The sequence below is a fragment of the Halopseudomonas pelagia CL-AP6 genome (assembly GCF_000410875.1).
Lineage (GTDB): Bacteria > Pseudomonadota > Gammaproteobacteria > Pseudomonadales > Pseudomonadaceae > Halopseudomonas > Halopseudomonas pelagia.
This window is the reverse complement of record NZ_AROI01000008.1, coordinates 113010-170253: the sequence shown is the minus strand read 5'-3', so window position 1 is coordinate 170253 and position 57244 is coordinate 113010. Positions and strand designations below refer to the sequence as shown.

53 protein-coding genes (2 of these 53 only partly in view) are annotated in these 57244 nt (G+C 59.1%); 22 read left to right on the top strand and 31 right to left on the bottom strand.

Going from position 1 to position 57244, the window contains the following annotated elements; all coding sequences use genetic code 11:
• Positions 1–112: the 3' end of a type 1 glutamine amidotransferase domain-containing protein gene (locus tag K787_RS0107215; RefSeq protein ID WP_022962124.1), read on the top strand. 566 nt of this gene lie to the left of the window's left edge; the window shows 112 of its 678 coding nt (coding positions 567–678); its start codon lies off the left edge, out of view; the stop codon is at positions 110–112.
• Positions 113–157: 45 nt separating this feature from the next.
• Here K787_RS0107215 and K787_RS0107210 read toward each other — a convergent pair whose 3' ends face one another.
• The 6 genes from K787_RS0107210 to K787_RS0107185 all read right to left on the bottom strand — a co-directional run bounded on the left by K787_RS0107210 (position 158) and on the right by K787_RS0107185 (position 6548).
• Positions 158–1042, bottom strand: a complete 885-nt coding sequence (locus tag K787_RS0107210; RefSeq protein ID WP_022962123.1) for an alpha/beta hydrolase family protein — start codon at positions 1040–1042, stop codon at positions 158–160.
• A 104-nt stretch (positions 1043–1146) separates the two neighbouring features.
• Positions 1147–2184, bottom strand: coding sequence for an AbrB family transcriptional regulator (locus K787_RS0107205; RefSeq protein WP_022962122.1), 1038 nt, complete (start codon positions 2182–2184; stop codon positions 1147–1149).
• A complete protein-coding gene (locus K787_RS0107200; RefSeq protein WP_022962121.1) occupies positions 2177–3685 on the bottom strand; it encodes a tripartite tricarboxylate transporter permease in 1509 nt (502 codons plus the stop codon). The genes K787_RS0107205 and K787_RS0107200 overlap by 8 nt, the downstream gene beginning before the upstream one ends.
• Before the next feature lie 2 nt (positions 3686–3687).
• Positions 3688–4146 carry a tripartite tricarboxylate transporter TctB family protein gene (locus tag K787_RS0107195; RefSeq protein ID WP_022962120.1) on the bottom strand — a complete coding sequence of 153 codons (459 nt, stop codon included), beginning with the start codon at positions 4144–4146 and terminating at the stop codon, positions 3688–3690.
• A 96-nt stretch (positions 4147–4242) separates the two neighbouring features.
• The gene (locus K787_RS0107190; protein WP_022962119.1) at positions 4243–5223 is read right to left on the bottom strand and encodes a Bug family tripartite tricarboxylate transporter substrate binding protein; all 981 of its coding nucleotides are present in this window, start codon (positions 5221–5223) and stop codon (positions 4243–4245) included.
• 62 nt (positions 5224–5285) lie between these two features.
• On the bottom strand, positions 5286–6548 hold the full coding sequence (locus tag K787_RS0107185) for an OprD family porin (protein ID WP_022962118.1): 1263 nt from the start codon (positions 6546–6548) through the stop codon (positions 5286–5288).
• Between the two features lie 184 nt (positions 6549–6732).
• Here K787_RS0107185 and tctD point away from each other — a divergent pair, with 184 nt between their 5' ends.
• Together tctD and K787_RS0107175 are read left to right on the top strand one after the other, a co-directional pair.
• Positions 6733–7401: a two-component system response regulator TctD gene (gene tctD / locus K787_RS0107180; RefSeq protein ID WP_022962117.1), complete on the top strand. Its 669-nt coding sequence runs from the start codon at positions 6733–6735 to the stop codon at positions 7399–7401.
• The gene (locus K787_RS0107175; protein ID WP_022962116.1) at positions 7398–8771 is read left to right on the top strand and encodes a sensor histidine kinase; all 1374 of its coding nucleotides are present in this window, start codon (positions 7398–7400) and stop codon (positions 8769–8771) included. Before tctD ends, K787_RS0107175 begins: the two co-directional genes overlap by 4 nt.
• A gap of 12 nt (positions 8772–8783) precedes the next feature.
• On the opposite strand, the gene K787_RS0107170 is transcribed toward K787_RS0107175, so the two are convergent.
• A complete protein-coding gene (locus tag K787_RS0107170) occupies positions 8784–9695 on the bottom strand; it encodes an AraC family transcriptional regulator (RefSeq protein WP_052185335.1) in 912 nt (303 codons plus the stop codon).
• Positions 9696–10091: 396 nt separating this feature from the next.
• Here K787_RS0107170 and K787_RS0107165 point away from each other — a divergent pair, with 396 nt between their 5' ends.
• The 3 genes from K787_RS0107165 to K787_RS0107155 all read left to right on the top strand — a co-directional run bounded on the left by K787_RS0107165 (position 10092) and on the right by K787_RS0107155 (position 15895).
• Positions 10092–11246 (top strand): efflux RND transporter periplasmic adaptor subunit, encoded by a 1155-nt coding sequence (locus K787_RS0107165; RefSeq protein ID WP_022962114.1) that lies wholly within the window; start codon positions 10092–10094, stop codon positions 11244–11246.
• A 79-nt stretch (positions 11247–11325) separates the two neighbouring features.
• Positions 11326–14490, top strand: coding sequence for an efflux RND transporter permease subunit (locus K787_RS0107160; RefSeq protein WP_022962113.1), 3165 nt, complete (start codon positions 11326–11328; stop codon positions 14488–14490).
• Positions 14483–15895, top strand: a complete 1413-nt coding sequence (locus tag K787_RS0107155; protein ID WP_022962112.1) for an efflux transporter outer membrane subunit — start codon at positions 14483–14485, stop codon at positions 15893–15895. Before K787_RS0107160 ends, K787_RS0107155 begins: the two co-directional genes overlap by 8 nt.
• Before the next feature lie 96 nt (positions 15896–15991).
• Here the strand turns inward: K787_RS0107155 and K787_RS24645 are convergent, their stop codons facing one another.
• From K787_RS24645 to K787_RS0107140, 3 genes are all read right to left on the bottom strand, one after another.
• Positions 15992–16156, bottom strand: a complete 165-nt coding sequence (locus K787_RS24645; protein ID WP_022962111.1) for a DUF1328 domain-containing protein — start codon at positions 16154–16156, stop codon at positions 15992–15994.
• Between the two features lie 112 nt (positions 16157–16268).
• Positions 16269–16703 carry a PA2169 family four-helix-bundle protein gene (locus tag K787_RS0107145; protein ID WP_022962110.1) on the bottom strand — a complete coding sequence of 145 codons (435 nt, stop codon included), beginning with the start codon at positions 16701–16703 and terminating at the stop codon, positions 16269–16271.
• Positions 16704–16792: 89 nt separating this feature from the next.
• Complete coding sequence (locus tag K787_RS0107140) at positions 16793–17629, bottom strand: BON domain-containing protein (protein WP_022962109.1); 837 nt, start codon at positions 17627–17629, stop codon at positions 16793–16795.
• 228 nt (positions 17630–17857) lie between these two features.
• Here K787_RS0107140 and algB point away from each other — a divergent pair, with 228 nt between their 5' ends.
• From algB to K787_RS0107125, 3 genes are all read left to right on the top strand, one after another.
• Entirely contained in the window at positions 17858–19204 is a 1347-nt protein-coding gene (gene algB / locus K787_RS0107135) for a sigma-54-dependent response regulator transcription factor AlgB (protein WP_022962108.1), read from the top strand.
• Positions 19201–20976, top strand: a complete 1776-nt coding sequence (locus K787_RS0107130; protein WP_022962107.1) for an ATP-binding protein — start codon at positions 19201–19203, stop codon at positions 20974–20976. The genes algB and K787_RS0107130 overlap by 4 nt, the downstream gene beginning before the upstream one ends.
• A 93-nt stretch (positions 20977–21069) precedes the next feature.
• The gene (locus tag K787_RS0107125) at positions 21070–21681 is read left to right on the top strand and encodes a DUF4136 domain-containing protein (protein ID WP_022962106.1); all 612 of its coding nucleotides are present in this window, start codon (positions 21070–21072) and stop codon (positions 21679–21681) included.
• A gap of 20 nt (positions 21682–21701) precedes the next feature.
• Here K787_RS0107125 and K787_RS0107120 read toward each other — a convergent pair whose 3' ends face one another.
• Together K787_RS0107120 and K787_RS0107115 are read right to left on the bottom strand one after the other, a co-directional pair.
• Positions 21702–23198 carry a helicase HerA-like domain-containing protein gene (locus tag K787_RS0107120; RefSeq protein WP_040640857.1) on the bottom strand — a complete coding sequence of 499 codons (1497 nt, stop codon included), beginning with the start codon at positions 23196–23198 and terminating at the stop codon, positions 21702–21704.
• A gap of 110 nt (positions 23199–23308) precedes the next feature.
• Entirely contained in the window at positions 23309–23857 is a 549-nt protein-coding gene (locus tag K787_RS0107115; protein ID WP_022962105.1) for a cupin domain-containing protein, read from the bottom strand.
• Positions 23858–24094: 237 nt separating this feature from the next.
• On the opposite strand from K787_RS0107115, the gene K787_RS0107110 reads away from it, so the two are divergent.
• Positions 24095–25636 carry a bifunctional GNAT family N-acetyltransferase/carbon-nitrogen hydrolase family protein gene (locus tag K787_RS0107110; RefSeq protein WP_022962104.1) on the top strand — a complete coding sequence of 514 codons (1542 nt, stop codon included), beginning with the start codon at positions 24095–24097 and terminating at the stop codon, positions 25634–25636.
• Here K787_RS0107110 and alr read toward each other — a convergent pair.
• The 3 genes from alr to K787_RS0107095 form a co-directional block, all read right to left on the bottom strand.
• Positions 25605–26696, bottom strand: coding sequence for an alanine racemase (alr, locus tag K787_RS0107105; protein ID WP_022962103.1), 1092 nt, complete (start codon positions 26694–26696; stop codon positions 25605–25607). The two genes, K787_RS0107110 and alr, sit on opposite strands and share 32 nt — an antisense overlap.
• 102 nt (positions 26697–26798) lie before the next feature.
• Positions 26799–27155 (bottom strand): RidA family protein, encoded by a 357-nt coding sequence (locus tag K787_RS0107100; protein WP_022962102.1) that lies wholly within the window; start codon positions 27153–27155, stop codon positions 26799–26801.
• Complete coding sequence (locus K787_RS0107095) at positions 27130–28428, bottom strand: D-amino acid dehydrogenase (RefSeq protein WP_022962101.1); 1299 nt, start codon at positions 28426–28428, stop codon at positions 27130–27132. Before K787_RS0107095 ends, K787_RS0107100 begins: the two co-directional genes overlap by 26 nt.
• Positions 28429–28576: 148 nt before the next feature.
• Between K787_RS0107095 and K787_RS0107090 the strand changes: the two genes are divergently transcribed.
• Entirely contained in the window at positions 28577–29071 is a 495-nt protein-coding gene (locus K787_RS0107090) for an Lrp/AsnC ligand binding domain-containing protein (protein WP_022962100.1), read from the top strand.
• Between the two features lie 57 nt (positions 29072–29128).
• Positions 29129–30430 (top strand): NAD(P)/FAD-dependent oxidoreductase, encoded by a 1302-nt coding sequence (locus K787_RS0107085; protein ID WP_022962099.1) that lies wholly within the window; start codon positions 29129–29131, stop codon positions 30428–30430.
• Positions 30431–30441: 11 nt separating this feature from the next.
• Here the strand turns inward: K787_RS0107085 and K787_RS22480 are convergent, their stop codons facing one another.
• The 8 genes from K787_RS22480 to ltrA form a co-directional block, all read right to left on the bottom strand.
• Positions 30442–31782, bottom strand: a complete 1341-nt coding sequence (locus K787_RS22480) for a ribonuclease J (RefSeq protein ID WP_022962098.1) — start codon at positions 31780–31782, stop codon at positions 30442–30444.
• 224 nt (positions 31783–32006) lie between these two features.
• Entirely contained in the window at positions 32007–33236 is a 1230-nt protein-coding gene (locus K787_RS0107075; RefSeq protein ID WP_022962097.1) for a spore maturation protein, read from the bottom strand.
• 98 nt (positions 33237–33334) lie between these two features.
• Positions 33335–34225: an N-acetylmuramoyl-L-alanine amidase gene (locus K787_RS22475; RefSeq protein WP_022962096.1), complete on the bottom strand. Its 891-nt coding sequence runs from the start codon at positions 34223–34225 to the stop codon at positions 33335–33337.
• 182 nt (positions 34226–34407) lie between these two features.
• The gene (locus K787_RS22470) at positions 34408–36084 is read right to left on the bottom strand and encodes a GGDEF domain-containing protein (RefSeq protein WP_022962095.1); all 1677 of its coding nucleotides are present in this window, start codon (positions 36082–36084) and stop codon (positions 34408–34410) included.
• Positions 36085–36171: 87 nt separating this feature from the next.
• Positions 36172–37032 carry an endonuclease/exonuclease/phosphatase family protein gene (locus K787_RS0107060; RefSeq protein WP_022962094.1) on the bottom strand — a complete coding sequence of 287 codons (861 nt, stop codon included), beginning with the start codon at positions 37030–37032 and terminating at the stop codon, positions 36172–36174.
• A 9-nt stretch (positions 37033–37041) separates the two neighbouring features.
• On the bottom strand, positions 37042–37674 hold the full coding sequence (locus K787_RS0107055) for a thiol:disulfide interchange protein DsbA/DsbL (protein ID WP_022962093.1): 633 nt from the start codon (positions 37672–37674) through the stop codon (positions 37042–37044).
• Positions 37675–37827: 153 nt separating this feature from the next.
• Positions 37828–38448 carry a c-type cytochrome gene (locus K787_RS0107050; RefSeq protein WP_022962092.1) on the bottom strand — a complete coding sequence of 207 codons (621 nt, stop codon included), beginning with the start codon at positions 38446–38448 and terminating at the stop codon, positions 37828–37830.
• A 279-nt stretch (positions 38449–38727) separates the two neighbouring features.
• The gene (gene ltrA, locus K787_RS0107045) at positions 38728–40440 is read right to left on the bottom strand and encodes a group II intron reverse transcriptase/maturase (RefSeq protein WP_022962091.1); all 1713 of its coding nucleotides are present in this window, start codon (positions 40438–40440) and stop codon (positions 38728–38730) included.
• Positions 40441–41577: 1137 nt separating this feature from the next.
• Between ltrA and yihA the strand changes: the two genes are divergently transcribed.
• A complete protein-coding gene (yihA, locus tag K787_RS22465) occupies positions 41578–42300 on the top strand; it encodes a ribosome biogenesis GTP-binding protein YihA/YsxC (protein ID WP_022962089.1) in 723 nt (240 codons plus the stop codon).
• Between the two features lie 245 nt (positions 42301–42545).
• On the opposite strand, the gene polA is transcribed toward yihA, so the two are convergent.
• Positions 42546–45320, bottom strand: a complete 2775-nt coding sequence (polA, locus tag K787_RS0107025; protein WP_022962088.1) for a DNA polymerase I — start codon at positions 45318–45320, stop codon at positions 42546–42548.
• 73 nt (positions 45321–45393) lie between these two features.
• On the opposite strand from polA, the gene K787_RS0107020 reads away from it, so the two are divergent.
• The gene (locus K787_RS0107020; protein ID WP_022962087.1) at positions 45394–45681 is read left to right on the top strand and encodes a DUF2782 domain-containing protein; all 288 of its coding nucleotides are present in this window, start codon (positions 45394–45396) and stop codon (positions 45679–45681) included.
• 9 nt (positions 45682–45690) lie between these two features.
• Entirely contained in the window at positions 45691–46644 is a 954-nt protein-coding gene (locus K787_RS0107015) for a homoserine kinase (RefSeq protein ID WP_022962086.1), read from the top strand.
• On the opposite strand, the gene K787_RS0107010 is transcribed toward K787_RS0107015, so the two are convergent.
• The gene (locus K787_RS0107010; protein ID WP_022962085.1) at positions 46641–47543 is read right to left on the bottom strand and encodes an ROK family protein; all 903 of its coding nucleotides are present in this window, start codon (positions 47541–47543) and stop codon (positions 46641–46643) included. The genes K787_RS0107015 and K787_RS0107010 overlap by 4 nt on opposite strands.
• 169 nt (positions 47544–47712) lie before the next feature.
• Here K787_RS0107010 and K787_RS0107005 point away from each other — a divergent pair, with 169 nt between their 5' ends.
• Positions 47713–48126, top strand: coding sequence for a group II truncated hemoglobin (locus K787_RS0107005; RefSeq protein WP_052185333.1), 414 nt, complete (start codon positions 47713–47715; stop codon positions 48124–48126).
• A gap of 13 nt (positions 48127–48139) precedes the next feature.
• Here the strand turns inward: K787_RS0107005 and znuA are convergent, their stop codons facing one another.
• Positions 48140–49069: a zinc ABC transporter substrate-binding protein ZnuA gene (gene znuA, locus K787_RS0107000; RefSeq protein WP_022962083.1), complete on the bottom strand. Its 930-nt coding sequence runs from the start codon at positions 49067–49069 to the stop codon at positions 48140–48142.
• An 84-nt stretch (positions 49070–49153) separates the two neighbouring features.
• Between znuA and K787_RS0106995 the strand changes: the two genes are divergently transcribed.
• The 6 genes from K787_RS0106995 (at position 49154) to K787_RS0106970 (ending at position 53603) form a co-directional block, all read left to right on the top strand.
• Positions 49154–49648 (top strand): Fur family transcriptional regulator, encoded by a 495-nt coding sequence (locus K787_RS0106995; RefSeq protein WP_022962082.1) that lies wholly within the window; start codon positions 49154–49156, stop codon positions 49646–49648.
• On the top strand, positions 49645–50445 hold the full coding sequence (gene znuC / locus K787_RS0106990) for a zinc ABC transporter ATP-binding protein ZnuC (protein WP_022962081.1): 801 nt from the start codon (positions 49645–49647) through the stop codon (positions 50443–50445). The genes K787_RS0106995 and znuC overlap by 4 nt, the downstream gene beginning before the upstream one ends.
• Complete coding sequence (gene znuB / locus K787_RS0106985; protein ID WP_022962080.1) at positions 50438–51223, top strand: zinc ABC transporter permease subunit ZnuB; 786 nt, start codon at positions 50438–50440, stop codon at positions 51221–51223. The genes znuC and znuB overlap by 8 nt, the downstream gene beginning before the upstream one ends.
• Positions 51224–51255: 32 nt before the next feature.
• Positions 51256–51390 (top strand): hypothetical protein, encoded by a 135-nt coding sequence (locus tag K787_RS25705; RefSeq protein ID WP_022962079.1) that lies wholly within the window; start codon positions 51256–51258, stop codon positions 51388–51390.
• Positions 51391–51488: 98 nt separating this feature from the next.
• Complete coding sequence (locus K787_RS0106975) at positions 51489–52703, top strand: putative DNA modification/repair radical SAM protein (RefSeq protein WP_028614692.1); 1215 nt, start codon at positions 51489–51491, stop codon at positions 52701–52703.
• 9 nt (positions 52704–52712) lie between these two features.
• Positions 52713–53603, top strand: coding sequence for a TIGR03915 family putative DNA repair protein (locus tag K787_RS0106970; RefSeq protein ID WP_022962077.1), 891 nt, complete (start codon positions 52713–52715; stop codon positions 53601–53603).
• Here the strand turns inward: K787_RS0106970 and K787_RS0106965 are convergent.
• From K787_RS0106965 to K787_RS22460, 5 genes are all read right to left on the bottom strand, one after another.
• Complete coding sequence (locus K787_RS0106965; RefSeq protein WP_022962076.1) at positions 53590–54222, bottom strand: SCO family protein; 633 nt, start codon at positions 54220–54222, stop codon at positions 53590–53592. The genes K787_RS0106970 and K787_RS0106965 overlap by 14 nt on opposite strands.
• Positions 54213–55109: a heme o synthase gene (gene cyoE / locus K787_RS0106960; protein ID WP_152486798.1), complete on the bottom strand. Its 897-nt coding sequence runs from the start codon at positions 55107–55109 to the stop codon at positions 54213–54215. The genes K787_RS0106965 and cyoE overlap by 10 nt, the downstream gene beginning before the upstream one ends.
• A gap of 96 nt (positions 55110–55205) precedes the next feature.
• Positions 55206–56246 carry a COX15/CtaA family protein gene (locus K787_RS0106955; protein WP_022962074.1) on the bottom strand — a complete coding sequence of 347 codons (1041 nt, stop codon included), beginning with the start codon at positions 56244–56246 and terminating at the stop codon, positions 55206–55208.
• A gap of 5 nt (positions 56247–56251) precedes the next feature.
• Positions 56252–56851 (bottom strand): redox-active disulfide-containing membrane protein, encoded by a 600-nt coding sequence (locus K787_RS0106950; RefSeq protein ID WP_022962073.1) that lies wholly within the window; start codon positions 56849–56851, stop codon positions 56252–56254.
• Positions 56841–57244: the 3' portion of an SURF1 family protein gene (locus K787_RS22460; protein WP_022962072.1), read on the bottom strand. Its footprint extends 334 nt past the window's final position; 404 of the gene's 738 nt are visible here — the last part of the coding sequence; its start codon lies off the right edge, out of view — the gene reads right to left on this strand; its stop codon occupies positions 56841–56843. Before K787_RS22460 ends, K787_RS0106950 begins: the two co-directional genes overlap by 11 nt.

The following is a 57244-nucleotide window of genomic DNA, read 5'->3' as shown; positions in this document are numbered from 1 at the left end:
CAAGGGGGATGACTGGGCGTCTTACGTGCGGGTAGACGGCAAGCTGGTTACCGGGCAGAACCCGGGCTCCTCGGAAGAGGCGGCCAAGGCACTGCTCACATTGTTGCGGTGAAGCGGGCCTAAAGCGCGCCGGTTTGATCGCGGATTATGCGTTAAATTATGCCGCCTGACGGGACTGACGCAGCTGGTCGAACCAGTTCAGCGCGTCCTGCCAAAGCGGCTGTGCGCTGGGGCGAAAGTAGCCCATATGACCGATGGGCGGAAGCCCGGCCTCGGCGGGTATCAAGGTCAAGCCCTGGTAATCGGCCTGGCGATAGGCCGACATAAAAGCATCCCGCGAGGCCGGCGATGCCCAGAGGTCGTCAGTCGCATTCAGCGCAATAATCGGCGTAGTGATCTGTGCGAACTGCTCTTCCAATCCCGGCATGGCCGGGTCCTCGAAGAAATACCGGGGGTAGCGGCACCAGCGCTTCCATTGGCGGTACACGCCCAGCGGCAGGTCTTCACCCATGCCCAATTTGCTCCAGGCCAGATAGCCCTTGCTGCGGGTCAGTAACGGCGCAACCACCCGCCACATGGTCAGCACTTTCAGTCGCTCGGCAACCGGCATCCAACCATGCCAGCCGGCACCGGTGCCGAAGGTATATAGTCCGCTGACGTGCTGATGATTGGGCATCAGGCCGAAGGCGTGGCCGCCGAATGAGTGACCGACCATAAAGGTCGGCAGCTCCGGTTGGTGCAGATGATCCAGCGCCGCTGCCAAATCCAGCCTGGCCCAGTCCAGATAATCCATCTCGAAGCCTTTCAGTGTCGCCGGACGGGATTCGCCGACGCCGCGATAATCCAGCGTCAGAGTGGTGTATCCGCGCGCAGTGGCGTACTCGGCGAAGCGTCGGTAAAACCCGCGCGGCACGCCTGTGGCGCTACCTACCAGGATCTGGCCGACGGGCTGGCTAGCAGCAAACAAGGTAGCGCCGAGCGGATAGCCATCTGCGGCGTTCAGGGTTAAGCGTTGGTGTTGGTCGCCATTGGAAGAGGGCATGTCGGTCACCTGAGTTGCATTGCACACGATGCCAATGAGTATATAGACCGATCGGTCTATAACGCAAAGGCTTTTCTCAAGTACCTGCCCAAGGTTGCCGCCTCTCAGGGTTGCCGTCGGTTCCATAGGCGATAAGCCGGTTCAGCCAGAAACATCACCAGAAACAGTCGCAGTACCTGCAAAGCGGTTACCAAGGCGACTGACAGTTGCAACGCTTCGGCGGTCAGGCATAACTCGGTAATGCCGCCCGGCATCATGCCCAGCATCAGGCTGATGTCATCGACCTCGGCGAACCAACTGAGCACTTCCGCGCCCAGCGCCGCGGCTATCATCGCTATCAGGGTGAACAGCACCACTCTAAGCATGAAGGCTGGCGCACTGCGAAAGAATGTGCGATCGAAATGACAACCCAGCGCGCAACCAATCAACCACTGCCCTAGCTCACCGCCGCCAGGTGGCAGCGCGATATCCAGATCAAACCAGACACTCGCCACGGCGCAGACGGTCAGCGGGCCGAGCATCCATGGATTGGGTTGGCCGAGTTGGCGCCAGAGCATGGCCAGGCCCGCGCCCAGAGGCATCAACAGCACTAGCCAGCCCCAATGGGTGCTGGTGGGCCCCGGTGCTGGGGTTTCGGGCAAGGCAAAGGTAAATAGCGCGGGGATGATCAGCACTACCATCAACAGTCGCAGGCTGTGGGCGGCAGCGACCTTGGCCGGCTCGGCCTGGTGCCGCATGGCGAGGACGACCATTTCGCTGGCGCCACCGGGCATGCTGGCGAAATAGGCGGTAGCGCGATCCACCCCGCTGCGCCTGAGTACTGCTATGCCAATCACACAGAGCATGACGGTGACGCAAGCACCGAGGACGATAACCCACCAATGGCCAAGGATCTGTTCGAATACCGGGGCGGTAAAATGCAAGCCGATGGCGCTGGCGACAATCCATTGCCCGGTCTGACGCCCGCCTGGCAGCGCCACCAGCATCCAGCCGCTGCAGCGCACCAGGATGACCGCCAGTAACGAGCCGACCATCCAGGGCAGCGGCCAGTCAGCCCAGCTGGCCAGCCAGCCGCCGAGCAACCCCACCAGCGGCGTAGACCAGAGCCTGGCCTGGGCCAGCCGTGATGCTCTCTTAGGCATCGGTCAGTGGCACGGCACGGCGTGCACGATAGGCGCGCCAGAACGGCAGCGCGACCATAAAGGCCACCAGTACCCAGAGACCCAGAGTGATCGGGCTATTCCACAGAATGCCGAGGTTGCCGTCGGAGATAGACAGTGCGCGGCGCAGGTTGCTTTCCATCATGCCGCCGAGGATAAAGCCCAGCAGCAGTGCTGAGAGCGGGAAGTCCAACTTGCGCAGGATGTAGCCAAACACGCCAATGGCAATCATCAGGAACAGATCGAAGGTGGTCGCATGCACCGCATACACGCCAATCGAGGTGATGATCGCAATCGCCGGCACCAGAGTCCAGTTCGGCACCGAGAGAATACGAGTGAACAGGTTGATCATCGGAATATTCATGATGATCAGAATCACGTTGGCGACAAACAGCGAGGCTATAAGACCCCAGACGATGTCGGGCTGGTTCTGGAACAGCAGCGGGCCTGGGGTGATGTTGTACAACGTCAGCGCGCCGAGCATCACTGCCGTGGTGCCGGAGCCGGGGATACCCAGCGTCAGCATCGGCACCATGGAACCGCAGGCCGAGGCGCTGTTGGCGGTTTCCGGTGCGGCCAGGCCACGCAGGTCACCTTCGCCAAAGCGGCCGCTGGCGCCGGCAATGCGCTTCTCGGACATGTAGCTGACCGCGCTGGCCAAGGTAGCGCCAGCGCCGGGCAGGACCCCGAAGATAAACCCGAGTAGACCGCTGCGAATGTTGGTGGCGAACACCGAGGCGCCTTCCTTGAAATTGAACAGCATGCGCCCGCTGGCCTTGACTGCGGTCTGGCCATGGTGAGTGCGCTCAAGCAGCATGAGGATCTCACTGATACTGAACAGCCCCAGCACCAGCACTACGAACTGAATACCGTCAGACAACCCCAGACTGCCGAAGGTGAAGCGATAGACGCCGCTGTTGGCATCAATACCCACGCACGAGAGCATCAGACCGATCAGCACCGCCACGGCAGTCTTGACCGGTTTGTCACCCGCCATGCCAGCCAGGCAGACAATCGCAAAGACCATCAGCATGAAATACTCGGCCGGCCCGAAGGACACCGCCCAGCCGGCCAGCAGCGGCGCAAAGGCGACCACCCCTACAGTCGCAATCATGCCGCCGATAAAGGAACTCCAAGCCGAGATGGACAGCGCAATGCCACCTTTGCCCTGGCGCGCCAGCGGGTAGCCATCCAGCGTGGTCATTACTGCAGAGGCTTCACCGGGAATGTTCAGCAGAATCGAGGAGATACGTCCGCCGTATTCGCAGCCTAGATAAACCGAGGCTAACAGAATCAGCGCGGTTTCCGGCGGCAGGCCCAGCGCAAAGGCAACCGGGATCAACAGCGCTACGCCGTTGATCGGGCCCAGTCCAGGCAGCAGGCCGACGATGGTGCCGATGGTGGTTCCCGCCAGCGCGGTAATCAGATTGTTCGGGCTCAGGGCGACGCTAAAACCCTGTCCAAGATATTGCAGCGTATCCATGATTAGTTCTCCAGTACGGACAGCACGCCCATGGGCAGCGGCACGTCAAGAATGCGGTCAAACAGGAAGTACAGGCCAATGCCCAGTACCACGGCGAGAATCGCGCTGGGCAGCCAGCGGCCACCGAACAAAAGGGCCATGCCGAAGCCGAACAGCGTTGCGGTGACGATGAAGCCGACCTTCTCGAACAGCGCAGCCAATGCCAATAACAGGGCCAGGCAAATCAGCACCTTCACCAGCATCGCCGGCACCAGTGCCGGCGGTGCCTCGCCATTGCTCTCCAGCGCCGGCTTGAACACCAGCAGCAGAGCGCCGGCACCGAGCAGAACCAGCAGCATTAGCGGGTAAGCACGCGGCCCGACCGGCTCATAGGAATAGGGCGCGTGATAGCCCCAGGCGGTCAGGCCGAGGCCGATGCAGGCCAACAGCAGGCACGCCGCAAACAGGCGGTGATACAACATGGTGGAGTCCTCGCGGGTACTGGCCGGGGCATTGCGCCACCGGCCTTAAGGGTCGGATTACTGGGTTGAGCTAATGGGATGCTCTAGCGGTTTGGATTACTGCGTCAGACCGAACTCGGCGGCCAGTTGCTTGTAATCGGCTACCCGTTTCTTGACGTAGGTATCCAGCTCCTCTCCGGTCATGGAGAAGGGGAAGAGTTCGCGCTGTTCGCGCAGCGTGGCGTAGTCCTCGGAAGCGAGAATCTCATCGAAGGTATTCTTCCACCAGGCGTAGTCTTCATCGCTGACATCCGGCCCCATGTAGAAACCGCGAACCACCGGCCAGCTCACATCGTAGCCCTGTTCCTTGGCGGTCGGGATGTCGGCCACCGAATCACCGGGCAGGCGCTCGTCGGACAGTATGGCGAGAATGCGGATGCCGCCGCTTTCGATATGCGGTACGGAGTCGGAAATATCCGTGCTGGCAACGTGGATGTGGCCGCCAAGCAATGAGGTGGCGAGTTCGCCGCCGCCTTCCATGGCCACATAGCGCAGCTTGCGCGGATCGATACCGGCCGCCCGGGCAATCAGTGCGGTTTGCATCCAGTCCTGGCTGCCGACGGTGCCACCAGAGCCGATGACCACTTTCGACGGGTCTTTCTTCATCGCAGCAATCAAGTCATCCAGGGTCTTGAACTCGGAGTCGGCGCGCACAGCAATGGCGCCATAGCTGGAACCTACCGCCGCCAGCCACTTCACGGCGTTTTCATCGAAACGACCGAATTTGCCCTGAGCCAGGTTGAGCAGCGAGCCGCTGGAGAAGGCGGTGATGGTGCCGCCTTCGGAGGCGCGTTGGGCGACTACGGCGTTATAGGCCACGGCGCCAATGCCGCCGGGCATATAAGTCACCCGCATCGGCCGGCTTATCTTCTTGCTGTCCAGTAGCGCGGTTTGAGCCAACTTGCAGGTCAGGTCAAAGCCGCCGCCAGGCGATGCTGGGGCGATACATTCGGGCCGGCGCGGTTCGTCGGCCAGGGTGTAGGTGGCGATACCCAGGCAGGCAATGGCCAGCAGGGTGGAGCAGAGAGCTGATTTCATGGGTGGTTCCTCTTGTTTCTTATTCTAGGTGATATCGGTGCGCCTATTGGTAGTGAAGGCGCTTACCAGATGGGCACGCTGTAGCTGACGATCAGACGATTCTCATCCACATCACGGGCATAACTGGAGCGATAAGTCGCATTGCGCCAGCGCAGGCCGAGATTCTCCAACGGGCCTTCCTGAATAACGTACTGCAGCTCGGTGTTGCGTTCCCAGTCAGTGCCGCTGCCGCCGGCCACCAGTTCGGCTTGATCACCCTTGGTGTAGCGGCTCATAAAGCTCAATCCGGGCAGGCCCTGATCGGCAAAGTTGTAATCGTAACGTACCTGCGCGGAACGCTGACCGGCCTCGGCGAAATCGTTGATTTGCACAAAGTTGGCCAGGGTCGGGTTGCTGCCGTCGATATACGGGAAGGCGTTGTCGCCACGCATTTTCTGCAGGTTGAAGCCGAAGCGATGACCGTTGAGGGCGTAGCTAAACAGACCCTGCCAGGCCTGGTTGTCGATATCGCCGGCTTGGGCCGCGCCCTGCTCGTCGGAAATAGCGACACGCAGCTCGGACTTCAGGCTGCCCTCGCCCAATGCTAGCTGATGGGTCAGGCCGATAAAGTGTTGGCGGTAGATATCATCCAGTTGTGCCAGGTGATAACTGCCCGCCAGGTTGGGCTTGAATGTGTAGTCCAGCCCTACCCAATCAAAATGATCTGAAGTGAACGAGCCGCCGAAGCGCTGGTTCTTGTTGTTCGAGGTCAAATCCTCGGCATCGGTGGAATTGCGGTCCTTGACCTTGGTCAGGCGGCCAATGCTGATGCTCAGGTTGTCGAATTCGTTGATCGTTGCCATGCCGCCTTCAAAGGTTTGCGGCAGAATGCGGCTAGTATTTGGGTTCAGCGTCGGCAGCTTGGGCAGCAGGCTGCCGACCAGCAATGTCGACTCGGAGACGCGCGCCTTGGCGGTCAGATTCAGCTTGCTGTATTCGTCGGCGGCGCGGCCGTCATCGTGAGTAGGCAGCAGGCCGGTGCCAGTGCGGTCCGGGCTGGAATCGAGCTTCAGGCCGAGCATCGCCTGGGCGTCCAGACCAAAGCCGATGGTGCCGGGGGTAAAGCCGGATTTGACGTTCAGAATGAAACCCTGAGCCCATTCTTCGCGCTTGGATTGGCCGGTGCCTTCGCGGAAGTCGCGATTGAAATAGATATTGCTGGTGCTCAAGGTAGCGCTGCTGTCTTCGACAAAACCCTGGGCCAGAGCGCCTTGCGCCATGAGGGTGGACGAGCCAAGCAGTAGTGCTGCGGGAATACGACGCGTAAAGTGCGACTTTGTCTGCATCAGATAAACTCCATTGTTGTTGTTGTACCGGGCGATCTTTGCGCCCTGAGTTGTACTACACCCGGGTGTTTGGGTGAGCATCAACAAATCCTAAGGCGCTAACCTTTCGTCAACCTTTCATACTGGCGAGCCCGGTTTGGCGGTGTACAATCGGTTGAAAAGCGACGAATAAAGAGGTTCTGCATTGCGCATTCTGCTGGTGGAGGACGACCCGGAACTGGCTGACAGCCTGACCCGCATGCTCAAAGCCGGGGGCTGGACCGTGGACACCCTGCATGATGGGGTAGTGGCCGATCAGGCGCTGCGCAATGAAGATTACGCGCTGGCCATACTCGACGTCGGTTTACCGCGCATGGAGGGGTTTGAAGTCTTGCGGCGCCTGCGCGAGCGCGGGCAGACGCTGGCGGTGCTGATGCTCACCGCCCGGGGCGAGGTCGCAGACCGGGTGCGCGGCTTGAACTTGGGCGCCGATGATTATCTGGCCAAACCCTTCGAACTCAGTGAGCTGGAGGCGCGCGTCAATGCGCTGCTGCGGCGCAGCCTGATGGGCGGCGAGCGCCAGCAGCACTGTGGCGAGCTGGTCTACGATCTGAATGACCGACGCTTTAGCCTGAGCGGTCAGCCGCTGCAATTGCCTTCCCGCGAGCATGCGGTGCTGGAAAACCTGATTGCCCGTCCGGGTCGCCTGATGAGCAAGGAACAGTTGGCCGGCAAGGTCTTCGGCCTGGATCAGGACGCCAACCCGGAGGCCATCGAAATCTATATCTCCCGGCTGCGGCGCAAGCTCGACGGCAGCCCGGTACGTATCGTCACCTTCCGCGGCCTGGGTTATCTGCTGGAAGCCAATCCGTGAAGGCGGCCGGCAGCCTGCGCGGCCGCCTGCTGCGCAGGCTGGCATTAATGCTCGCCCTGCTATTGGTGCTGGCAAGCACCGCGGCCTATTGGAATGCCCGCAGCGCCGCCGATACGGCCTATGACCGTTCACTGCTGTCTTCAGCGCGGGCAATTGCCGAGCGCCTCTATGACCAGGACGGCAAGTTGGTGGTAGAGGTCCCCTATATCGCACTGGACAACTTCGCCTACGACATCACCGGACGTTTGTATTATCAGGTGCTGGACCTGCAGGGTCAGTCGGTGTCGGGGTATGAAGACCTGCCTGGCCCGGATGCAGGCATTGAAATGACCCGCGACTACCCTGCCCTGGCCCGTTTCTACGATGCCGAATACCGCAGCACCGGTGTGCGGCTGGTCAGTTTGCTGCAGCCGATCAGCGGCGGCCCGGCGCAAGGCATGGCGGAAATTCGCGTTGCCGAGACCCTCGAGGCGCGTAACCGCATGGCGCATACCCTGCTACGCCAGTCATTGATCAATCTGGGTTTGCTGACGATCAGCGCGCTGCTGCTCGCCTGGTTGGCGGTCAGCGCAGCGTTGCGCCCGCTGCGACGCCTGCGTGAAGATGTAGCCGGGCGTGCCAGCGATGATTTGCGGCCTATCAGCACCAAAGGCTTGCAGCGCGAGGTGGCGCCGCTGGTCGAGTCGATCAATCACTTTACCGGACGGCTACGGGAGAACTTCGAGCGCCAGCGGGACTTTATCGCCGAGGCTTCGCACGAGCTGCGTACGCCACTCGCTGCGCTCAAGGCGCAAATCGGACTGGGGCTGCGCGCCGACCAGCCGGAAAGTTGGAAACAGGCCCTTCACGAGGCCGAACAGAGCACGGACCGCACCATACAGCTGGCCAATCGGCTGCTGTCGATGGCCCGCATCGAGCGCGGCGCGCGGGCGGTGGCTGAAGGCAGCGCCGAGCGCATCTCGATGCAACCGCTGGTTCAGGAACTGGCGATCAGCATGGTACCGCTGGCGCACGCGCAGCATATCGAGTTGGCGCTGGAGGCCGATCAACCCTTCGATGTCTGGGGCGAGCCGACACTGCTGCAGGAGTTGATCAGTAATCTGATCTCTAATGCTTTGCAGCACACGCCACCCGGCGGCCAGATCATTTTGCGCCTGCGCGCTCCGCGCTTGCTGGAAATAGAAGATACCGGCAGCGGCATCCCAGAAAGCGAACGGCAGAAGGTGTTCGAGCGCTTCTACCATCAGGGTGAGGGAACCGGCCTGGGGTTGTCGATTGTCGGCGAGATTTGCCGCGCTCACCGGGCCGATATCAGTTTGCACCAGGGGTCGCTGGGCGGTCTGCTGGTCAAGGTCGGCTTTCCGGACTGATCAGCAGAAGCGTCAGGCCGGCATAGGCATGCGGGTTTCGCCGCGCAACTTGACCACGTCCGCACGCGGTGATGCACCGAACATGCGACTGTACTCGCGGCTGAAATGCGAGGGGCTTTCATAGCCGACCCGGTAGCTCGCCGTAGCGGCTTCAAGCCCCTCGCTGAGCATCAGCCGCCGCGCCTCCTGCAGGCGCAACTTCTTTTGAAACTGTACCGGTGACATGCGCGTGACCTGCTTGAAGCTGTGGTACAGCGTCGATTCACTCATGTTCACGTTCTCCGCCAGCTCCCGCACCCGCAGGGGCTCGGCAAAGCGATCCTTGAGTACGGCTATGACGCGTGAAATCCGGTGTGACTGACTGTCGGCGGACACAAACTCGCGCATGCGTGAGCCCATCTCACCCACCAGCGCGCGGTAAATGATCTCGCGTTGAATCAGCGGTGCCAGTACACGCGCGTCAGTCGGAGAGTCGAGGAGTCGCACTAGCCGGGTCATCGCATCGAGAATGCCCAGATCAACCTGGGCGACACACAGGCCACAGGCTGAATAGGGGCAGTCGATAGGTTCACCGGGTACTGCCGAATCGCCCAATTGCAGTACCAGTTCAGCTACCTCGGCGGGGTCAATATTGATCTTCACGGCCAAAAAAGGGTTCTCCGGAGAGGCGTCCACCACGCGGCCATTCACCGGCAGGTCGACGCTGGAGACCATATAGCTGAGCGCGCCATAGATGATCTCCCGATCGCCCAGCTGCACAACTTTGCGACCCTGGGCGATCACGCACAGTGAAGGCTCATACACGGTGGACATGCAAGGGGTGGGGGCATCGACGCGAAACAGGTCGAGGCCCGGAATGTCGGTTTCATAGACGCCTTCCTGGGTCACTCTGGCGGAAACCAGGCCGGCGAGCTCCCGGCACATGGGCTCGGCTGGCAGCCGCATAGGGTCGAGCGCAGGAGCTGATGGGGCAGCGGTATTCATGGTTGACCTCCAAAGGCTTGCACGCAGTATATACAGGATCAGGTAAGGCAGATGACGCTTGTATGACTTTTGCAGGATTAGGCAATAAACCGACAGGATCGCGCAAACATGCGTAAATCAAGCCATATGACGGTGCGTTTGTTTGACTTGATGACCCATTATGGGGGAGGCGCTGCTCCTGCTTATTTATCTCTAAATAGAATTAGGCAATCATGCGGCAGTAATGCGCTATCCGCAGCCGGAGCACTGGCCGTATCGTTCGTCACTACCAAGGCGCGCTCTGCGTCTTTCTGTAAACGATTCAGATCAGTGACCCCGACGGGAAGTGAGAACCACATGCAAGCAATCACCCTCAAGGACGCCAAAGTGACTCTGCTTGGCGCCCTGTTACTGGCTGTTATGGCTGGCTGCGACGCTCAAGGCCAGGACAATGCTGTGCCCACAGCACCACCGCCGGAGGTTGAGGTCGCCGAGGTCCAGGCCGAACGGGTGACCCTCTGGGGTGCTTTCAGCGGCCGGATAGAGGCCCCGCAAACGGTGGAGCTGCGGCCGCGGGTCAGCGGCTATATTGATCGGGTCGCCTTTGAAGAGGGCGAACTGGTCAGCGAAGGCGACGTGCTCTTTGTTATCGATCCGCGCCCTTATAAGGCCCGTGAGCAATTGGCCCAGGCCGAACTGGCGCGCATGCGCAGCCAGTTAACGCTGGCCAGCAGCGAGGCCGCCAGATCCGAGCAGTTGTGGGAGCGCCGGGCGATCTCCCGCGAGGAGTTTGAACAGCGCAGCGCGGCGAAGAGCATGGCACAGGCGGCGGTGAATGCCGCGGCTGCGGCGCTGCAAAGTGCGCAACTGGATCTGGAGTACACACAGGTCAAGGCGCCGGTCAGCGGGCGCATCGGCCGCGCCCAGGTGACCCGCGGCAATCTGGCCAGTGCCGACACCACGCTACTGTCGACACTGGTATCGGTCGATCCGCTCTACGTATATTTTGAAAGTGATCAACAGACCGTGCAGGACAACCCGCACGGCCAGGCAGTGCCGGTGCGTATTGGGCTGGCAGGCGCGCAGGATTTCCCCTACCAGGGGCAACTGGACTTCGTCGATAACCAATACAACCCCCGCACCGGCACCCTGCAATACCGCGCGCAGGTGGCCAATCCAGACGGCGCCCTGCGCCCTGGTCAGTTTGCCCGGGTAGAAATGCCGGTGGCGGCAGCCAGTGCCGCGCTGCTGGTCGACCAAAAAGCACTGATGACCGATCAGGATCGCCGTTACCTGTATGTGCTGGATGACGATAACCGCGCCGAACGGCGTATTGTCGAAACCGGCCGCCGGGTGGATGGCTTGCTGGTGATCACTGAAGGGCTGGTCCCCGGGGAGCGCGTGGTGGTCAACGGTCTGCAGAAAATCGCTTTCCCTGGTATTGAAGTGCTGCCGCAGCAGGTAAATATGCGTCGCGGTCCAGCACCATTGGTCGTCGCGATAGCACCTTGAGGCAATAACGCTCCTTTTACTTTCTTTTATTCCACTGATACGGGCGCGTCTTTCGGGCGTGTTCCGGGAGGCTGTTGCCGTGAATTTTTCGCGTTTCTTCGTAGACAGGCCGATCTTTGCCTCGGTGCTGTCGATCATCATCTTTGTGGTCGGGCTGATCAGCATTCCGTTGCTGCCGGTCAGCGAGTATCCCGAGGTGGTACCGCCCAGTGTGCTGGTCAGCGCCAGTTATCCGGGCGCCAACCCCAAGACCATTTCCGAGACTGTGGCCACGCCGCTCGAGGAAGCCATTAACGGCGTCGAGGACATGATCTACATGAAGTCGGTCGCCGGCAGTGACGGCAGTCTGGCGCTGACGGTGACGTTCGCGCTGGGTACCGATCCGGATCAGGCCCAGGTGCAGGTGCAGAACCGCGTATCTCAGGCGCTGCCGCGCCTGCCCGAGGATGTACGCCAGCTCGGCGTGACCACCCAGAAGCAATCACCCAATCTGATGATGGCGGTGCATTTGACCTCGCCGGACGACAGTCTGGACGCCACCTATATACGTAACTATGCGGTCCTGCATATTCGTGACGAGCTGGCGCGGATTCCCGGTGTGGGTCAGGCCGGCCTGTTTGGCGCCGGTGACTACGCGATGCGCCTGTGGATCGACCCGCAGCGTGCCGCCGCGCTGGGTATTACTGCAGGCGATATCAGTGCCGCAGTGCGTGAGCAGAATATTCAGGTCTCGGCTGGACAGATTGGTGCGCCGCCGATGCCGAATGGTTCCGATATGCTGATTTCGATCAACGCCCAGGGCCGCCTGGAAACCGTCGAGGAGTTTGAGAATATCGTGCTGAAGACCGGGGGCCAGGGCGAAGTGACCTTGCTCAAGGATGTAGCCCGTATCGAGCTAGCCTCATCACAGGATGCACTGCGGGCGCTGCTGAATGGCCGTCAGGCGGTGGCACTGCCGATCTTTCAGGCGCCAGGGTCCAATTCCCTGGATGTGTCGGCGGCGGTACGCGAGAAGATGGCCGAGCTGCAGGCGGACTTCCCTGAAGGCTTGAGCTGGGAAGTGGCGTACGACCCAACCGTATTTGTCAGTACCTCGATCAAGGCGGTGATCATTACCTTGCTCGAAGCCGTTGCGCTGGTGGTATTGGTGGTGATCCTGTTCCTGCAGACCTGGCGCGCTTCGCTGATTCCGTTACTGGCGGTGCCGGTCTCGATTGTCGGTACTTTTGCGGTGCTGCTGCTGATGGGTTTTTCCATCAATACTCTGACGTTGTTCGCCATGGTACTGGCCATCGGTATCGTGGTGGACGATGCCATCGTGGTGGTGGAAAACGTCGAGCGCAATATCGAGGCCGGCCTGGCACCGCTGGCTGCAGCGCATCAGGCTATGCGCGAAGTAAGTGGGCCGATCGTGGCGATCAGCCTGGTGCTCTGCGCAGTGTTTGTGCCCATGGCCTTTCTGGACGGTATCACCGGTCAGTTCTACCGCCAGTTCGCGATGACTATCGCCATCGCTACGGTTATTTCGGCGATCAACTCGCTGACCTTGTCGCCGGCTCTGGCGGCGGCACTGCTCAAGCCGCACGGGGCACCGCCGGATCTGCCTGCGCGGATCATCAACCGCTTATTCGGCTGGATATTCCGTCCGTTTAACCGTTTTTTTCTACGCAATGCGCAGCGCTACGAGTCGCTTGTAGGTCGCAGCCTGAGTCGCAGAGGACTGGTTTTTGGGGTGTATGTGCTGCTGCTCGGCGGCACCGCATTGATGTTCAATCAGGTACCCGGCGGTTTTATTCCGACCCAGGACAAGACCTACCTGATTGGCAGCATTCGTTTGCCTGAAGGGGCGTCGCTAGACCGCACCGAAGCAGTCGCGCGGCGGGTTAGTGAACTGGCGCTGAATACCGAAGGCGTGTCCGATGCGGCCGCTTTTGTTGGCTTCAACGCACTGCAGGGCACCAACACACCTAACGTCGGCACCGTGTTTATTCTGTTCGATGATTTCTCGGTGCGCGATCGCACCGCGCAGGCGATCTCGGATGACCTCAACGCGCAACTGGGTGGGATTAACGAAGGCTTCGCGATTACCTTTATGCCGCCACCGGTATTTGGCCTGGGTGCCGGTTCGGGCTACTCGCTGTATATCCAGGATCGTCGTGGCGCCGGTTATGGCGAGCTGCAGACCGCGACCAATGATCTGGCCCTGGCCCTGAGCGAAACGCCGGGCATGTTCTACCCCTTCAGTTCCTACCAGGCCAATGTGCCGCAACTGGACGCCGACGTGGATCGCATGCAGGCCAAGGCGCAGGGCGTGCAGTTGGACGACCTGTTCGGCAGCCTGCAGTTGTATTTCGGCTCGCAGTACATCAACGACTTCAATCTGTTTGGTCGTACTTACCGCGTTATGGCCCAGGCTGATGCGCCGTTCCGTGATGACCCCAGCGACATTGACCACCTTTATACGCGTAACGCCAATAATGAGATGGTGCCGCTCAATACCATGGTCACCCTGCGCGAGAGCTTCGGGCCGGACCCGGTGATCCGCTACAACGGTTATCCGGCGGCCGACTTGATTGGCCAGTCAGATCCGGCCGCGCTCTCCTCGGCGCAGACGCTGGCAGCCGTAATGGCGGTAGCGGATGAGGTATTGCCCGCTGGCATGACTCTGGAATGGACTGACTTGAGCTTCCAGCAAGTGACCCAGGGCAATGCGGCCATGGTGGTGTTCCCGCTGGCCTTGCTGCTGGTGTTTCTGGTGCTCGCTGCTCTGTATGAAAGCTGGGTAATGCCGCTGGCGGTGATTCTGATCGTGCCGATGTGTTTGCTCGCGGCGCTGTTCGGTGTGTGGATGGTCGGCGGCGACAACAATATCTTTGTCCAGGTCGGGTTGGTGGTGTTGATGGGCTTGGCGTGCAAGAACGCGATCCTGATCGTCGAATTTGCTCGTGAACTGGAAATTCAAGGCCGCGACACCGTGAGTGCCGCGCTGGAAGCCAGCCGTCTGCGGCTGCGCCCAATCATCATGACCTCGGTGGCCTTTATTGCCGGTGTCGTGCCGCTGGTATTGGCCTCCGGCGCCGGTGCCGAGGTGCGCAACGCCATGGGCATCACGGTGTTCACCGGGATGATCGGTGTGACGCTGTTCGGCCTGCTGTTGACCCCGGTGTTTTATGTGGCCCTGAGGACCCTGGCCAAAGGCTTTGAGCATAAGGCTGTGAAGCTTGAAGGAGGCTCACATGAATAAGCTGACCATGACGCTGTTATTGGCGTCGTTGTTAAGTGCCTGCGCGGTGGGACCGGACTACCAGCCCCCTGCGTCGGTGTCACTGGAGCGGTTTGCCCATGATCAGAATGAGGAGGAAGTGACGACGGCTAGCCTGGAGTTAAGCAACGAGCAGCGATTCTGGCAGGGCTTTCAGGACCCGCTGCTGGCGCAATTGATTGAGCAAGCGCTGACGGACAATCAGGATCTTCAGGCGGCGCTGGCGCGCTACCAGGAGGCTGAAGCGCTGCTACGCGGTGCTCGGCGCGATCAATTGCCGAGTGTAACGGCGGGTGCTGGCGTCTCAGGGCAGCGCCTGGCGGAAGTGGAGCGCAGCCAGCCTGATCAGGAACGCCTGGAGCTGTATCAGGCGGGTGTAGCATTGAGCTGGGAGCTGGATCTTTTCGGACGTCTGCGGCGCGCTACTGAAGCCTCCGAGGCTGAGTTGCAGGCGGCAGGCGCCGACAGACAGACATTGCAGGTTGCGCTCGCTGGCCAGTTGGCCAGCAGCTACTTCCAGTTGCGTGGCCTGCAGCAGCAGCGGCGGGTGGCTGAAGAGAATGTGGGTTTGCAGCAGGCCTCACTGGATATCGTCAGCGCCCGCCTGGAGGCTGGTCGTGGCACCCTGTTTGACCAGGTCCGTGCGCGCGCTCAGCTGGATGCGACCCGCGCAGCCATTCCTGAGATCAATGCCGGCATTGGCGCGGCCATGCATCGGCTCGGCGTGCTAACCGGCCAGGCGCCTACCGCACTGATGTTGCAGCTCGCAGTACCGGGTGCTTTGCCTGAGAGCACGCCTTCGATCGCCGCTGGCAGCCCCGGCGATGTGTTGCGTCGGCGGCCAGATATTCAGGCGGCAGAGCGCCGGCTAGCAGCAGCCAGTGCGCGCATTGGTGTTGCCAGTGCCGACCTGTTTCCGCGCTTCACGTTGCAAGGCCTGCTGGGCTCCCTGGCTGGCAATGGCTCGGATCTGTTCACTGGCGGCGCTCGTACCGGGAGGGTAGCGCTGGGTATCGATTGGAGCTTCCTCGACCGGGCGCAGGTGCAGGCACGTATTGATATCGCTGATGCGCAGTCTGCAGCACTACTGGCAGATTATCGGCAAACTGTTTTGCTGGCGCTGGAGGAAACCGAAACCTGGCTACTGCGCTATCAGCAGTCGCATGAACGCGCGGCTTTGCTGCAGAGTGCCACCGATGCTGCCACCCAGGCGGTCGAGCAGGCGCGTGACCGTTATGACCAGGGCTTTATCGGTTATTTCGAATTGCTCGCTGCGGAGCAGGAGCTGACGGGTATGCGTGACAGTCTGGTGCAAAGCCGGACCGCAATGGTGCTGGCGATGGTCAACGTTTATCGGTCGTTGGCCGGAGCGCCGTTGCCTGGTTAGACCCCCGATTAAACCATGGGAATCCAAGATGCAGATGCGCAAAAACCGCTCCCTAGGGAAGCGGTTTTTGAGTTTTGCGCGTTTTTTGTGGTGCTACTAAACCTTGGGTCGTCGACCCAGGATCAGTGAAACCACGAAGAGCACCAGGAAGACCAGGAACAAAATCTTGGCAATCCCTGTTGCGGTGCCTGCAATACCACCAAAGCCCAGTACGGCGGCGATGATGGCGATAATCAGAAATGTAACAGCCCAACTCAGCATAGTAAGTTCTCCTTTAAATAGGGCTTGCGCCCAGCCTAGGCCAGCACAAGGCTAGCCATTACAGGCTGCACCAGGTCAACTGCGCCTGTGCCGCCCTAGTGTTGCCCATCTATTACTCGGTGGCTTTTTTCAGTGCGCGCATGCGGTCATGACAAGCCCGAACTTTGGGCATTTCCAGTACCAACAGTGTACGTACATCGGCTTCGGACTCTTCCAGCGCTTCTTCAAACGCATGCAGGATACGGTCCTCGGCCTCTTCCAATTGGCCGATGTAAGTTGCATCTTCATCGCTGGAAATCATGGCTCGGGTATCGGCATAGATCTGACGGCATTTGCCGGCAAAGGTGCCACCTGTGGCTGGCTGCTCGTGATTGGCCGCTACTTTCAGCGACAGCGCCTGGATCACTTCGGTTTTGGCCAGCGCCATATCACTGAACAGGCTCTGCAGACCGATATCCTTGACCTCTTCACGGGCGTGCTCATAGAAGCGCTGTCCGTCGCGGGTGATTTCAATCAGTTCATTCAGTTGCGCGGTTTTGTTCGTCATCGTCGTTCTCCAAGTGCTTCACGTCGCTTGTGGCGGCGCTTACAGCAGCCACCGGCCGGGATTGACCGGTGGTTTGAATCGTTGACTTTTTAGCCAGCTACATTCAGAGCAGAGGCGTTCACGTCAGTTACGCCGCGAATATTGCGAGCGGTCTCGACCGCCAGCTCTTTCTCGGCTGCGGTGTTGACTTCGCCGCTCAGGGTGACCTGACCATTCTTGGTCTCTACTTTAATATCCAGGCCATCCAGGTTGCGGCTGAACAGGAAGCTGGATTTCACCTTGCTGGTGATCCAGGTATCGGAGACCGCATCGCTAGCGTCGTCTGCTGTGTTCTGTGCCTTGGCAGCAGTAGTCGCTTCGCCACTGACGGTAATGTTGTTTTGCACATCACGCACGCCATCGGTATTGGCCGCCAGGCGTTCGGCCAGTTCTTTGGCTTCGTCTGACTGGGCAGTACCTTCCAGGGTGACTACACCGTTGCGGGTGGTGACCTTGATGTCCAATCCTTCAGTGTTGCTATTCCACAGCAGCTTGGACTTCACGCTGGCGGTGGTGGTGGCGTTGTCGAAGCGCTGCGACATGGACTTGTCTGAGCGCTCGGTGCGCTCGGCATCGGAAGCCACAGTCAACTGATTGTCGACTTTTTCGACACCTTCTACGCTCAAGGCAACTTCCTCAGCCAGATCGCGATCCACGTCGCTTTCCACTTCGCCGGTCAGCACTGCGGTGCCATTGTTCACTTCGACGTCAATGCGGAAGGGGTTGAGGTGGCGGTTGAGGGCGATAGCCGTAACAACAGAGCCTTCCTGGCGTGCTTCGCTCAGTTGGCGGCGGGTGTCGCCGTCGTCGGCGAAGGCGGCCATTGGGGACAGGGCAATGATGCCGGCAGTGGCCGTGGCCAGGGCGAGTGTTTTTAGCTTGTGCATGGGTATTCTCCGTATATGTATCGCAAAATGGCTGTTTTGCAGCCGTACACTGGTATCGCAAGCGCTGTGCCAAGCAGTTGGAACATTTAATTTTGTTTAAAATCAGTTGGTTAAAAAATACAGCTGGTGCAATGCAGCATGCAGGCTGCATGATCGCGTTTTGGTTGCCGTGCAACTTGCACGAAACTTCAGGGGCTAAATCTGGAAATGAGGTCAGGAGCGGAAAAAATGGATGCGGCAGAACAACCGTGCGGACGTATTCTTCTGGTTGATGACGAATCAGCCATTTTGCGCACTTTCCGTTATTGCCTGGAAGACGAAGGCTATCAGGTAGCCACCGCAAACTCGGCGGCGAAAGCGGAAACGCTTCTCCAGCAGCACGTTTTTGATTTGTGCTTTTTGGACTTGCGTCTCGGCGAAGACAGCGGGCTGGCCGTACTGGCGCAGATGCGGCTGTTGGCGCCGTGGATGGCCGTGGTCATAGTTACCGCACACTCGGCGGTGGATACCGCCGTGGATGCCATTCAGGCGGGCGCTTCAGATTACCTGGTCAAACCGTGCAGCCCAGAACAACTGCGCATGAGCGCGGCCAAGCAGCTCAAGGCCCGGCAATTGGCTGCTCGAATTGAACAGCTTGAAGGGCAGGTTGGCAAGCCGCAGGAAGGCCACGATTCAAGATCGCCGGCGATGATGGCGATTCTTGATACCGCCCGGCAGGTCGCCTCTACCGATGCCAATATCCTGATTCTGGGCGAATCCGGCACTGGCAAGGGGGAGCTGGCCAAGGCGATGCACAAGTGGAGTCAGCGTGGAAAGAAGTCGTTCGTAACCATTAACTGTCCGTCCCTGTCGTCGGAACTGATGGAAAGTGAGCTGTTTGGGCACACCAAAGGGGCCTCTACCGGCGCCAGTGAGAATACCTTGGGGCGGGTTAGCCAAGCAGACGGAGGCACGCTTTTTTTAGATGAGATAGGCGATTTTCCGCTCACGTTACAGCCGAAGTTGCTTCGATTTATCCAGGACAAGGAATTTGAGCGGGTTGGTGACCCAGTCACTCGGCATGCCGATGTGCGGATTCTGGCGGCGACCAACCGCAGCCTGAAAAACATGGTCGAGGAAGGGCGTTTTCGCGAGGATCTGCTCTATCGCCTGAATGTCATCACGCTCACCCTGCTGCCGTTGCGCGAACGAGTCGAAGACATTGCCGAACTGGCCGAGCGCTTTCTGCTGCGCTTCGTCAAGGCATACAGTACGCCGGCGCGGGAGTTTAGCGAGGATGCAATGGCGGCTCTTTTGAGCTATCCGTGGCCAGGCAACATACGTGAATTGCGTAATGTGATCGAGCGGGCCAGCATCATTTGCACCGATGACCAGGTTCAAGTAAGCCACTTGGGTTTCAGCGAGCCGGCGCTAAACAGCGCGCCGCGGGTAGGGGACGAGTTGAGCCTGGATCAACTCGAGAGAGCCCATATTGCTGCGGTGCTGGCCAATAGCGAGACCCTGGATCAAGCGGCAAAAACGCTTGGCATCGATGCTTCTACCTTGTATCGCAAGCGCAAGCAGTTGGCTCTATGAAGTTACGCAGCCGATTGTTCCTCAGCAGCAGTGCGCTGCTAACGGTGGCCGTCGTCGGCTTGCTACTGGGTTTGTTCAGCGTATTGCATCTTACCAAGACGCAGAACACCGCAATGACCCGCAATCTGAGCATTATTCAGGCGACTCTTGGTTTGAGCCATGAACTCAGCCGTCAGGTGACTTTGTTGCTGGCTGAGAATCTGGATAGAGAGGCCTTGGCGGCGTCCGATGGGCATTTCCGCAATTGGCTGGATACCGCTGCTGCTAGCGCGATGAACGACGCTGATATCCAGGCGACCGAGGAAATCCGTTATAGCTATGCTACTTACAGCCTGCTGATCAGCGAGCCTTTCGCCGTCCGTCGTGAGTTGTTGCGCAACGATGAGTTCGGCCGCGCCGTGGATGCGATGCGTGATCGCATCAGCGCGGTGCAGATGCGTTATGTGACCCAGGTAGAAGCGGCCGAGCAAAGTTCGCGCGAGCGGGCGTGGCTGGTAGCCGGTCTCATGGGCTTGATCGCCATTGCCGTATTGCTGATCGGCCTGATTACCGCTAACAGCATCGCCCAACGTTTTGGTCGCCCTATTGAGTCTTTGGCCAGAGCTGCTGACCAGATTGGTAAGGGCGACTTCAAGGTAGTGCTGCCTATTTCGCCGATTGCCGAGATGTCGACCCTGGCCAAACGTTTCGGGCTCATGGCTGCTTCGCTGGAAGAATTTCGCAGCAGTGATATCGCGGCGCTGCAAGCCGAGCAGAAGCGTCTGCAGGCAGTATTGGACAGCATTGATGACGGGCTGTTGATTTTTGACTGCGCGGCGTATATCGAGCACATCAACCCGGTAGCGCAGCGCCAGCTGAGTTGCGACGAGAGCCATTTGGGTCAGCAGCTGGGGGCAGTGCTTGGTCTGCCCGAGCTGGATGAGCAATTGCACAAGCTCCTCCAGGACGATTATCAAGAGCATGGCGAGCAGGACTTGCAGATTGAGGCAGATGGTGAGGTGCGCATGCTCAGCTACCGGCTGTCTTCGGTTATCCATGATGAAGGGCATTTTGTCTGTGCGGTCATGGTGCTACGTGATGTGACTGAGCAACGTGCGTTCGAGCGGGTGCGTAGCGAATTTGTGTTACGCGCGTCACACGAGCTGCGCACGCCAGTAGCCGGGATGCATATGGCCTTTGCCCTGTTGCAGGAGGGTGCAAATGCAGCCCCTGGCAGCCGTGAATCGGAGTTGATGACCACCGTCGATGAGGAAATGCGTCGCTTGGTACATCTGATCAATGACTTGCTGAATTTCTCACGCTACCAGAATGGCTTGCAGAAGATCGACCCAGCCCCCTGTGATCTTGAACCGCTGCTGGCTAATACGCAGCAGCGTTTTAAGGAGCAGGCCGGTGAGCGGGACATCACTATCAGCATCGAAACCGAAGGCGAGTTGCCCAAGGTGGAGCTGGATCGGCTACAGATCGAGCGGGTACTGGATAACCTGATCGGCAATGCGCTGCGTCACACCGACACGGGAGGGCAGATTATTCTGCGAGCGCGGCGCAAGTCCGAGCGCGTTATCATTGGTATTGAAGATAATGGCGAGGGCATTCCGTATAGCCAGCAGGCGCGGGTCTTCGAACCTTTTGTCCAGGTCGGTGGCAAGAAAGGCGGCGCGGGCCTGGGTCTGGCTCTGTGCAAAGAAATTGTACAACTGCATGGTGGCTATATGGGCGTGCTGTCCAAGCCCGGCAAAGGCGCACACTTTTATCTGGCTTTACCGCTTTGACGTGTTTAGTAACAGGCCTCCACGAACCTGCAGCTGGGTTTGTGGGTCAAATGGCGTAGAGTTGTATTTCCAATCGACCTATGGCGGGTGACCATGATGTTTGCTTATCAATTGCGCGCTCCTCAGCAACAGGCTCCGATCAAATTTCTGCTACTAGGGGCCGCTGTCTTGCTCCTGGCGGCCTGTCAAACAGCGCCGATTCAGCGCGACTTCGACACCAGTCGGGACTTCACCCAGTACCGCACCTGGAGTTGGGCTGAGCCGGACGTCAACTATTTGCCGGAGAACGACCCACGAATCCGCAGTGACCTGACCAGCCAGCGCATTCGCGAGGCGGTCAGTGGTCAGCTCGACGTCCGTGGGTTGCGACCCGCACAGCCAGGCCAAGGGGCTGATCTGGACGTCAAGGTCTACGTGATCAGCGAGCTGCGCAAGGATAACGTAACCACCAGCTACGGCGGCTCCTTTGGTACTTACTGGGGCGGCTGGGGTGGTGGTTGGGGCGGCGGTCCTGGTTATGCGGAAACGCGGTCAGTGGATTACCAGGTCTTTACCCTGCAAATCGATTTGCTCGACGACGGCCAGCTAGTGTGGCGTGGCAGTGATGAGCAACAGATGCGCAATACCGCGCTGTCACCGGCTGAGCGCTCGCAGCAGATTCAGGAAATGGTCAGCAAGATTCTGGGTGGCTTCCCGCCCTACTGATCCTGACCACCTCCTCGCGCTCAGCGCCCTTTGAGCGAGCCCAGCACGCCACGGAGAATCTGTCGGCCCAGTTGTGTGCCAATCGCTCTGGCCGCGCTGCGGCCCATGGAAGTAGCCATGTCGGTCCAGGTGGAGGATGTGGTTGCCGACTTGTTGCGCGTTTTGGCCTGAGTGCGTGCTTGCTCCTGCGTTCGGGTCTTGGCGGTTTCTTCCGAGAGTGCTTTTTCCGCCTGAGCCTGAAGGATTTCATAAGCCGATTCGCGGTCCAGCTCCCGATCATAAACTCCGGCCAGCACTGAGTTCTTGATCACATCAGCTCGCTCCTGCTCGCTTATCGGACCCATCTGGCTTGCGGGTGGGCGAACCAATACGCGCTGTACAGGGGTAGGCACCCCTTTTTCGTCCAGTAGTGAGACCAAGGCTTCGCCAACTGCGAGTTCGGTAATCGCCTGTTCGGTATCTAGCTCCGGATTGCTGCGGAAAGTGTGTGCGGCGCTACGCACCGCTTTTTGATCTTTGGGGGTAAAGGCGCGTAATGCGTGCTGTACGCGGTTACCGAGCTGGCCGAGTATCGATTCGGGCACATCCAGCGGGCTCTGGGTAACAAAGTACACCCCTACCCCCTTGGAACGGATCAGGCGCACTACCTGCTCAATGCGCGCCACCAGGCTTTTCGGCGTATCGGCGAACAGCAGGTGAGCTTCGTCGAAGAACAGCACAAAGCGTGGTTTGTCGGCATCGCCGACCTCCGGTAGTTGTTCGAACAGCTCGGATAGCAGCCATAACAGAATGCTTGAGTAGGCCAGCGGGCTGTCGCGATAGAGTCGCGCAGCGTGCAGAATATTCACCACACCACGGCCCTGTGCGTCGGTTTGCAGAAAATCTTCCAGGGTCACCGCGGGCTCGCCAAACAGTTTCTCACCACCCTGATTGTCGAGGTTCAGCAGCGCGCGCTGGATGGCGCCGATGCTGGCAGCCGACACGTTGCCGTAACGCGGCCCAATCTCGGCGCGCTGTTCGTTGATATACGTGAGCATCGCTCGCAGATCTTTGAGATCCAACAATAGCCAGCCATTATCATCGGCGACCCGAAAGAGGATTTGCAGCACGCCGCTTTGTGTCTCGTTCAGATTCAACAGTCTTGCCAGCATCACTGGCCCGAAGTCGCTGATGGTCAAGCGCAAGGGGTGCCCATGCTCGCCGTGAACGTCCCAGAACACCGTGGGTGCGCCTCTTGCCGTCATGGGACCCAGGCCGACCTTGTCCGCCCGCTGCTGGAGCTTGTCGCTGAGCACGCCGGGCTTGGCAATACCGGAGAAGTCGCCTTTGATATCCGGCACCAGCACCGGCACACCCAGGTCAGAAAAAGCCTGCGCCATCACTTGCAGGGTAATGGTCTTGCCAGTGCCGGTAGCACCGGCCACCAGGCCGTGGCGGTTGGCCATGCGCGGCACGAGACTCACCGAGCCATAAGCGTTGCCGCCGATCAATAGCGTCTGGGGATGGCCATCAGGCATGGATACAGGCTCCTGCGGGAAGGGGTTGCAGAGCTAGTTTAGACTGTTTCGCGCTGGCCTGGGGCTGCCCGCCCGAGACTACCCATCGAACACTGCTTACAGTCGGTGGCTCAGAAGTTGGCCGGTGTGGTCGCGCTGATCAACAGGCAAGGTGCCTCGAAGGGATTGCGAAAACGATGTGGTTGATTGCTGTCGAAGTAGTAGCTGTCACCCGTATCCAGGATGAAGACTTCATTGCCGACAGTCACTTCGAGCTGCCCACTGACGACGGTACCGGCTTCCTCACCCTCGTGATTGAGCATGTCCGGGCCAGTGTCGGAGCCTGGCGGATAGGTTTCGTTGAGAAATGAGAAAGCGCGGTTGGCGTGGCCTTTGCCGACCAGCTTCATGGTCACCTCGCCGGTGCCGATATCCAGCAGCTCCTCCGCGCGGTAGACGACCTTGCGTGGATTATCGTCCTCCACCTCAAGAGAAAAGAAATCCACCAGCGACATCGGAATACCTGCCAGCACCTTTTTCAACGAGCTTACCGAAGGGCTGACACTGTTTTTCTCGATCATGGAAATAGTGCTGTTGGTCACGCCTGCTCGCTTGGCCAGTTCACGCTGGGACAGGCCCTTGAGCTTTCTTATGGTCTTGAGTCGGGCACCCACGTCCAATATCACTTCCTCCGGATAGTCATTAGAGCGGCTAATGCCAGGAATGATTGCATGGCTGTTCAGAATTTACAACGGATCCACGTGGATGTTTGAACACCTGTTAAGATGGGCGGTCATATAGCCGAATCTTATTGCCACGCTCTTGTTGTCACACTATTTATTGCCCCTGCTCATATTATTTCCCCTGCTCATAGTCTGGCCACAGCGTGGCCAACACCGTCTTACGAGGAATGCCGAATGGATCTGGAAGACCTGCATTTGACACTGCGTACCCTGCAGCCCAGTGATTATCCGCAGCTCAAGGTGCTCATGGACAAGGTCTATGACGACATAGGCGGTGCGTGGCCGAAAAAAACCATTACCCGCTTGATCAGTGACTTTCCGGACGGCCAACTGGCTCTGGTGGACGCCGATAAACTGATTGGCGTAGCCCTGAGTGTGATGGTCGACTATGACGTGTTCTCCGATCCGCATCGTTATCAGGATCTGATCGGTACCACCGAGATCATCCCGAACAAGGCCGATGGCGACGCTATCTACGGGCTGGACGTATTGATTGATCCCGAGTATCGCGGTCATCGTCTTGGCCGCCGCCTGTACGAGGCGCGTAAGGAATTGTGCCGTTCGCGCAACCTGCAGGCGATCCTGGCCGGCGGGCGCATCCCCGGTTATCACTTGCATGCCGACGAGATGAAGCCCAGCGAATATATCGAGGCGGTAGACCGCAAGGAAGTGCACGATCCGATCTTGTCTTTCCAGTTGTCCAATGACTTTCAGGTCAAGCGTCTGTTGCGTCGATACCTGCCAGAAGACAAGAAGTCGATGGGTTACGCCACTCTGCTGGAGTGGAACAATATTCTCTATGAGGCGCAGGAGTCCTTGCTGCAGATCAACCGCACCCAGGTACGCGTGGGTGCCGTGCAGTGGCAGATGCGCCGCTTTGCTTCGGTCGAGGCGGTGCTGGAGCAGGTCGAGTATTACGTTGATGCGCTATCGGATTACGGCAGCGATTTCGCGGTGTTCCCGGAGCTGTTCAATGCGCCCCTTATGGGCCTGCGTGATCAGACCGATGATGTCGAAGCCATCCGTTTCCTGAGCAGCTTTACCGAGCGTTTTCGCTCGGAAATGTTGCGCATGGCGGTCAGTTACAATATCAATATCATTGCCGGTTCTATGGTCGAGGAAGGCGAGGATGGGCGTCTGTACAACGCCGCCTACTTGCTGCGCCGCGACGGCTCCGAGGAGCGCCAGGCCAAGCTGCATATTACCCCGCAGGAACGTCGTGACTGGATTATTCAGGGCGGTGACGACCTTCAGGTATTCGACACTGATGCCGGCCGTGTCGGCATTCTGATCTGTTACGACGTCGAGTTCCCCGAGCTCGGTCGGCTGTTGGCCGATCAGGATATGGATCTGCTGTTTGTGCCTTTCTGGACCGATACCAAAAACGGCTATCTGCGCGTTCGCCATTGCGCCCATGCCCGGGCGATTGAAAACGAATGCTACGTCGTGCTTTGCGGCAGCGTTGGCAACGTGCCGTCGATCGAGAACCTGGGTATCCAGTATGCCCAGTCGGCGGTTTTCTCGCCCTCGGACTTCCAGTTCCCGCATGACGCGCTGCTCAACGAGACCACGCCGAATACCGAGATGATCTTCTTTTCCGACCTGGACTACAGCCGCCTGAAGCTGGTGCGCAATGAGGGGTCGGTGACCAATCTCAAGGATCGCCGCAGTGATCTGTTCAGCCTCAAGTGGAAAAAGAAGAAGAAGAAGAAATAAACCGCCGCGGCACTCGGTTCAGGTTGCAGAATAATTGGTAGGCAATAGTGCCAGCGTGGCGTGCAACCTCGCTGGCACTTAAGCCCTCACCCCACAAGAGCACGTCGCTGCCCAGGCCGGATTGCGGCAGGTCAGTCAAATCCAGCGTCAGCATATCCATCGACACCCGACCGATTATTTGGCTGCGCTGGCCGTCTACCAGCACGGGCGTGCCGTCTACGGCATGGCGCGGATAGCCGTCGGCATAGCCCATGGCAACCACGCCGACGCGGGTGGGTCGTTGGGTGATAAAGCGTGAACCATAACCAATCGGCTCGCCGGTGGGCAGTTCGCGTACGGCGATGACTTTTGATTGCAGTTGCATGACCGGCCTGAGTCGGGCTGCGATGTCCTGATCAAACTCGAACGGCGTTACGCCATAGAGCATGATGCCCGGGCGCAGCCAATCGCCGTGGGCCTGCGGCCAGGCCAGTACGCCGGGCGAATTGCACAGGCTGGTCGGGCCGTTCAGATTCTGGGTAGCGCGCTTGAAGGTTGCCAGCTGTTCTTCGGTGCGCCCGGTTGCCGGTTCGTCGGCGCGGGAGAAATGCGTCATGCTGGTCAAGCTGGCAACGTTCTGGCTGCGCTCAAGCTGCTGCCATGTGCTCGCATATTCGGCGGGTTCAAAGCCCACGCGGTGCATGCCGCTATCGAGCTTCAGCCAGATATGCAGTGGCGCGCCGAGTTGGGCGCCAAGCAGGTCCTGCACCTGCCTGTGATGGTGCACCACGCTCCAGAGTTGATGCTCGACGATCAACGGCAATTCGCTGGCTTCAAACCAGCCTTCCAGCAACAGAATCGGCTGGTTAATGCCGGCGGCGCGCAGCTCCAGTGCTTCTTCGATGCAGGCTACGGCAAACGCATCGGCGTCATCAGCCAGGGCCTGGGCGCACTCCAGCGCGCCGTGGCCATAGGCATTGGCCTTGAGCACAGCAAAGGCGCGGCGCCCGCTCAGGCCTTTGGCTAGCTGGTAGTTGTGGCGCAGGGCATCAAGGTCGATCAGGGCGTGGGCTGGGCGCATGCTGGCTTCTTGTCAAAAAATGCGGGGCTGGAAAGCCCCGCCAAGGCCTAGATTATCAGACCCTGGTGCCGCGCGGGAGCCAGGGCCAGAGGGGAGCATCACTCAGACTGCGGCGATGACCGACATTTCCACCAGGATCTCCGGTTCGCAGAGCAGCGCCTCGACGGTCGCGCGGGCAGGTGCGGTGCCAATGGGCAGCCACTGGTCCCAGACGCGGTTCATTGCCTCAAAGTCGGCATTGATGTCTTTCAGGTAGATGGTCACCGAGAGTATCCGTGTCTTGTCACTGCCAGCGTCAGCCAGCAGTTTTTCGATCGCCTGCAGGGTGCTGTGGGTCTGGGTTGCGGCGTCCTTGTCCAGGTCCTCATCGGCAGCCACCTGGCCAGCCAGATAGACAGTATCCTGATGAACCACAATCTGGCTCATACGCTGATTAGTGTGCAGGCGTTGTACTGACATGCCGGCGAATCTCCTTGTGAGTGGTGTAACGGTCCAGACCAAGGCCTTCGGTGCGAATGGCCGGGGTGCGACCGCTGATCAGATCGGCGAGTAATTGGCTGGAACCGCAGGACATGGTCCAGCCTAGTGTGCCGTGGCCAGTGTTCAGAAACAGATTGCGCAGCGGGCTGGCGCCAATGATCGGCGTGCCGTCCGGGGTCATGGGTCGGAAGCCGGTCCAGAAACTCGCCTCTTGCAACTGCCCGCCCTGTGGAAACAGGTCACTGACCACCATCTCCAGTGTAGCGCGACGTTTGGCCCGCAAGCTGCTGTCGAAACCGCTCAGCTCAGCCATGCCACCCACCCGAATGCGGTCGGCAAAGCGTGTCATCGCGACCTTGTAGGTCTCATCCATCACCGTGGACACGGGTGCCATGGCGTCGTTGGAGACCGGCAAGGTAAGAGAGTAGCCCTTGACCGGATAGATCGGCGCTTCAATGCCCAGCGGCCGCAGCAACTGGGGTGAATAGCTGCCTAAGGCCAAAACGTAGTTATCGGCTTGCAGCACCTGGCCATCAACCAGTACGCCGGTAATGCGATCGCCGTCGGTCAGCAACTCCTGAATATTCAGGTTATAGCGGAACACAACGCCTTGTTCAGCGCATCTGGCCGCCAGGCCGGTGGTGAACAGATGGCAGTCACCGGTTTCATCATTGGGCAACCGCAGGCCGCCGACAATTTTCTCGGCACTGGGCGCCAGGCCCGGTTCGTAGCTGACGCAACCGGCGCGGTCGAGCAGTTGATAGGGTACGCCGCAACTATCCAGTACGGCCACGTCCTGCGCGGCGGCGTCGAGCTGTTTCTGGGTGCGGAACAGCTGTAGAGTGCCCTTTTCCCGGTGTTCGTACTCGACTCCCGCCTCCTCGCGCAGGCCCATCAGACAGTCGCGGCTGTATTCGGCCAGGCGCATCATGCGTTCCTTGTTGACCGCATAGCGCGCCTGGGTGCAGTTGCCGAGCATCTGCATCATCCAGCGATACTGTTGGAGATCGGTCGTCGGAGTGATAGCCAGGGGCGCATGCTGCGCTGCCATCCACTTGAGCGCCTTGACCGGAATGCCTGGCGCAGCCCAAGGGGATGAATAGCCGGGGGAGATCATGCCGGCGTTACCGAAGCTGGTCTCCAGGCCGGGACCAGGCTGACGGTCGATCACCGTAACTTGATACCCGGCTTTGGCCAGATACCAGGCGCTGGTGACACCAATAACACCGCTGCCGAGAACCAATACGTGCATGACCTTTGCTCCGTCCGAAACTGAAAAGACAATTTGCCCCTGTGGGCGATATTGCTATTCTAAGAGGCATTGAGTAGTGGCTTGGTTTGAAAAAAGACCAATTTGCAGAAATTAATTCTGAATTAATGCGGTTAAAAAGAGTTTATTCATGAAAACGCGCAGAGCTTCCAGTCGCGAGCTGGACAAGATCGATCGGCATATTCTCCGGCTGCTTCAGGCCGAAGGGCGAATATCCTATGTGGAGCTGGGTGAGCGGGTCGGGTTGTCCACTACGCCGTGCATGGAGCGGGTTAAACGCCTGGAGCGGGAGAAGTTCATTCTCGGTTACGGCGCTCAGCTCAATCCGCAGAAGCTCGAAGCCAGCCTGTTGGTGTTCGTCGAGATTAGCCTGTCGTCCAAGTCGGCGGATATCTTTGACGAGTTTCGCCGTGCGGCCATCAAGTTGCCGCACGTGCTGGAGTGCCATCTGGTGTCTGGCGACTTTGATTACCTGATCAAGGCGCGCATTTCGGAAATGGCTTCTTATCGCAAATTGCTCGGCGATATTTTGTTGAAACTGCCCGGCGTGCGGGAGTCGAAGAGCTATATCGTCATGGAAGAGATCAAGGAAAGTCTAGCGATACCTGTACCGGAAAGCGATTAATGCTATTCTTTGTAAAATTTAATTTACATTAATTCGCTATTTCAAACGGGACGTTCGATGCTTGCTCTTACTCCGCAGAACCAACCAGCCCCTTCCTGGTATATCGCCTCCAGCAATATGCGCCTCAGTTGCCCGCCCCTTGCCGGGGCGGTAGAGGCGGATGTGTGCGTGATTGGTGGCGGTTATACCGGGGTCAATACTGCAATTGAACTGGCCGAGCGCGGCCTGTCGGTAGTGCTGCTGGAGGCCAGCCAGATCGGCTGGGGTGCCAGCGGCCGCAATGGCGGCCAATTGATCCGCGGCGTTGGCCATGGTCTGGAGCAGTTCACCAATGTGCTCGGTGAGCAGGGCGTGCGCGAGCTTAAGCTGATGGGGCTTGAGGCAGTGCAACTGGTCAAGCGTCGGGTCGAAAAGCACGATATTGCCTGCGATTTGACCTGGGGCTACGCCGATTTGGCGAACAAGCCGCGACATCTGGATGCCTTTCGGGCCGATATGGAAGAGCTGCGCGGGCTGGGTTACGCGGCGGATATGCGCATTCTCGACGCAACTGAAGTACATCAGGTGGTCAGCTCCGACCTTTATGCCGGCGCCATGACTGACATGGGCTCTGGACACCTGCACCCGCTGAATCTGCTGCTGGGTGAAGCTGCGGCGGCCCAGCAATTGGGTGTACAGCTGTTCGAGCAGTCGCAGGTCACGCACATCGAATACGGCCCCAAGATCAAAGTGCACACGGCCAATGGCACAGTCACTGCCGGTCAATTGGTGCTCGCGTGTAATGCCTACCTGCGCGATCTGCAGCCACAGCTGAGTGGCAAGGTGCTGCCTGCGGGTAGTTACGTGATCGCCACCGAGCCGCTGGGTGAGGAGCGCGCCAGAAGCCTGCTGCCGCAGAATATGGCCGTCTGCGACCAGCGTGTGGCCTTGGATTACTACCGCTTTTCGGCGGATCATCGGCTGCTGTTTGGTGGCGCCTGCCATTACTCTGGCCGCGACCCAGCGGACATTGCCGCCTATATGCGGCCCAAGATGCTGCGTGTGTTCCCGCAATTGAACAACGTGAAGATCGATTTCCAGTGGGGCGGCATGATTGGTATCGGTGCCAACCGCTTGCCACAAATCGGCAAGCTACCGGAGCAGCCCAACGTGTTTTATGCCCAGGCCTACGCTGGCCACGGCATCAATGCCACGCACCTGGCGGCGAAGCTGCTTGCCGAAGCGATCAGCGGCCAAGCCAGTAACGGCTTTGAGCTGTTCGACCGGGTGCCGCACATGACCTTCCCCGGCGGCAAACACTTGCGCGCCCCGCTACTGGCAATGGGCATGATGTGGGCGCAGGTAAAGGAAGCTTTTTGACGCAGCTAGTCTTAATGCTTGCCGCTCGGCACTAATAAACCCCAGGGCAAATCGGCAACCTTGCACGGCTGGGCGCTGAGGTCGATCAGCTCGCCATTACTGGGCACCAGCCCGCCCAGCCCCAGACTGCGGCCGAATTCCATATGCGCCTTCTGGTGATACAGTTCGCCATGCACCGGCAGCAGATAGCGCGCCTTAAGCCAACCATAGAGTGTGCGCAGGTCTTCCTGGGGTGGATGACCGGAGGCATGGATCGGCGCCATGTCATCGTCGATCACCTGCACGTCCTGCGCCTTCAGGCCGGCCTTGATGCGCGCCAGCGGTTCTTCGTTGCCGGGGATCAGGCGCGAGGAAAACAGCACCGTATCACCCGCCTCCAGGCTCAGATGCGGATGGCTACCATTGGACAGCCGCGCCAGCGCCGCGGCCGGCTCACCCTGGCTGCCGGTACAGATCCACAATTGTTGTTCACGCGGCAAAAAGCCCAGCTCCCAAGGGCCGATAAAGCCCGGCTGGGCTTTCAGATACTGCTGCGCGCGGCCAGCACTGTGCATGGTCAGCAGGCTGCGGCCCAATAACCCGGCATAGCGGCCCGCGTCGAAGGCGATGTCGGCCAGGCTATGCAGGCGCGCCAAGTTGCTGGCAAAGCAGGTTACTATTACCCGCTGGCGACAGGGGCGGATCGCATCCTGCAGGCCGTTCTGCACTGCGGCTTCCGAGCGGCTGGCGCCGGCCACGGGTGCGTTGGTCGAATCGCCAATGATCACATCCACGCCGCCCCGGCCGATTGCTTGCAATCGGGCCTTGGCAGTCAACTCGCCGACCACCGGGTCGCTGTCCAGTTTCCAGTCGCCGCTGTGGTAAATCCGCTTGCCAGCAACCTCCAGCACAATCGCATGGGACTCGGGGATCGAATGGGTCACCGGAATCCATTCGGCCTGGAAGGCGCCGATGCCGATGGGTTCCAGCGGTTTTATCTCGTGCAGGCGTGGCCAGGTCAGATTGGGGTCGAGCTTATTGCGGATCAGTCGAGCGGCGAACGGGCTCGTGTACATTGGGCAATCCAGTTGCCGCCACAGGTGTGGAATAGCGCCAATATGGTCTTCGTGCCCGTGGGTAATCAGCAATGCTGAGAGCTTGATATCGTATTTTTCCAGGGCTTGCAGGCTGGGTACCGATACCTGATTACTGCCGCCGGGGGTGGATTGCAGCGCAAAGCCGCAATCAATCGCGATCCATTGCCCGCCAGAGCCGAACAGATAAAAATTCGCGCCAAACATGCCGGCACCGCCCAGTGCCAGAAAAAACGGGCCGGGTTGGCGGTGTAACTGTTCGAAGCGGGGAGCAGGCATTGGGTTTTCCGATGGGGAGTTGCATTCAGCTTAACAGCCTGCCAAGGGGTGCGGCCACACCCGCAGGGCAGTGGCAGGCCAATAGTGCGAATACCGGGTAGCGAGGTATGTCCGGCTACAGAAAGTCAATCCAGCGCCTCGCGACCAGTGCAGATAGCCATCACAAAAGCGAGAGCAATACCTTCGTGCGCTTTTCAGACGCATCAGTGTCCAGCCCGGAGCGCCTAACCAAAAAACCAGTAACATACGCCGATAGCGGTGAGCATGCCGGCCAGATCGGCTAACAGAGCGCAGCCCAGGCCATGGCGAATTTTGGTGATGCCCACGGCGCCAAAATACACTGCCAGTACATAGAAGGTGGTTTCCGTGCTGCCCTGGAAGGTCGCGGCCATCAGCGCCGCAAAGCTGTCGACGCCAAAGGTATCCATGGTTTCGATCATCATCGCCCGCGCGCCACTGCCGGATAACGGCTTGATAAAGGCCGTGGGTAGGGCATCGATAAAGCGGGTGTCCCAACCAAGGCCCTCGACCATCCAGCGAATACCGTCGAGCCCTGCATCCAACACACCGCTGGCGCGCAGCACGCCAACGGCCACCAGCATGGCAACCAAAAACGGTAGCAATGAGATAGTGAAGCTGAAGCCCTCCTTGGCCCCTTCGATAAAGGTGTTGTAGACATTCACCTTGCGTAACGCACCAATCGACAGAAAAGCAATAATGATGCCGAACAGCGTCAGGTTGCCGACCAGCGTAGAGGTGGCGGCCATGGCCTGGGCCGACATGCCGGCCAGCGTCGTCAGCAACAAGCCTAGTGCCAGGCCGCCGCCGATCAGATAAGCCAGTACCACTGGGTGCCAGAGCTTGAGTCTTTGCATCAGTGCAACGCTGAACAACCCGACCAGGCTTGAGGCGGTGGTGGCCAGCAGAATTGGCAGGAACACAGCGGTAGGATCAGCCGCGCCTTGCTGCGCGCGATACATGAAGATGGTCACCGGCAGCAAGGTCAGCGAGGAGGTATTGAGTACCAGAAACAGAATTTGCGCATTGCTGGCAGTGTTTTTGCTGGGGTTGAGACTTTGCAGTGAGTGCATGGCCTTGATGCCGATGGGTGTCGCAGCGTTGTCCAGTCCGAGAATATTGGCAGCGAAGTTCATGCTGATGTGCCCCAGTGCCGGATGACCACTGGGAACGTCGGGCATCAATCGGCGAAACAGCGGGTCCAGTACCCGAGCCAGGAAGCGGATCAGGCCAGCTTTCTCGGCAATCGCCAGAAAGCCCAGCCATAGCGTCATAGTGCCGACCAGCACGAGAATGATCTCGACACTCAGGCGGGCCATGTCAAACAGGGCGGCTACCAGCCGACCGAATACTTCAATATCGCCCAGACCTAGCCATTGCCATAGTGCTGCTGCGAAGGCGGCGAGGAAAAAACTAAGCCAGATTCCATTAAGCATTGTGGTTCATTTTCCTGCATCTAAATGATCGATAGAGCTTTGCCGAATACGCCGAGACTGTTTTTCCGCCCCAGTCTTTCTGTCCTAATCCGCTAACCCTATTGCGGCCATACCGAGTCCGGCTGAGGTTGTTCGCAAGCTGGTAATTCCGATGGGGTAGTGGGCATGGGGTTGACCGCTGCAGGTATGCACCACAGTGTTGAGTTGACTGCCTGGGGTACCAGTGCGGCGAGGATCGCTGCGGTTTGCGTATCGGCTACGCCATCAAAGCGGGCCGGTCGAAAGCGCATTTGAAAGGCGGCAAGCACATTTCGGCTTCCGTTGAGCTGTTCCGGCGTGTGCGCCAGACTGTAGCCAAACTGCTCCAGCGCCATCTCGAACCATTCCGTTGGGGGCGTCTGGCCGCCCAAAATCCGCTGGTAATGCTGCACCCGCTCTTGCTCGGGCCAGATAGCGACCCCTGCCGCGGCCAACTGCTGCCACGGAAACAGCGGACCAGGATCGACCTTGCGCTGCGGTGCGATATCACTGTGGCCGACCACCCGCTCCGGGCTCAGGCCGTGACGCTGCAATATATCCTGCAGTAACGGAATCAGGGCGTTGATCTGGTCTTGCTGCCAAGGATGCCAGACACGGCCATCGGCCATATCGGAGTAGCCAGGATGGACGATTTCTATACCGATACTGGTGCTGTTCAGCCAGGTGCGGCCCTGCCAGCTACTGTCGCCGGCGTGCCAGGCACGGCGATCTTCCTCCACCAGCCGGTAGATAATCGGCGGCTGAGCCCCGATCAGGTAGTGACTGCTGACGTCACCATTCAGCAGATGATCGAGCGATCTTTCAAAGCCTGAGGAGGTGTAATGCAACACCACGTACTGCACCCGGCTGTCATGGTTGGCCGAGGCATAGCGGGTATCGATCTTCAGTCCGCTAGCGCAGCCGGACAGCCATAACAGCAAGCAGATAAGGGGCAGTGCGCGTAGGAGCATGCTGGCGGATCCTGTCCGGTAAGGTCAACTGGAAGCCTAACATGCCGCTCCTGTGCGATGCAGCGGTGTTTAATGTCGCGAAGCAGGTTGCTCAGTATGAGCATGGGGGGCGTTACATCAACAGCTGCCGGAGCAAGCAGACGCCTTAGCTATTCAATAATCCGCGTTCTGTGCCACCAACGTTAGTTTGCTAGCACGATCTGATTGCGACCCTGTTCCTTGGCCTGGTACATAGCCCGGTCAGCACGACCGAACACGTCATCCAATGTATCGGTGAGTCTGAACGCGGTAAAGCCGACCGAGATAGTGATGGTTACCCGCTCCGTCTTGAAATGAAACGGACTTTCTTCAATTCCTTGGCGCAGCGCCTCTAGCGCTATCGCAGCTTGCTCCTGGGATGTGCCTGGCAACAGCAGCACAAACTCCTCACCACCAAAGCGACCGATGAAATCGCTTTTACGCAGGCGCCGCGACAATTGCTGGGCGATTAGACGCAGCACCTTATCGCCCGCCAGATGACCAAAACGATCGTTGATCGACTTAAAGTGATCTACGTCCAGCACCGCCATGAGCAGGTCGCCGCCATAACGCTGCCAGCGTTCGAACTCTTCTTCCATGCGTTTCTGTAGGCCGGCGCGGTTCGCCAGACCGGTTAGGCTATCAATCAATGCGCGCTGGCGCTGCTCCTCCAGATGGTTGCGGAAGGTCTGCGCTTCCACTTCCATGACCTGAATACGCTTGACCATGGTCTCTAGCTGCCCCGCCACCAGTGCTTCCCGGTCTTCGCGCAGTCGTCTGGATTGCTCGACATTGCTCAGCAATGCATCCAGCTGTACCTCGACATTGGCCTTGAGGCTTTCCAGTTCTGTCGCCTGGCGCACGTCAACGTGCAGCTCCTGGACCTGCCCGCGAATAGTGCCCTCCAGGGCTCGGCCGACCTCGCGTGAGGCGATATAGCTATCTTGGGCTTGTTCGATATTGCCCTGGAACTGCGCCAGCCGTCTGTTGAGTTGCTGCAAGTAGCGCTCAAAATCCGCCTGGCGACTCTGCTGCGCGCCCATTACCAGTGCTGCCAGCTCGTCCATGGCGGCGGCCAGTTCATACCAGTTCAGGCCTTTGCTGACCCGCTCGCGCAACTGCTCGCAGCGCGCTTGCTGGCTGTCCAGAACCTGCAGCTCGCCGAGCAGATTGAGCAATATGGTCTCAATATGCGCGGCTACCTGCGAGTAATGCTGCTCCTCGCCCGCCAACACGCCGAAGGGTTCCCCGGGCGCTTTGGCGGCTGCGTCAGCTACCAGCGGGGAGTTTTGCTCTGCGGCTATGGCGGCGCTTGAGCTGGTGCTGGGGTCCGCTGCCGAGCTACGAAAAATCCGCGACCAGAGACCGCCTGAAGTGGCTCTGGGGGTTTCCGCGCCCAGCGTGCTGGCCTGTAAGCTAACCACCTCGCCTAATAACCCAGGCACACTCGAGGCGGAGCCAATGGGTTTATCCAGGCGCTTGGCCATTTGCTGCAAAGCTTTGGAAATGTCATCAGGAGCGGGCTGCTGTTGCAACTGGCGGATTAGCGAGTGCAGCCCGCTAGTAATCTTTTTCAGCCGTTCCTGGCGTGCGTCATCGGCTGCGAGAACGGCGCGCTCCAGGTCCGGCATCAACTCTGCAAGCATTTGCGGGGGGGCGTCACTACGCAAAGCCAAACGCAGCTCTTTCAAGCGCTTATCCAGTAACGGGTCCATACCGTCTGCAGCAATGCTGACCCTGACCAGTCCTCGTTTGAGCAGTTCTTCCTGCACGGACGGGTTGACTGACGGGCTGACATCGCTGGTGTGCGGGGCGGTGAGAGGGGCGCGGTTATCGGACATGAGCATACCTGCTTCGGTTTACCCGATGATTATAAGGTAAACCAGTGCTATGACTAGCTAGCTCGACACAGGCGTTTGCTTAAAACGTTAACTGGGTTTGCACAGCCGGGGCGGTAGCCGGATATGCATGGATACCGGCAGGTGATCGGAAATGGCATTGGGTAGCACATCGACCCGATCGATACTCAGGCTCGGGCTGATCAGAATATGGTCCAGCACGCGCGCAGGTTTCCAGCTCGGATAGGTGCCAGGTAGCGTTGCCGTGTGCAGGTTGCTGCCGCGTAGCGGCGAGTGTTCCAGCAGGTCTTCAGCATGAGTGTTCATATCGCCCATTAATACCACATGCTTGTGGTCGCTAATGCGTTCACGGATATAGGCGAGCTGGTTGGCGCGGGCCTTGGTGCTCAGAGCCAAGTGCATCATCACCACGAGCAGTGAATCTTCGCCACTGCCAAAGCTGGTCAGAATCGCCCCGCGGCCCGGCATGAACCCGGGCAGTTTATGGTCTTCCAGCAGTTCCGGCGCATAGCGGCTAAGCAACCCGTTGGAATGCTGGGCAAAGCGACCAAGATTACGATTAAGTTGCTGATACCAATAGGGGAACTGACCTTCGCGGGCCAGATGCTCTACCTGATTGACGTAGCCGGAACGTATGCTGCCGCCATCCACTTCCTGCAGGGCGACCAAGTCAAAGCCATTGAGTACTTTGCCAATCTCGCCCAGTGTATGGTGCCTGCCGTTATGTGGCAGCAGATGTTGCCAGCTGCGCGTCAGATAGTGGTGATACTTCTGCGTATTGATACCCACCTGAATGTTGAAGCTGAGCAGCCGCAGGACTTCCGGCAGCGCGCCATCGGGGCAGTCACACAGAAGATTGGTCTGCAGATTGCCCGGCAGCATCAAGCCATGCAGGGAGCGGCGTTGGTTTGGAGCTGCGGGCTTGGTCATGAGCTGGCCTTAAAGAGCCTGACGCTCCTGTTCAACGAGGAACTCAGCGACCTTCAGCATCTCGGAAAAGCCGCCTACCATGGCGCCTTCAACGCGGTATTTACCATTGACGATCAGGGTTGGTACCCCGGTCGCGCGATAGGCTTTGGCCAGGCGGGTGGCCTGCTCCAGCTTGCTGCGCACGCCGAATGAGGCCCAGGCTTTTTTGAACTCTTCTTCGCTAACGCCGTAGTCGGCCAGCAGCTCGATCATCGCGCCCTCGTCGGCCAGACGATTTTTCTGCTGATGGATGGCGGCAAAGATGGCGCTGTGAGTTTCTTCCAGCTTGCCCAGGCTTTCTACCGTGTAGAACAACTGCGCATGGGTATTCCAGGCGCCGCCAAACATCGCCGGGACGTAGCGAAAGCTCACGTCGTCAGCCTGCGACGTTTTCCATTCGCTGATGATCGGATCAAATTCAAAACAATGGCCGCAGCCATACCAGAACAGTTCGGCCACTTCGATCTTGTCGGGGTCGGCTGTAGGGGCGGGGGCGGGTAGCACGATGTAGTGTTCGCCAGCCTTGTAGTTTGCTTCCTGTGCTTGCAGTAGCGCAAAGCTACCCAATAACCAGAGCAGGCCTGCTGTCATCAATACGCGCATGTAATTCTCTCCGACTGAATTGTTATGTTGGTATGACTATGATCGGGATGAAAAAATTCCCCGGCACAAAAAAGGGTGACCTAAGCCACCCCTCAAGTGAAGCCAGTTGAAACAACCGGCAACATAACATACGTCCGACGTGGCGCGCAGTGCTTAACGCAAACCCTGGATATAAGCGGAAACCGCTTCGATATCCTTGTTGCTCAAGCGGCTGGCGATGGTGCGCATGACCATCGATTCGCCATCATTTGCGCGCTCGCCCTCACGGAAGCTAGTCAACTGCGTGGCAATATATTTTGCATGCTGGCCGCTCAACAGCGGATAGCCTGCCGGATCGTTACCCTTGCCGGTCGGCGAGTGGCAGCCGGTGCACGCTGGCAAGCCAGTGGCCAGATCGCCGCCACGGTAGATCTGTTCGCCCCGGGCAACCAGTTCGGCATCGTTAGCTACGCCTGGGGCATGCGTTTGGCCGTCGTAAAAGGCGGCGATGTCGCGCAGATCTTGCTCGTCTAGGTTGTTCAGCATGCCGGTCATCTCTATGACGACACGGTCTCCTGCCTTGATGTCATTCAACTGCTTATACAGATATTTTTCGCCAAGGCCGGCGATCTTCGGGAAGTCGGCAGACAGGCTGTTACCATCGGGGCCATGGCAGGCGGCGCATATGGCCACTTTGCCGGCGCCGGCTTCTGCGTCGCCCACGAGTATTTCTTGCGCGTAGGCCGAGCCGGCCATACCGAGGGATAACACCAGGCTAACGAGTAATTTATTCATCGGCTAATCCAATTACGGCTGAAAGAGTGGGCCTTGTCTGGGTGTCTGGTCTGATGACCTTGTGTGACACCACAGCATGCCTCGTTTATTCCACGTCAGACAGTCAACAGCAGTGGGGGTGGAATTTATGTCCCAATGCTATCTGTCGCGCGAGAGCGGCGCAATGTACAGAACGTCGCAGTAAGCTTTCGCGTTATAGTCGGGTAGCCCCGTTCCATCACTGGAACGAGGCCCCCTAAGAACCGTACGTGCGCCTTTCAGCGCATACGGCTCAAGCCTTCAGTAAGCCCCAGCATTGGAGGCCGGTTTATCTACTGTCAAACCTAACGCATGTAGCTGCTGGTGGCACACGGGGTGCAATAATACCCGATTTCCCAGAGAATCGTTACCACCTTGTGAGCGGTAGACAATGTGGTGGTCATGCCACCCTGTTTCTCTGGTGATCGGCTGCCCACACAGCGCACAGCGTCCCTGCTGACTCTGGAACAGACTGAAAATCTGCATGCGGTACCTGAGCTTTTTCAGCATCCGCTCCATCCGCAGTTTCTCGCCCATTTCTTCCATGGAAGGATCGAAGGGGTTGTACTCCCCGCTTACCTTCTTGTGCCGCTCTATGGGGGTATCGACAAGCGAATACAGCTGCACTGTCGATAACCTGCCCCTTTCGTCTATCATCTTGGTGACGAACACCCAGTTCCGTTGCTCGACGGTGCGGAAATACTTCTTCCTTACCCATCCAGCGTCCTTCTTCGGGTGTCGCCTCCTGGCCCAGCGCCACAACGCATAGTGGATCTGGTGTTCCATGCGGCTGTACGCCTGCTTGGCCACTACCGGCTGGTGATACTGCGCCCAGCCGCGCAAGATCGGGTTCAGCAGTCGAATCAGATTCTCCTGCCTTGCCGTCTTATGGTCGCTGATGACCTCTTTCACCTTGCTGTAGAACGCTTTCATGTTCTTCTTGCTCGGCTTGATCAGTAGCTTCCCGTTGTACTTGCGGAAGTTCCAACCCAGAAAGTCAAAGCCTTGGTCGATATGGACGATATGCGTTTTCTCCGGTGACAACCGCAGCCCTCGTGTTGTAAGGAACTGCTCTACCCAAGGTCTGATCGTCTCCGCCAGTACCTCCGGAGAGGCGCCTGTGATGACGAAATCATCCGCATACCGCACCACGTTGACTTTCAGCTTTTTGGCTTTTGCCACACCCAATTGCTCGATCAACTGAGCTTTCAGTTGTGTTTCCAGTCCGTCCAGCACCATGTTCGCCAAGGTGGGCGAGATAATCCCGCCCTGTGGTGTACCGGCTTCCGTTGCCTGAAACTGGCCTTTGTGTATCACGCCAGCCTTCAACCATTTCCTTAGCATCGCCTTGTCCAGCGGGATGTTGGCGAGCATCCAGTCATGGTTGATGTGGTCGAAGCATCCTTGTATATCCGCCTCCAGCACCCATTGGGCCGAAGCCTTTCTGGATAAGGTGACGAACAACTGGCCCATCGCATCCGCCGTTGAGCGTTCCATCCGAAAGCCGTAGCTGTTCGGATCGCCCGTGGTTTCCGCAATGGGCGCCAGTGCCAGCAGATATAACGCCTGCATGGCCCTGTCGGTCATGGTCGGGATGCCCAGTGGGCGCTCCTTTCCATTCGACTTCGGAATGAACACACGCCGTAAAGGCCGTGGCCGGTATCCGTGCCGCTTCAACCCGTTTGCCGCTTTCCATTTCGCGTCAGGTGTATCCCAGAGTTCACGATCGACTCCCGCCGTTCGCTTTCCTCGATTTTCAGTCACTCGTCGTACCGCCAGATATCTGGCCGCCTTCGAGCGGGTCAGCATCCGTTGCAGGGCTTTCACCCGGCGCCATCTGCCTTCCCGATAAGCCTTCGCAATTCGCACCTGCATACTCCGCACGTTCCGCTCGACCTGACACCAGTCGATGTCATGCCATTGTTGCGGCCCGCCGGAAAGCGCAGACACAGCGTCAGGGCTGAGTTCTACCATGCTGCTTTCCTCTCAAGGTTGGTTGTCCAATCCCGAACAGGTGACGCAGCACTCCCCTGACGGGAAGGCTGCTTCCCGCCAGGGTTGGATAAAGTGAATCCGATACCGCTGGATTCTGAGTTTGAGACGGCCTCGTCAGAGGTCATGCGATCAAAGACCACGCAGAAGTTTGCCCGGTTTCCCGTGGGGCGATGTTTCAGCCCCTATCCGGGCCATTACAGCCCGGCATTCGCTTTCTCTGCGATCCCATACCCGCACCGCCAACAGTTCGCCTTGCGGCTCACCTGCCACGAGGGCAGCGATACGGGCTTACCACGTTCCCTGTCTGTCACACGACTGGGTTAGGGTCTGCCTTTTCACCGGAGGTCGTTTGACGACGTACCCCTACGGTTCACAGAGGTAACCGACCATCACACCTTTTGGTTCAAGCCTGTCAGCAGTTTTGGCTTGCTACTGCTTACGATGTTTATCAGCAGTTCACGTTCGTTACCCATGCCAGCCAGCCTAGCACCTCGACCCGGTTCTGCTCCGAGCGTCTACAGCACGCCTCACAGCGATGCTGCACCCTTGCGGGGGTTACATTGTCAGAAGAGCTTCACACCCTGCCGTTGCCAGCAACGCATGTCTTCCTAGGCTACCGTTGGTCGCACAACGAGTCCGCTACCGTGCCGTACCGGCCACAGTTGGACAATGACAGACAGAGCTTTCGCCCATGTCTCCCTGATGAAGATGAGGCAAAGGACTGCCGTGAAGCAGCATGCCTCTATTTGAATTTCCTCCTGTTGCAGGGCAGGAGGAATCCCCACAGGGGATCTCTCCCACTGGGGTTTATGACTAGGAAGTATCCACGCTTGCGCGACGTCCCTCTTCCGGATACGCAGGGACTTAAAGGGCGCACCCATTACAGCGGTGCAAAGGGCGCCTCATTGTTACTGGCGAGGCCACCAGCCGTTTTAGAACTCGGAATGGGTACCGGGTTCTTTTGGCTCCTTGCGAAGCCCCCCAAGGCTGAACGGTACACCTTGAGGCAAGGGAGACACGCTACGCGTGTCGCACAAACCGCAGCAGTATATACTAAGCTGATGGCCAAGGTGAACGTCATCTAGCCCAATCAGCCCGCAGCGTAACGGATTTCCCATGTCTTCAGCACCATCCGCAACAAAACATCTGGTCACACTCTGCCAGCAAGCCACTTTTATCAAAAGCGCCAGCGAAGTGACCCAGTGCCCATTGGACCGCGGCTACGAAGTAGCCTTTGCCGGCCGTTCCAATGCCGGTAAATCCAGCGCATTGAACACCCTGACCCATGCCCGCCTGGCGCGCACGTCGAAGACCCCTGGGCGTACGCAGTTGATCAATTTTTTTGGTCTTGACGAGCAGCGGCGCCTGGTTGATCTGCCAGGTTACGGCTATGCCAAAGTCCCCTTGGCGCTCAAGGAGCATTGGAAGCAGCATCTGGATGCTTACCTGACCGAGCGCCATTCGCTTGTGGGGTTGGTGTTGGTAATGGACATCCGCCATCCGCTGTCGGATTTTGACCGGATGATGCTCGAGTGGAGCGATGTTAGTGGCCTGCCTGCACATATTCTGTTGAGCAAGGCCGACAAGCTAGCCTTCGGCGCCGCTAAAAACACGCTGCTGAAAGTGCAGACCATTGTGCGTAAGGAATATGGCAACCGCGCCTCGGTTCAGCTGTTTTCCGCGCCCAAGCGTCAGGGCCTGGAGGAGGCTTACAACGTTCTTGATAGCTGGTTCTTCTCCGAGGAAGATGAGGTAGACGCAATCGACGATGAGCTGGATGCGGAGCAGGGTCAGGAGTTAGGTCAGGAGCAAAGCAAGGACGACAAGGCTGGCGAATAGCCATCACTGCGGGGCAAAAAAAACCTCGAACTTCTATGGGGAGGGAAAGTTCGAGGTCTAATAACCGGGCGTGCTAGGAGAGATTACCCGGTATTCTGCCAACACTAAATCACATCTAGGAGCATGAAAAGCTTGACTGGCCTTTCACAGATTCTGACAGGCCCTGCTCCGCGTTAGTTCAAAAAAAATTCAGAAATCCTGAAAATACTTTTCAAAGCCTCTGGATCAGGCGTTTCGGCGGGGTCTTAGTGTGCCTCGTCCCAGTTGTCACCCACCCCTACATCCACCACCAGCGGCACAGCCAGTTCCGCCGCGTTGGCCATATGGTTACACAGGCCTTCGCTGAGAAGCGCTACCTGATCTTCGCGCACCTCCAGTACCAGTTCATCGTGCACCTGCATGATGACGCGGGCGTCCAGGCCTGACTCCGCCAACCAGTTATCTACTGCAAGCATGGCGCGCTTGATGATGTCTGCTGCGGTGCCTTGCATGGGTGCATTGATCGCCGTACGTTCAGCGCCCTTGCGCAGGGCCTGGTTTTTGGCGTTGATATCCGGCAAATACAGGCGTCGGCCAAACAGCGTCTCTACGTAGCCCTGCTCGCTGGCCTGAGCGCGAGTGCGTTCCATATAGCCCAGTACGCCGGGGTAGCGAGTGAAATAGCGGTCGATATAGGCCTGGGCCTGCTTGCGATCCACATCAATCTGTTTGGCCAGGCCAAAGGCGCTCATGCCGTAGATCAGACCGAAGTTGATGGCCTTGGCCTTGCGCCGCTGTTCGGTGCTGACGTCCTCCAGCTCCACTCCGAAGACCTCGGCTGCTGTGGCCTTGTGCACATCCAAGCCGTTCTGAAAGGCGTGCAGCAAGCCGGGGTCCTGGGACAGATGCGCCATGATCCGCAGTTCGATCTGCGAATAGTCCGCCGCCACCAGTTTGTAGCCTTTCGGCGCAATAAAGGCCTGACGGATCCGTCGCCCTTCGGCGGTGCGGATCGGAATGTTCTGCAGGTTCGGGTCCGAGGAGGACAGCCGCCCGGTGGCTGCCACCGCCTGATGGTAGCTGGTGTGGATGCGCCCGGTGCGCGGGTTGATCTGCTCCGGCAGCCGGTCGGTATAGGTGCTCTTGAGTTTGCTCAGGGTGCGGTACTGCATGATGACCTGCGGCAGCGCGAAACCCTGCTCGGCCAGCTCGGCGAGTACCGCTTCGGCCGTCGAGGGTTGGCCCTTGGCGGTCTTGGAGATCACCGGCAGACCCTGCTTCTCATACAGGATGGCCCCCAGTTGCTTGGGCGAGCCCAGATTGAACTCTTCGCCAGCTAGCTCGAAGGCTTCGCGTTGCAAAGCAACCATCTTGTCGCCCAGCTCGATGCTCTGCAGGCCCAATAGCTTGGCATCGACCAGCGCGCCATAACGCTCGATACGCGCCAGCACCGGCACCAGCGGCATTTCAATCTCGCGCAGGACTTTAGCCAGGCTCGGCTCGGCTTCCAGCTTGGCCCACAGCGTCTGGTGCAGGCGCAGGGTCACTTCGGCATCTTCTGCGGCATAGGGGCCGGCCTGCTCCAGCGCGATCTGGTCAAAGGTCAGCTGTTTGGCGCCCTTGCCGGCGATGTCTTCGAAATGAATAGTGCTATGCCCCAGGTATCTCAGCGCCAGGCTGTCCATATCGTGACGGGTGGCGGTGGAGTTCAGCACGTAGGACTCAAGCATGGTGTCGAAGGCAATGCCCTGCATGTCGATACCATAGTGAGCCAGCACGTTCATATCGTATTTGGCGTGCTGCCCGACCTTGGCCTTGTTGGGATCTTCGAGCAGCGGCTTGAGCGCGGCAATCACGGCATCGCGGTCGAGCTGGTCCGGCACGCCCATGTAGCTGTGGGCGACTGGAATATACGCCGCTTCATTGGCCGAGACCGCCAGCGATACGCCAACCAGTTCAGCTTTCTGCGCGTGAATGCTGGTGGTTTCGGTATCGAAGGCAAACAGATCGGCGCTGCGCAGCTTGTCGAGCCAGCGTTCCAGGCCGGCCTGATCCAGGATGATCTCGTATTTGACCTCGGTCGCCGTGACTTCGGTCGCCGTGACCCCGGCAGCAGTAGCTTTGACGGGCGCGCTGGCCTCACTCTGCGCGACGGCTTTGGCCTCGCGCGACAGATCCTCTACCCAGCTTCTGAATTCCAGTTCCTGGTACAGCGCCATCAGTGCTTCACGGTCCGGCTTGCCCGGCATCAGCGCGTCGGCACGGATATCCAGCTCCACATCGATCTTGATGGTCGCCAGTTGATAGGAGAGATAGGCCATCTCCTTGTGTTCCAGCAGCTTCTCCGGCAGTTTCTTTGCGCCGCGGATGGCTAGCTCCGGGACTTTGTCGAGGTTGGCATAGATCATGTCCAGCCCGCCGCCGATGCCGGTAATCAGACCTGCGGCGGTTTTCTCGCCGACGCCCGGTACGCCGGGAATATTGTCGGACTTATCGCCCATGAGTGCGAGAAAATCGATGATGCATTCCGGTCCGACGCCGAATTTCTCGTGCACGCCGGGAATATCCAGTACCGTACCGCTCATGGTGTTGACCAGGGTGATGTGCTCATCAACCAGTTGCGCCATGTCCTTGTCGCCGGTTGAAATCACCACCGGGCAACCTGCTGCGGCACTTTGCCGGGCCAGGGTACCAATAACGTCGTCAGCTTCCACGCCATCTACGCACAGTAACGGCAGGCCCAGGGCTTTGACGCTGGCATGCAGCGGCTCGATCTGCAGGCGCAGGTCATCGGGCATTGGCGGGCGATGGGACTTATAGTGTTCGAACAGCTCGTCACGGAAGGTCTTGCCTTTGGCATCGAAGACCACCGCAAAGGGGCTGCGCGGGTACTGTTTGCGCAGGCTGTTGAGCATGTTCAGTACGCCTTTGACGGCGCCGGTGGGCAGACCCTTGGACGTGGTCAGTGGCGGCAGGGCGTGAAAGGCCCGGTAAAGGTAGGAAGAACCGTCTACCAGGATCAGGGGGGCTTTATCAGTCATGCGTCAGATCAACATTTCCATGGGTAAAAGAAGCTAGAATAAGAACATCATTCCACGATAGGACAACTTTACCATGATAAGCACTCTCGGCCGCGGATTGGCGGTGATCGGTCTGGCCCTGTCGGTCAGCCTGGCAGCACAGGCACAGGACGCCACAGGCGAGCCTGAGGTAACCATTCGCACTGAAGGCGATCGTACCGTTGAGGAGTACCGTCTGAACGGATTTCTTTACGCGATCAAGGTTACCCCGAAAAAGGGTCCGCCCTATTATCTGGTGGCAGTCGATGAAGATGGCAATTTTGCCCGTTCCGACCAGCCGGAAGGCATGCGCATCCCGTCGTGGAAAATCTTCGAGTGGTAGGGGTTGTCCATGTCAGTATTTACCGAGGTCAGCCGGGCTGAGCTTGATGCTTTTTTAACCCGCTATGATCTCGGCCGCCTAGTGAGCTATGCAGGCATCAGTGGCGGCAGCGAAAATAGCAATTTTTTCGTCAGTTGTGAGCAGGGTGAGTTCGTCCTGACGCTGGTCGAACGAGGCCCGGTGGATGATTTGCCGTTTTTTATCGAGTTGCTCGAGGGTTTGCATGCAGACGGTCTACCCGTGCCCTACGCCGTGGCGGATCGGCAGGGTCAGACGCTGCAGCAGCTCAACGGTCGTCCCGCCTTGTTGCAGCCGCGTCTGCCCGGCAAACATATAGCCCAGCCGGATGCCAGTCATTGCCAGGCTGTCGGCCAGACCCTGGCCCGCCTGCACAACAGCACGGAAAAAAGTGGCCTGCTACGCGATACCGACCGGGGCCTGCATTGGATGCAGCGCCATCTTGGCGAACAGCTTGAGCAGTGCAGCGTCGCGCAGCAGTCACTGCTAACACCCTTGCAACGGGTGATCGGTACCTGGCTGCAGACGCCGCCGCATCTACCACAGGCGGTACTCCATGCCGACCTGTTCCGCGACAACGTTCTGTTCGACGGTCACCACCTCAGTGGCGTAATCGACTTCTATAACGCCGCCAGTGGCTGGACGCTCTATGACGTTGCCATCTGCGTCAACGATTGGTGTCTGGACGCGCAACAGCAGCTCGACGCCGACCGCGGCCACGCGCTGTTGGCTGGCTACGCCGCCCTCCGCCGTTTCACGCCCGCGGAAGCTGAGCACTGGCCTGATATGCTGGGCTTGGCCGCGTTACGTTTCTGGCTGTCGCGTCAATTGGCGGCGGGTCAGCATGGTGGGCAAAGTGGTGTATTGGTCAAGGAACCTGAGCATTTTCTGCGCGTGCTGGAGGGCCATAGCCGAGTGAGCATCGGGCTGCCCTTAGCGCTTTAACTTGGCCATAACCACGCCGCGCCGCGCACCCCACTGGCATCCCCATGTGCTGCTGGCACCACCGGCGTGGTGAAACAGTCGGAGAACACATAGTCGGGCAAGCGCCGCTGCAGCTCGGAGTACAGCGGTTCAAAGCGCGACATGCCGCCACCCAATACCACTATCTCCGGATCCAGTAGATTGATCACGCTGGCCAGGGCGCGGGCCAGGCGGTCGTAGTAGCGTTCCAGCGATGCCAAAGCCTGGGGCTGGCCGGCGTTGGCGCACTGGGTGATTTCCAGGGCAGACAGCGTCTTCCCAGAGTGTAACTGATGATCCCTGGCGAAGCCGGTGCCGGAGACAAAGGTCTCAATACAGCCGCGTTTACCGCAAAAGCAGGGATTGCCCGACAGCTCTTCTGGCGTTGGCCAGGGCAGCGGGTTGTGGCCCCATTCGCCGGCGATGGCATTGTGCCCCTTCAGGACCTGCTGATTGATCACCACAGCGCCGCCGGTGCCGGTACCGAGGATGACGCCGAAGACCACTTGTGCGCCTCGCCCGGCGCCGTCAATCGCTTCGGATAGGGCAAAACAATTGGCATCGTTGGCGATACGCACCTCGCGTTGTAACACGTGACTCAGGTCCTGTTGCAAAGGCTTGCCGTTCAGGCATTGGGTATTGGCGTTGCGCATTAACCCGGTAGCGGGAGACGGTGAGCCGGGCGTGCCTATGCCAATGCTGGCAATGCTGCTGAGCTGTTGTTCGGCTTCGGCCACCAGCGCGACTATCCCGGCGATCAGCGCCGCATAGTCGTGGGAAGGTGTCGGCGCGCGGATGCGGTAGTGCTCTTGGCCCGCAGTGTCGAGCGCTACGAGCTCGGTTTTAGTGCCGCCCAAGTCAATGCCGATACGCAGGGTCATGTTGGTTATCTCGGGTAAAAGGGTTGGCCTGATGCTGCCCTGTCGTTACATCGAAACAAAGCCGGTGCGCAATGCTAAGCCGCAGGCAGAGTTTGCCGTCGCGAATTTTTACCTTGGCATTTCGGGATCGCTGTTACGCTGCATTAATCATATAGAGGTAGACACGCAGATGCTGCAATACGGGCAACAAGACGCTTCATTTCAGGCTGCCGGCGGCTATGAAGGGGTACGTCAGTTAGTGGACGACTTCTACCGAATAATGGATGAACGGCCAGACGCTGCGGCCGTGCGTAAACTGCACGCAGCGGATTTGAGTGCGGCGCGGGATAAACTCACACGCTTTTTATGCGGCTGGCTGGGTGGACCGCGGCTGTATCTGGAGCGTTACGGGCAGATCAATCTGCCCAGCTTCCATGCGCATTGGCAGATTGACGAGGCCGAGCGTGACGCCTGGCTGGCCTGTATGGCGGGTGCAATAGAGCGCCAGCCCTGGTCGGCCAAATTCAAGGCCTACCTTTTCCAGCAATTACGCGTTCCCGCCGAGCGGGTGATGCAGGCCTCGCAGGCAACTCGCCGCGGCTAGCTGCGGCTGTTTATCACAGCTTCTCCAGACACCCGGCCAGATGCTCGGCAAGTGATTGCAAGGTTTGCTCGTAGCCCTGTGCAGACACATCAATAGCGCCACCCAGCGGATCCAGTTCACCTAGTTCAACTGGCAGGCCCTGGGTCAGGCTGTCGACCAGGCGCGGAGTGAACTGCGGCTCGGTAAACACGCAGCTGGCGCCGGCCTTCTGCAATTGTTGGCGCAGCAGGTTGATATGCCGTGCACCGGGTTGCACCTCATGGGACAGGCTGAAAATGCCGCGTGGGCGCAAACCGTAGTGATCCTCGAAATAGCCGTAACCATCATGGAAGACGAAATAGGCGCGATCCTGCAACGGCTCCAGCCGTGCTTTCAGGCGCGCATCCAGCGCTGTAAGGCGCTCGGCAAAGGCCTCGGCATTGGTATGCAGCCGATCAGCCTGCTGTGGATACACGCTGGTCAGATCCTCCGCGATGAAACGCGCGATGTGCCGCGCGTTGTCCGGGGACAGCCAGATATGTGCGTCCAGCGAGCCGTGATCATGCTTATGCCCATGGTCATGACTGTGGCTGCGAGCGCCCTCGTCTTCCAGGAAATTGATCGACTGCAGTTGCTCCCGCACCCGCATGCCGGGTAAATGTAGCAGCGCCTGGGCATTGCCTTGCCGTTCCAGCACATTCTTGAGGAACAGTTCCAGTTCGGGGCCTATCCAGTAGATGCGCTCTGCATCCAGCAGTGCGCGCCGGTCTGATGGCCGCAGGGCATAATTGTGCGGCGAGTTGCCAGGTGGAAGTAGTACTGCGGGGGTGTCGACGCCCTCCATCACCGCAGCGGCGATCTGCTGTAGCGGTTTGATCGTCGTGAGCACCTTGGCGCTGTCAGCCAGCGCAGAGAAAGACAGGCCCAGGCTGCAGAGCAGCATGAGCAATGAACGCAACAGCATGGACGTACCTCCGGGGGCATAATTGTTATATGATAACAGCAGTAAAGCCATTGACCAGACTCCCTTTTTTAAGGCCCGCCCGCGATGAGCAACCTCAGCCTACCCCACGACCCGCACCAACCGCATGACCACGATGCTTGTGTACATGATGCGCTGGCGGCCGCCGAACTATTGTGCGCGCGCGCTGGGGTGCGTTTTACTGCGCTGCGCAAGCGTGTGTTGGAGCTGGTCTGGGACAGCCACAAGCCGCTGGGCGCCTATGACATCCTCGATACCCTGGCCCGGGAAGATGGTCGCCGGGCGGCACCGCCGACGGTCTATCGAGCGCTGGACTTTCTGCTAGATCAAGGGCTGGTTCACCGCATCGCCTCGCTGAATGCCTTTATCGGCTGCGCCAGTCCGGAGCATAAGCATCAGGGCCAGTTTCTGATCTGCCGGCAGTGCCATATCGCTATTGAATTAGACAACAGCACCATTCAGGCCGCCATTGCCGCCAGTGCCAAGGGCTTTGGTTTTCAGGTCGAGGGCGAGACGGTGGAAATCACCGGCCTGTGCGCGCAGTGTCAGGCGGCAGCATGAGCGAGCCACTGCTGAGCCTGAGCAATGTCAGCCTGCGGTTGCACGGCAATCCCGTACTGGAATCGGTCAGTCTGAGCGTCAAACGCGGTGAAGTCGTTACTTTGATTGGGCCCAATGGCGCGGGTAAAACCAGCCTGGTGCGGGTCGTATTGGGTTTGCTCAAGGCGGATTCGGGCAAGGTGCATCGCCAGCCACGCCTGCGTATCGGCTATATGCCGCAGAAGCTGCAGGTGGATGCAACCCTGCCGCTGACGGTCATGCGCTTTCTGCTGCTGGCACCGGGCGCCAAGCGCGCCGATGCAGTGCAGGCGCTGGACGATGTCGGCGCCGGGCATTTACTCGAGCGCCCGCTGCAACAGGTATCTGGCGGTGAGCTGCAACGTATCCTGCTGGCGCGGGCGCTGCTGCGCAATCCAGACCTGCTGGTGTTGGACGAGCCGGTGCAGGGCGTGGACGTGAACGGCCAGATTGAGTTGTACCAACTGATTACCCGCCTGCGTGACCGCTACAACTGCGGCGTTCTGATGGTCTCGCATGATCTGCATCTGGTCATGGCGACCACCAACACCGTGGTCTGCCTGAATCGCCACGTGTGCTGTTCCGGGCATCCGGAGCAGGTCAGCCTGGACCCGGCTTTTGTCGCGCTGTTCGGCGAGCAGGCCAGCGCGCTAGCGGTCTATAACCACCACCATGACCACGATCATGATCTGCATGGTGAGGTGGTCGAAGCGTCGGTTTCCCATAAACCACACGCACCGCACACCCATCAGCATGGACCCGACTGCAAGCATGCCTGACTTTCTGATTTACGCTCTGCTGGCCGGTCTTGCGTTGGCACTGGTCGCTGGCCCGCTAGGTTCGTTCGTGGTCTGGCGGCGCATGGCCTACTTTGGCGATACCCTGTCGCACTCGGCGTTGCTGGGTATCGCCCTGGGTATTCTGCTGGATATCAATCTTACTCTCGCCGTGACCCTAGGCTGCGTGCTGCTTGCCGTGTTGCTAGTCGCGCTGCAGCACAAGCAGTGGTTAGCCAGTGATACGCTGCTCGGCATCCTGGCGCACAGCAGCCTGTCGTTGGGTCTGGTGGTGCTGGCGTTGACCGATAACGTACGCGTTGATCTGATGGCCTATCTATTTGGCGATCTGTTGGCTATCGGCCGTGAGGATCTGTACTGGATGCTGGGTGGGCTGCTGATCGTCATGGTGCTGCTGACGCTGCTCTGGCGGCGGCTGTTGTCGGTCACTGTGCATGAGGAGCTGGCGCGGGTTGAAGGTTTGCCGGTCACGGCGATTCGGCTGGCGTTGATGCTGCTGATCGCTATTGTGATTGCGGTGGCGATGAAGATCGTTGGCGTGCTGCTGATTACCTCGCTGCTGATTATTCCCCCGGCGGCGGCGCAGCGTCATGCACGTACCCCGGAGCAGATGGCCATGGGTGCGAGCCTGCTAGGATGTCTGGCGGTACTTGGCGGGTTGGCGATGTCATGGAACCTGGATACGCCAGCGGGCCCGTCGATCGTGGTCTGCGCCGCGCTGTTCTTTATGCTCGCCGTCAGCGTGCCGCGCCGGGCCTGAGTCGTCTTCCCCCGTTCCGATTGTGCGCGCCCGTGTTCTGGTTTCGCGAGCGGGTCAGTGTATTGCCGTCGTTTGGCGCGCTGACCGGCGGCTGGGATCTACCGCGCAAGCCAGAAGGGCGAACAGTGTTGGTGATCGAAGGCGAGCTTTTTCAGGGCCCCCATTAACGCAGTTGCTCTGCCGTTATGTAACCAACTACGCAGGCAAGTTGAGCAATGTCGCTGCAACGCTTATGCTGTATGTATATACAGCTAAAGGGCGTGACATGGAGCTGATTGAAAAACTCACCATTCTGGCCGATGCCGCGAAGTACGACGCATCCTGTGCCAGCAGTGGCGCACCCAAGCGCAGCTCCAAGGGCAAGGAAGGTATCGGTGCCAACAATGGCATGGGCATTTGTCACAGCTACACGCCGGATGGTCGCTGCGTGTCACTGTTGAAGGTTCTGTTGACCAACTTCTGCCTGTACGACTGCCAGTACTGCGTTAACCGCCGCTCCAGTGATGTGCCGCGGGCGCGCTTTATGCCGGAAGAGGTGGTCAAGCTGACGCTGGATTTCTACCAGCGGAACTACGTCAGCGGTCTGTTTCTCAGCTCGGGCATTATCCAATCACCGGATTACACCATGGAGCAGCTGATTCGCGTGGCCCGGCTGTTGCGCGAAGAGCACCAGTTTCGCGGCTATATTCACCTCAAAACCATACCCGAGGCAGACTCGGCGTTGATTGAGGAGGCCGGACGTTATGCTGACCGACTCAGCGTGAATATCGAACTACCGAGCCCCGATAGCTTGACCCAGCTGGCGCCGGAAAAGCAGATTGGCAGCATCACCGGCGCAATGGCGACCATAGACAGCGCGTCTAATGAATCGCGTGCGGATAAGCGCGCTCCCAAGTTCGCCCCTGGCGGTCAGAGCACGCAGATGATCGTGGGTGCTGACGCCAGTGATGACAGTCGCATACTGCATACTGCTGAAGCACTGTACAGCGATTATCGCTTGCGCCGGGTCTACTATTCGGCGTTCAGCCCGATTCCCAATAGTCCTTCCTCGGTACCCTTTCAGGCTCCGCCATTGCTGCGTGAGCACCGCTTGTATCAGGCGGATTTTCTGCTGCGCAGCTACGGTTTCAAGGCCGGCGAGCTGATCGGCGCGCAGGGCAATCTGCCATTGGATATCGACCCCAAGCTGGCCTGGGCGCTGGTCAATCGCGCGTTGTTTCCAGTTGATCTGAATCTGGCCGAGCCGGCGATGATAGCCCGTGTGCCGGGCATCGGGATTCGCTCTGCGCAGCGCATCGTCAGCCTGCGGAGGCTTAAGCGCATACGTTTTGAAGATCTGCTGCGCATGCGCTGCGTGATGGACAAGGCGCGGCCCTTTATCGTCACCAGCGATTATCGCCCGCGTCAGGACACGGTCGAGTCCAGCCAACTGCGCCAGCAATTGAGCGACCAACCCGCGCAGATGGCGCTCTGGGCCTGAGGTAATAGCATGCGCGTACTTTGCTGTGAAGACGACTTTGAGCGCTGGCGCGATCAGGCTCGAGACTTGCTGATTCAGGGTGTACCAGCGCATGCGGTGGTCTGGGAGGACGAAAGTAATCCGCAGCTGTTTGCCGCCGAGCCGTTGTCCGCCTATAGCCTTCCGGCTCCAACGCTACGTGTGCCTGCGGCTTTGCTCGCGGCGCTCAAGAGCGCCTCCCGCTACCGCACGGCGGGGCGCTGGAACCTGCTGTATCGAATTCTCTGGCGGGTAGTCAAGGGTGAATGTCAGGCCATGCTGGCCGGCGACCCGGATGGCAGCGAGCTGCAGCGGCGGATAAAAGCAGCCAGTCGAGAAGCCCATCATCTGCATGCGTTTTTGCGCTTTCACCCGCTGCCGGCCGACCCAGATCTGGACTACGTTGCCTGGCATGAACCTGCGCATGACATTCTCGCCAGCACCAGTATGCATTTCGCCGAACGTCTCGGCCGCCAACGCTGGTTGATCGCTACACCCCGCGATGCGGTCTGGTACGACGGCCAGCAGTTGCACTATCGTCAGCCCTGTCCGCCGGACTGGCGAGCACGTGCCGAGGCGGTGCGGGGTAAGGACGATGCGCTGTGGGAGACCTACTACGCCAGCACCTTCAACCCGGCCCGGCTGAACCGTAAGGTCATGCAGGGCCATATGCCGCGGCGTTTCTGGGCCGGTCTTACCGAAGGCAAGTTGATTCCGGTATTGCTCAGCATGGCGCGGGCAGGATCACAGAAGGACGGCCAGGCGGACGGAGTAACGGGCAAGCCCGGTAAAGTGATTCGTCTGGCGAGTGACAAGGCGGTTGCCAGCGGACCAGCAACAGCTCAGATGGCTGACAAGGGCGTGCCGGTTAGGGATTCATGATCCGCGGCAGCCACTGGCTTAGTTCCTCGGGCTTGAGCGGGGGCCGCAAGAACCCGACGTATTGGCCTTGCGGATTGACGATCACCACCTGACCGCTGTGGTCGACCAGATAATTATCGCTGCTGGTGTCCGGCTCTATATAGGCGATGGACAGCGCCCGAGCCAGCTTAGCCAGCTCTTGGGGATCCCCGGTCGCGCCGTGAAAATCGGCTTTGAAGAAGCCCAGATACTGCTGCATCTGCTCGGGCGTATCGCGGTTAGGGTCGACGCTGACCATGGTCACTCGCAGCTGTTTAGCAGAGGCTTCCGGCAGCGCACCGACCAGTTGCCTGAGCTCGGCCATGGTAGTTGGGCAGATATCCGGGCAGAAGGTATAGCCGAAGAACAGCAAGTCCCATTGCCCCATCAGGTCCTGCTTGCCCCAACTGCCGCCAGCGGCAGAGAGCATGTCGACTTCTGGAATGCCCCGCGGACTGTCGAACAGGAAAATCCCGGATTGGGATAATTGCTCCCGGTCCAGCACCGCCGGGCGGCTTACTTTATTGACCACCGCACCTATAACCAAGGCAATTGCAGCCAGGGTCACCAGAACCGTTTTCTGTACGCCGCTTAAAGCCATCCGACAACTCCAACATAGTGATCAACCAGCAGCGCGACGAATATCCATAACAGATACCAAAGCGAAAATTTGAAGGTCTTGATCGCTGCATGTGGGCGGCTGTCGCGCCACATCGCCCAGGCCCAGTCGATAAAGCGTATGCCAAGTACCAGTGCCACAGTCAGATAGATGATGCCGCTCATGTGGATGACATAGGGCAGCATGCTAACGGCGAGCAGAATAAAGGTGTAGAGCAAAATGTGCAGCTTGGTATAACGCACGCCGTGGGTCACCGGCAGCATGGGAATGTCGACCTTGGCGTACTCCTCCTTGCGGTGGATGGCCAGCGCCCAGAAGTGTGGCGGCGTCCAGGCAAAGATGATCAGTACCAGCAGCAGGGCTTCAGCATCGATCTGGCCCGTAACAGCGGTCCAGCCGAGCAAGGGCGGGGCTGCGCCGGCGAGCCCGCCGATAACGATATTCTGGGGTGTGGCGCGTTTGAGAAATGAGGTATAGATGACCGCATAGCCGAGCAGGGAGGCCAGTGTTAGCCAGGCAGTCAATGCATTGATCCACTGCAGCAGGATGAGCATGCCGGCGACGCCAAGCACCAGTGCGAACATCAGCGCATGCAGCGGGTTGACCCGGCCCTGGGCCAAAGGCCGGCGTTGGGTGCGCGCCATATGGATGTCGATGCGCCGGTCCACCACATGATTGACCGCAGCGGCTGAGCCAGCGCACAGGGCGATACCCAGATTACCCAATAGCAACACGCTCCAGGGCACCATGCCTTCGGTGGCCAGCAGCATGCCGATGGCCGAGGTGATGATCATTAGTGCCACGACTTTGGGCTTGGTCAGCTCCAGATAGTCGCGCCATCCGGCGCTCGCCTGTGCAGTGTTGCTCATAACGGTCATCAGTGCTTCCCCCGACGCCTGCGGCGCCTGTCATTGTTCTTCTTGTAAGCCTTGTTCTATACAGCCTGCGCCAGTATGCGCCAGCCATTAGCGGCTGGCCAGCCTTGAGCTAGACCTCTCGCTACTGAAAATGGCATCTGCGGCAGGCGCACGCAAGCGATAGTTGATAGCCACCACCACGAGCAGCAGTGTGGCACCCATGGCATTGTGCGCAACGGCGACTGCCAGCGGCAAATGCGCCAGCACGTTGGTGATGCCCAGGCCCACCTGAGTTATCAGCACCAGCGTCAGCAAACCGGCCAACTTGGGCATGCGGCGGTCCATTAGCTTCCAGGCCAAGAGAAGCACAAACAGGCTGGTCACGATGGCGCCGAGCCGATGGGTAAAGTGAATCGCTGTGCGACCTTCACCGAGCAGCATACCGCCCAGATAGTTTGGACCGATTTCGTGGAACAGGTGAAAGCCTGCAGCAAAGTCCATGTCTGGCCACCACTCGCCGTGGCAGGTGGGAAAGTCCACGCAGGCGACGGCGGCGTAGTTGGTGCTGGTCCAGCCCCCGAGAGTGATCTGGGCGATTACTACCAGGAGCGTTAGCCTGGCAAAGAAACGCAGTCTGGCGATAGCCTGGGCTGGGCCCATGGGGTGAAAGCCACCATGCAGGCGCAGGCAAAGCAACAGCAGCAGGCTGAGGGTGGCGAAACCACCGAGCAGATGTGCCGTCACTACCTGCGGCCATAGCTTCAGCGTGACAGTCCACATGCCGAACAGGGCCTGACAGATAACCAGTAACAGCAGGCCGAAGCTCAGGCCCACCGGATAACCCGGCACCCGCTTTTGTCGGAGACTCATCAATGCCAGACCCAGTATGACCAGCCCCAACACACCCGCAGCATAACGGTGAACCATCTCGGCCCAGGCCTTGAAGACTTCCACGGGTTCATCGGGAAAGCGCATCTCGGCAATCTGGATGGCGCTATCGCTCCGCGGAACGCCGAGAAAACCATAGCAACCGGGCCAGTCTGGACAGCCCAAGCCGGCGTGCACCAGACGGGTGTATGCGCCGAGAATCACCACCACAAAACCCAGCGCCAGAGCGCCTACGGCAAACAGGTAACCTGGTTTACGCATGACCTTTATCCTACCTTGGATACTTTCAAAAGATGTTTCAGATCGTCGAGCAATTGCTTCCCAGGTTTATCAGCATCCTGATGCAACACCACCCGCCCCAGCGGGTCGACTACCCATAATTGCGGGCCCTGCTGCCATTCCTGCGGATGCTTTCTGAGACTCGTCTGGTAGGCGCCGGCATCCAGCATGCTGCGGCTCAGGCGTGGATACTCAGCCTCAAGCTGCTGCTGTAGCGCTGCCGTGGGCTGGGCTGCCAGGGCCAGCATATGCTCCACGCGACCAGCCTCACGGCCGAGGGCAACGTTGATCTGCCGGGCCTCATGCAGCAGCGCCATACAGGCATCCAGGCAATCCTGCGGGCTGGTGACCAGAATGCGCCAGGGCGAGCCGTAACCAACAGGCTCGACCGCCAATTGCCAGTCTTCCAGTAGGATGTGCGGCTCGACCAAATCGGAGCGGTTGGTATTGCTCTGCGGCATAAAGCCCATTTTGGCCATGACGCCCGCGACCAGAATCGGGCCTAGCACCACGGCAAAGATCGCCAGCAGCTTGAGCTGACCGCGCGGTTTACCTGGCTGAACGGGTGTTGTGTCGCTACTGCTCATTATTGTTATTCCCCCGATGTTCGGGCTGGAATCCAGCCCAGATAAAGAGTGCCAGCAATGCTATCGCCAGCGCAAACCATTGCACCGCGTAGGCAATATGTTTGTTTGCGGTCATGGGTAGGGCCGGCCAGTTCAGCGTAAAGGCCGCCTGGCTGCCGGTTTTCAGGCGCGCAGTCCAGTCGAGCAGGGGGCGTTGTGCGTCCATGCCCATGCTCGCCAGATCCAGGCGCGAAATCAGTTTGGGCCAGCCGGAGGTGCCGTTGCTTTGCCCCAATGTAAAGCCTTGCTCTGCGCCGGGCAGCGCCTCGGCGTCAAGCTGCACGCTATGTTCTGGGGTGCTCACCGAGGGGTGCTGGCGCCGGTCTGGCCAGGCTATCCAGCCGCGGTTAACGA

Bases quoted from the DNA above. Each gene is read 5' to 3' on its own strand.
- K787_RS0107185 (WP_022962118.1), bottom strand. From the start codon at position 6,548: ATGCAGACAAAGTCGCACTTTACGCGTCGTATTCCCGCAGCACTACTG.
- K787_RS0107125 (WP_022962106.1), top strand. From the start codon at position 21,070: ATGATGTTTGCTTATCAATTGCGCGCTCCTCAGCAACAGGCTCCGATC.
- K787_RS0107100 (WP_022962102.1), bottom strand. From the start codon at position 27,155: ATGTCAGTACAACGCCTGCACACTAATCAGCGTATGAGCCAGATTGTG.
- K787_RS0107130 (WP_022962107.1), top strand. From the start codon at position 19,201: ATGAAGTTACGCAGCCGATTGTTCCTCAGCAGCAGTGCGCTGCTAACG.
- znuA (WP_022962083.1), bottom strand. From the start codon at position 49,069: ATGCTGTTGCGTTCATTGCTCATGCTGCTCTGCAGCCTGGGCCTGTCT.
- K787_RS0106965 (WP_022962076.1), bottom strand. From the start codon at position 54,222: ATGGCTTTAAGCGGCGTACAGAAAACGGTTCTGGTGACCCTGGCTGCA.
- K787_RS0107120 (WP_040640857.1), bottom strand. From the start codon at position 23,198: ATGCCTGATGGCCATCCCCAGACGCTATTGATCGGCGGCAACGCTTAT.
- K787_RS22470 (WP_022962095.1), bottom strand. From the start codon at position 36,084: ATGTCCGATAACCGCGCCCCTCTCACCGCCCCGCACACCAGCGATGTC.
- alr (WP_022962103.1), bottom strand. From the start codon at position 26,696: ATGCGCCCAGCCCACGCCCTGATCGACCTTGATGCCCTGCGCCACAAC.
- K787_RS0107020 (WP_022962087.1), top strand. From the start codon at position 45,394: ATGATAAGCACTCTCGGCCGCGGATTGGCGGTGATCGGTCTGGCCCTG.
- K787_RS0107170 (WP_052185335.1), bottom strand. From the start codon at position 9,695: ATGTGCCGGGAGCTCGCCGGCCTGGTTTCCGCCAGAGTGACCCAGGAA.
- K787_RS0107085 (WP_022962099.1), top strand. From the start codon at position 29,129: ATGCTTGCTCTTACTCCGCAGAACCAACCAGCCCCTTCCTGGTATATC.
- K787_RS0107155 (WP_022962112.1), top strand. From the start codon at position 14,483: ATGAATAAGCTGACCATGACGCTGTTATTGGCGTCGTTGTTAAGTGCC.
- K787_RS0107205 (WP_022962122.1), bottom strand. From the start codon at position 2,184: ATGCCTAAGAGAGCATCACGGCTGGCCCAGGCCAGGCTCTGGTCTACG.
- polA (WP_022962088.1), bottom strand. From the start codon at position 45,320: ATGACTGATAAAGCCCCCCTGATCCTGGTAGACGGTTCTTCCTACCTT.
- K787_RS0106950 (WP_022962073.1), bottom strand. From the start codon at position 56,851: ATGAGCAGTAGCGACACAACACCCGTTCAGCCAGGTAAACCGCGCGGT.
- K787_RS0107055 (WP_022962093.1), bottom strand. From the start codon at position 37,674: ATGCGCGTATTGATGACAGCAGGCCTGCTCTGGTTATTGGGTAGCTTT.
- K787_RS22480 (WP_022962098.1), bottom strand. From the start codon at position 31,782: ATGCCTGCTCCCCGCTTCGAACAGTTACACCGCCAACCCGGCCCGTTT.
- K787_RS0107095 (WP_022962101.1), bottom strand. From the start codon at position 28,428: ATGCACGTATTGGTTCTCGGCAGCGGTGTTATTGGTGTCACCAGCGCC.
- K787_RS0107195 (WP_022962120.1), bottom strand. From the start codon at position 4,146: ATGTTGTATCACCGCCTGTTTGCGGCGTGCCTGCTGTTGGCCTGCATC.
- algB (WP_022962108.1), top strand. From the start codon at position 17,858: ATGGATGCGGCAGAACAACCGTGCGGACGTATTCTTCTGGTTGATGAC.
- K787_RS0107090 (WP_022962100.1), top strand. From the start codon at position 28,577: ATGAAAACGCGCAGAGCTTCCAGTCGCGAGCTGGACAAGATCGATCGG.
- yihA (WP_022962089.1), top strand. From the start codon at position 41,578: ATGTCTTCAGCACCATCCGCAACAAAACATCTGGTCACACTCTGCCAG.
- K787_RS0107165 (WP_022962114.1), top strand. From the start codon at position 10,092: ATGCAAGCAATCACCCTCAAGGACGCCAAAGTGACTCTGCTTGGCGCC.
- cyoE (WP_152486798.1), bottom strand. From the start codon at position 55,109: ATGAGCAACACTGCACAGGCGAGCGCCGGATGGCGCGACTATCTGGAG.
- K787_RS0106995 (WP_022962082.1), top strand. From the start codon at position 49,154: ATGAGCAACCTCAGCCTACCCCACGACCCGCACCAACCGCATGACCAC.
- K787_RS0107060 (WP_022962094.1), bottom strand. From the start codon at position 37,032: ATGACCAAGCCCGCAGCTCCAAACCAACGCCGCTCCCTGCATGGCTTG.
- K787_RS0107015 (WP_022962086.1), top strand. From the start codon at position 45,691: ATGTCAGTATTTACCGAGGTCAGCCGGGCTGAGCTTGATGCTTTTTTA.
- K787_RS22475 (WP_022962096.1), bottom strand. From the start codon at position 34,225: ATGCTCCTACGCGCACTGCCCCTTATCTGCTTGCTGTTATGGCTGTCC.
- znuC (WP_022962081.1), top strand. From the start codon at position 49,645: ATGAGCGAGCCACTGCTGAGCCTGAGCAATGTCAGCCTGCGGTTGCAC.
- K787_RS0107075 (WP_022962097.1), bottom strand. From the start codon at position 33,236: ATGCTTAATGGAATCTGGCTTAGTTTTTTCCTCGCCGCCTTCGCAGCA.
- K787_RS0107110 (WP_022962104.1), top strand. From the start codon at position 24,095: ATGGATCTGGAAGACCTGCATTTGACACTGCGTACCCTGCAGCCCAGT.
- K787_RS24645 (WP_022962111.1), bottom strand. From the start codon at position 16,156: ATGCTGAGTTGGGCTGTTACATTTCTGATTATCGCCATCATCGCCGCC.
- K787_RS0106970 (WP_022962077.1), top strand. From the start codon at position 52,713: ATGCGCGTACTTTGCTGTGAAGACGACTTTGAGCGCTGGCGCGATCAG.
- K787_RS0107005 (WP_052185333.1), top strand. From the start codon at position 47,713: ATGCTGCAATACGGGCAACAAGACGCTTCATTTCAGGCTGCCGGCGGC.
- K787_RS0107210 (WP_022962123.1), bottom strand. From the start codon at position 1,042: ATGCCCTCTTCCAATGGCGACCAACACCAACGCTTAACCCTGAACGCC.
- K787_RS0106975 (WP_028614692.1), top strand. From the start codon at position 51,489: ATGGAGCTGATTGAAAAACTCACCATTCTGGCCGATGCCGCGAAGTAC.
- K787_RS0107200 (WP_022962121.1), bottom strand. From the start codon at position 3,685: ATGGATACGCTGCAATATCTTGGACAGGGTTTTAGCGTCGCCCTGAGC.
- K787_RS0107145 (WP_022962110.1), bottom strand. From the start codon at position 16,703: ATGACGAACAAAACCGCGCAACTGAATGAACTGATTGAAATCACCCGC.
- ltrA (WP_022962091.1), bottom strand. From the start codon at position 40,440: ATGGTAGAACTCAGCCCTGACGCTGTGTCTGCGCTTTCCGGCGGGCCG.
- K787_RS0107010 (WP_022962085.1), bottom strand. From the start codon at position 47,543: ATGACCCTGCGTATCGGCATTGACTTGGGCGGCACTAAAACCGAGCTC.
- znuB (WP_022962080.1), top strand. From the start codon at position 50,438: ATGCCTGACTTTCTGATTTACGCTCTGCTGGCCGGTCTTGCGTTGGCA.
- K787_RS0106955 (WP_022962074.1), bottom strand. From the start codon at position 56,246: ATGCGTAAACCAGGTTACCTGTTTGCCGTAGGCGCTCTGGCGCTGGGT.
- K787_RS0107140 (WP_022962109.1), bottom strand. From the start codon at position 17,629: ATGCACAAGCTAAAAACACTCGCCCTGGCCACGGCCACTGCCGGCATC.
- K787_RS0107050 (WP_022962092.1), bottom strand. From the start codon at position 38,448: ATGAATAAATTACTCGTTAGCCTGGTGTTATCCCTCGGTATGGCCGGC.
- K787_RS0107190 (WP_022962119.1), bottom strand. From the start codon at position 5,223: ATGAAATCAGCTCTCTGCTCCACCCTGCTGGCCATTGCCTGCCTGGGT.